A 57671-nucleotide genomic window follows, 5' to 3' on the forward strand; every position below is an offset into this window, starting at 1 on the left:
GGTTGACCGAGCAGAACGCCGACCATGTCTTCCTCGACCTGCCGGGGCGGGTCGCCAAGACGCTGGTCCGGTTGGCCGGCGAGAGCCAGGCCCCGATGATCACCATCGAGCTGAACCAGAGCCAACTCGCCGAGATGGCCGGCGGTTCGCGACAGAGCGTCAACCAGGCCATCGGGTCGTTCGCCAGCCGGGGTTGGCTGCGCACCGAGGGCCGACGGATCGTGGTGACCGACGTGGCGGCGTTGCGCCGTCGCGCCGGCATGGCCGAGCGCTGACCCGTCCGCCGACCGGACCCACCGACCGAACAGCCCGAGCGGCGCCCGTCGGGAGCGTCCCGGCGTCGGCGGGACCGTCGAGAGTGTCCGGTCACCGTCGACTCCGGACCGCCGTTCCCGGCCGACGGTGCCGACCGTCGGCGCCGACCCGGCGTTCCGTCCGGAAACGACCGCGGGCGTCCGGTCCGGAAACCACCGCGGGCGTCCGATCCGGAAACGACCGCGGGCGTTCCGGAAGACCGACAACGGTTTCCGGAACGCCCGGTCAGTGCCGGTGCACCGCGACGATCAGGTCGCCCCGGGCCAGTTCGTCGTGTCCCGGCCAGCAGTGCGGGTCGCCCCCGGCCAGTCGGGAGTCTCCCCGCCGACGATCCCGGCGGCCTGGAGCTTCGCCAGGGTCGCGGCGTCGACGTCGATCATGTCCCCGGAGGAGTGGCCGTTCCCTTCGCCGTCGGTCCATTCCTTTTCCAGTCGGACGTACACCATTGCCCATCTCCCCTGATAAATCGTCGATCGGTAGGCGCCAATGACTGTATCTTGGATCACTATGGGTGGGACTGTCCGCTAGCTAACAGCCTGGTTCCCGACACCGGGCCGGGCGCTGATACTCGGCGGTGGCGCACCTCCACCCCCATCACGACCGGCGGCTCGCCGGAGCCGCCGGCCACGGCCGGGCGGGGCCATCCCGGTGGACGGCACGTCCCTTCGACACCGTAGGAGGACGGCATCTCCGCTACCTGCACCAGATGCGGCCGGATCTCCGCCGTCGGCGACCGTTACTGCGGCGGCTGCGGCACCGAGCTGACTTCGGCCTGTCCACACTGCGACCAGCCACTGGCCGCGGATGCCGCGTTCTGCACGGCCTGCGGCAAGCCCCGGCCAGCCCAGCCCGGTCGGCCGGCCGTGATGCCGCAGGAGGACCGGCGGCGGGTCAGCGTACTCTTCGTGGACCTCATCGACTTCACCCCGTACGTCGAACGGGCCGACCCGGAACTGGTCCGGGGCATGCAGACCGCCTTCTTCTCGGCGGCCCGCCGGGTCATCGGGCAGTACGGCGGGGTGGTGGAGAAGTACATCGGCGACGCCGTGATGGCGTTGTTCGGCGCGCCGGTGGCGACCGAGACCGACCCGCTGCGCTGCGTACGCGCGGGTCTGGAGTTGCAGCGGGTGCTCACCCGGTTCACCCCGACCGGCTCGGACCACCTGCGGTTCCGGGTGGGCGTGGCGACCGGTGAGGCGCTGGTGGACGTGGCCGCCGCCCGGGACGGCGGACAGGCCATCGTGGCCGGTGACGTGGTGAACACGGCGTCCCGGATGCAGTCGGTGGCACCGCCCGGCGGGGTACTGGTCTGCGGCACCACGTACGCGCTGACCCGGGACGCGATCCGCTACTCCGAGCAGGCACCGGTGACCCTGCGCGGCCGCTCCTCGCCGACCGAGGTGTGGTTGGCGCTCGCCCCGGTGGACCGGCAGCCGCCGGACCGGGAGCCGGACACCACTCCGCTGATCGACCGGGAACACGAGCTGGGGCTGCTGGTCAACGCGCTGCACCGGTCGATGCGGGACCGCCTGCCGCAGATGGTGACGGTGCTCGGGCACGCCGGCATCGGCAAGAGCCGGCTGGTCCGGGAGCTGTTCCGGCACACCGAGCGGCTGACCGACGAGCCGTTGACCTGGCGGGTCGGCCGCTGCCCGCCGTTCGGCGAGAACGTCACGTTCGCCGCGCTGGCCGACATCGTCAAGGCCGAGGCCGGAATCCTGGACACCGATCCGGCGCCGACCGCCACCCGGCGGCTGGAGTCGGCGCTGGTGGAGCTGGTCGGGCCGGGTGCGGCGGACCGGCTGATGGACGCGCTGCGCCCGGTGGTCGGGCTGCCCGGGCCGACGCTGCCGGCCGAGGAGTCCGAGTCGGCGTGGCGGCGCTTCCTGGTCGCGCTCGCCGCCCGCCAGCCGACCGTACTCGTCTTCGAGGACCTGCACTGGGCCGACGAGAAGATGCTGAACTTCGTCGAGCTGCTCGGGGCGTACGCCCAGAACGTGCCGCTGTTGCTGCTCTGCACCGCCCGCCCGGAGCTGGTGAACCGGGAGCCGAGCTGGGCCGGCACCATCACCGGCTCGATGACGGTGACCCTGCCGCCGTTGCGGGACACCGGGATCGCCTCGCTCTACGGGCACATCTTCGGCCAGGCGGCCTTCTCCACCGACATGCTCAGCCCGCTGGTCGAGGTGGCCGACGGCAATCCGCTCTACGCCCACGAGTACGTCCGGATGCTCATCGAGCAGGGCGCGCTGCGCCAGTCCGGCCGGGGCTGGTCGCTGGAGAAGCAGCAGGACCTGGCGATGCCGGAGAGCGTGCACTCGGTGATCGCCAACCGGGTGGACCTGCTGGACGGCCCGGACCGGATGGTGCTGCTGGCCGCCTCGGTGGTCGGCATGCAGTTCTGGCCGGGTGCGGTCGCGGCCGCGCTCGGCCAGCCGGTCGAGTCGGTGGAACGGGCGCTGCGCCGGTTGGAGCAGCGGGACTTCGTGCACGAGCAGGCCACCTCGACGATGGCCGGCCAGCCGGAGTTCCGGTTCCGGCACGTGCTGGTCCGGGACGTCTGCTACCAGCGGCTGCCCCGGACCGAGCGGGTCGCCCGGCACGACCGGACGGCGGACTGGCTGGACGGGATGTCCCGGGGCCGGGACACCGACCTGGCCGAGGTGCTGGCCCACCACCGCTGGGCGGCGCACGAGATCGCGTACACCCTGGGGGTGGACACCGAACGGTACGCTCCGCCGGCCCGGGAGGCGCTGCACCGGGCGGCCCGCCGGGCGTACGCGCTGCACGCGCTCGACGCGGCGGCCAAGCACGCCGGCCGGGCGCTCGGGCTGGCCGACGACAGTGATCCGGTCGGCCGGCTGCAACTGGAGCTGCTGCTCACCGAGATCTCGTACTTCCGCGACGGCACCGCCTTCCTGGCCGGCGGCGGTACGGACCAGTTGCACGTACTGGCCGACCGGCTCTCCGCGCACGACGAGCCGGGCGGTGCGGCCCGGGCCTGGACGCTGCTCGGCAAGGCGGCCTGGCTGCGGGCCGACCGGGCCGGGGCACTGTCCTGTCTGGACCATGCCGTCGAGCTGTTCGACGCGTTGCCGGACACCGCGCAGAAGGCGGACGCCTACGCCGAGCTGGGCCGGCTGCACATGCTCAACTACGAACGCGACCCGGCGGTGGCGGCGGCGGGCGCGGCGGCCGACATCGCCGAACGCCTCGGCCTGGTCGAGACCCAGACCGACGCCCGGATCACCGTGGCGACCGCCCGCTACCAGTCCGGCGACCGGGCCGGGCTGGACGAGCTGCACACGATCCTGCGGTTCTGTCAGGACTCCCAGCTCGTCGTGCTGCCCCGGGTGGTGCGCAACCTGTCGCACGTGATGCGGGAGGAGGGCGACTGGATCCGCGCCGACGAGCTGGTGGCGTCCTGCCCGGCACTGGCCCAGGCCGAGGCGCTCTCCACCGGCGGCTCGGCGGAGGCGGTGCGTGCGTACTACGAGGGCGACATCGGGCGGCTGCTGACCGTCGCCGACGGTTTCGTCGACACCGCGGCCGGCCGCTGGGACATGCAGGTGCGGGGCATGCGAGCGTACCTGCGGGTGCTGCGCGCCGAGCCGGTGCCGGGGGCGGCGCCCGCCGGCCGCGCCGGGGTGGTCGCCCCGGACGAGGCGCAGGACGTGGACGACGTGACGGACGCCCTGGAGACCGCCCGGCGCAGCGGCTTCCACCGGCTGCACTGGAACATGCTGGGCCTGGGCGCGCTGTGCCGGGCCCTACAGGGGCGTACCGGGGAGGCGGCGGAGCTGCTCGACGAGCTGGCCGAGTCGTGGGCCAAGGTGCCGGCGCTGGCCAGCGGGGAGTGGATCCCGGCCGCCTCGTACGCCGCCGCGCTCACCGGCCGGGAATCGGCGGTCTGTGTCCGGGGCATGCTGGACGCGGTCACCCACTCGACGCTCTGGGTGGAGGCGGCGGTGCGTACCGTGACGGCGGCGCTGGCCGGCGCGGACGGCGACCATGCCCGGGCCGGGCAGCTCTATCTCGCGGCGGCGGAGAGCTACGCCCAGATCCCGGACGTCACCGACCGGATGCTCGGGTTGGCACTGGCCGCCGGCGAACTGGCGCTGGCCGGTGACGACTCCGCCGCCGAGGTGGCGCTGGCCGAGGTACGCGCCTTCGCGCTGCGCAACCGGGTGCCGGGGCTGCTCCGGCTCGGCCAGCCGCCCCCTGCCCCCGGTGCCAGCACCCCGATGCTCGCCTCCTGACCCGGCCGGTGAGGTGCCGGCCGGGCCAGGACCTCAGGCGGCCAGCGAGTCGGCGTGCGACTCGGCGGTCACCTTGCCGGCCGCCGCCTTGAGCTGCTGGTTCTTGATCTTCTGGGCGTAGATGTCGACGTACTCCCGGCCGGAGAGTTCCATCAGCTCGTACATGATCTCGTCGGTGATCGCCCGCTCGACGAAGCGGTCGCCGGACATGCCGGCGTACCGGGAGAAGTCCAGCGGTCGCCCGAACCTGATCTTGACTCGCTTGATCTTCGGCAGCAGCTTGCCGGGCGGCTGGATCTCGTCGGCGTTCAGCATCACCACCGGGACGACCGGGGCGCCGCTCTCCAGGGCGAGCCGGGCCACCCCGGTCTTGCCCCGATAGAGCCGGCCGTCCGGCGAGCGGGTCCCCTCCGGGTAGATCCCGGCGAGGTTGCCGGCCCGCAGCACCTCCAGCTGGGTGTCCAGCGCGGCCTGGGCGGCCCGCCCGCCGGAGCGGTCGACCGGGATCGTGCCGGTACCGACGAAGAACATCCGCACCAGAGCGCCCTTGAGCCCCTTGCCGGTGAAGTATTCGGCCTTCGCCACGAAGGTCACTTTTCGCTTGACCATCAGCGGCATGAAGATCGAATCGGAGAACGACAGGTGGTTGCTGGCGATGATCGCCGGGCCGGAGTCGGGCACGTTCTCCCTCCCCTCGACCTGTGGCCGGAAGATCAACTTCAGCCAGGGCCCGAGGATGACGTACTTCATCAGCCCGTACAGCACCAGTGTCCTTCCCGAGCGTCCCGCGCGTCCCCACGTCGACCGCCGATCGGACCCGACGCACGGGTACGCGTCGGGCCGCCGTCGACGGCTGCGGGCGGGAACTGTCGGCAAGAAGCCTACGAAGCGGGTACGCCGCGCCACAACGCACTCCCGCAACCCGTGCCCGCCGTGTCACGATTCATTGCACGGCAGATGCGGCGCAGCCGGCGGTCGGCAACACGGCCGGGCGCCACAGGGCCGGTAGGGAGGGTGTCGGGGTGTCAGCGGGTGGCGCCCGCCGGGGACGGCGGGACAACGGGCTGGAGGCGACGGAGTACGCCGTCGCCGGCGACGTGGACCCGCGGCTGGGCGAGCACCTGCTCGACGTGCTGGCGGCGGGCGGCATCGCCGCCTACCTGCAACCCTCCGCCGACCTCAATCCGGTGACCCGGACCACCACCGTGCCGTCCCGGCCGGTGGACCGGCTCTACGTCGACCGCAGTTTCCTGGCCACCGCCAAGGACTACCTGACCCAGCTCGCCGACGAGGAGCCCCCGGGGCAGCCCCCCGCGCCCCGCCCCGATCCCGATCCGGACCCGGACGTGGAGGCGGAGTGGGCCCGGATCGTCGCCGCCTACCACACCGAGGTCGCGGCGGACTCCCGATCCTGGCCCGCCGTCGAGGACGTCGCGGTCGGCGAGACGACGGAACGGGCCACCGGTACGGCGACCAGCCGCCCGGGGGCGGAGCTGGCCGGGCCGCCGGACCAGGGCGTACGCCGGCTGCCGTCGGCCACGGAGATCTCCGGAATCTCGGTCGGCGGCCGGGCCGACGACCCGTCGCTGCTCGACGGGCTGGACACCTTCGGTGCCGACCTCCCGGACGACGAGGAGGAACGCTACGTCCCGCCGCCGCCACCGCCGCTGCCCCGGCTCTCGAAGTACGCCGTCGTCGGGGTGCTGGCCATCGTCACCGGCTTCGTGCTCTTCCTCTTCCCGCACCTGCTCCCGATCGACCGGGGCCTGGTCACGGTGCTCGGCTTCGCCGGCATCCTCGGCGGTTTCGTGACGCTGGTCTGGCGGCTGCGGCCGGGCAACGAGGAGGACGACGATCCCGACGACGGGGCGGTGGTCTGACCCCTGCCGTCCAAATCGCGAGATTCATCACTACGTGGAGGCAAGGCGTAACACTCGCGTAATTTCGCGTCAGTAGGAATACTGCTGTAAGTTACCTTCCCCTCACGACTACCCCGATCGCTCCTATTCGCGGTGGTCGCCTCGCCCGGAACGAGGTGCCCGATTGCGACAGAGTTCCCTCGTGGTGGTGGCCAACCGGCTGCCCGTCGACGACAGCGTGGCGCCGGACGGCGCCTGTGAATGGCGCCGCAGCCCCGGCGGGCTGGTCAGCGCCCTGCACCCCCTACTCCAACACACCCCGGCGACCTGGGTGGGCTGGGCCGGCGGCACCGGTCCCGCCCCGATGCTCGCCGACATCGACCGGGTACGCATGCACACCGTCCCACTGGCCGGCAACGACGTACGCGACCACTACGAGGGCTTCGCGAACTCGACCCTCTGGCCGCTCTACCACGACGCGGTGGAGCAGCCGGTCTACCACCGCCGCTGGTGGGAGGCGTACCAGCGGGTCAACCAGCGGTTCGCCGAGGCGGCGGCGGAGGCGGCCGAGCCGGGTGCCGTGGTCTGGGTGCAGGACTACCACCTGCAACTCGTGCCCGGGCTGCTCCGGGCGATCCGCCCCGACCTGCGGATCGGCTTCTTCATGCACGTGCCGTTCCCGCCACCGGAGCTGTTCATGCAGCTCCCGCGCCGCTCCGAGCTGCTGCTCGGGATGCTCGGCGCCGACCTGGTCGGCTTCCAGCGCCCGCAGGCGGCACACAACTTCGCCCAGCTCGCGACGAAGGTGCTCGGGCTGGCCGCCACCGACCGGCGGATCGCCGTCGACGACCGGGTGGTGCGGATCGGCGCGTTCCCGGTCTCGATCGACATGGCCGAGATGGAGGCGCTGGCCGAGCGCCCGGACGTGGTCACCCGGGCCGCCCGGATCCGGCGGGACCTCGGCGACCCGCAGCACGTGCTGCTCAGCGTCGACCGGATGGACTACACCAAGGGCATCGAGCAGCGGTTGAAGGCGTACAGCGAACTGCTCGCCACCGGGCACGTCAAGGTGCGGGACACGGTGATGGTGCAGGTGGCGGTGCCGAGCCGGGAGCGGGTCGAGCAGTACCAGATCCTCCGCGACCGAGTCGAGCGCGAGGTCGGCCGGATCAACGGCGAGTTCGGCCGGGTCGGCGAGCCGGCGATCCACTACCTCACCCAGCCGTTCGACCGGGCGGAACTCGCCGCGCTCTACCGGGCCGCCGACATCATGGCGGTGACCCCGCTGCGGGACGGGATGAACCTGGTCGCCAAGGAGTACGTGGCGGCCCGGGTCGACAACGGCGGCGCGCTGCTGCTCAGCGAGTTCGCCGGTGCCGCCGCCGAGTTCCCGGAGGCGTTCCTGGTCAACCCGCACGACCTGGAGGGACTCAAGCTGACCCTGATGCACGCGCTCCAGGCCATCCCGGCCGACCTGACCGCCAGGATGACCGCGATGCGCGCGCAGCTCCGGGTGAACGACATCCAGGCGTGGGCCCGGTCCTACCTGACCGCGCTGGACCAGAGCGGCAGCCTGGCCCAACAGCTCGCCATCAGCTGACCGGCGGCCCGGCCCGGCCCCACCCGGGGTCGGCCGGGCCCGGCCAGGGTCAGCCCGACGTCGCCGGGCAGGAGTACCGGGTGGCGACCGGGCGAGAGCCGAGCCGCGCGCTGACCGCTGGGCGCTATCCGACCAGGTCCTTGTCGAGCCAGTCGAGGATCGCGTCGATCGGCTCCCGCCACCGGGCGTCCAGCATCATGTCGTGCCCCATGCCCGGAAAGAGCAGCGGGGCGACGCCGTACCGGCCGGCCGTCCGGGTCAGCGCCGACGGCGGCACCACCCGGTCGTCCGGGCTGCCGACCACCAGCATCGGCGGGTTGCCCACCGCCGGCTCGACCGGCCGCTGCCGGAGCAACTGCCACTGGGCCCGCGCGGAGGCCCGGCCGAGCCGGGCAGTGTATTCCCGGGCCGCCGCGTCCGGCAGCTCCCGGCTGAACAACTGGCGGTGGTGCAGCCGCAGCCGACCGCCGAAGACCGCCGGCAGCGTACCGGCGGGGTTGCGCAGCAGCGCGGTGCCGAGCGTCGCCCAGCCGCCGAAGACCGGCGCGACCAGCACGCCGGCCCGGGCCGGATAGCGGGCCAGCGCGTGTGCCACCACGAGCGCGCCGGCACCGTGCCCGACCAGCACCGCCCGCCGGTCCAGGCTGGTGGCCACCTGGACCACGTCGTGCGCGTACGCCCGCAGCGTCGCCTTCGGCGCCGGCCCGCTGCCGCCGTGCCCGCGCAGGCTGACCGCGTGCGCCGGAAACGCCCGGGACGCCGCGTGTTCGAGCCAGTGCTCGGCGAACGCCCACGCCCCGTGCCCGAAACCGGGTACGAAGAGCAGCGGCGGCTTCCCCTCCGGCGCCTCCGGCGTGGCGGCGCGTACCTCCCGGAACACCGCCGGCACCGGACGGGTCCAGTCCCGCACCCGTACGACCCGGGTCTTCACGCCGCCACCTCCAGCTCGTCCAGGCTCCGCTGCAACGTGCGCAGATAGTCGATGTGCCCGATCTCGAACCAGTGCCGGGTGCTCTCCTTCACCTGCGCGGAGTGCCACCGCTTGCCGGCCTCGGCGTCGACCCGGGCGGCGAAGGAGCGGGCCCGTTCCGGCGCCGCCTCGCGCAGCCGCAGCCAGCGGGCGATCAGCACGGCCTGCCAGTGCACCAGCGGCAGCAGGCCGGAATCCGGCTGGAGCAGGCCGGCCACCGCCAGCGTCGGGTGCCGCCGGGGGAAGGCGTTGAGATAGAGGGCCGGCCGGCCCGACGTGTCGGTGCCGATCAGCTCCGGCGCGAGGAACTCGAAGCGCGGGAGGTAACCGGTGGCGAAGACGACCAGGTCCGGCTCGATCTCCTGCCCGTCGACCAGGGTCACGCTGTTGCGGCGGAACCGTCCGACGTCCGGCACCGGGGTGATCGACCCGTGTCCGAGCTGGTAGACGAGGTGGCTGTTGACGATCGGGTGGGTCTCGAAGACCCGGTGGTCGGGGCGGGGCAGGCCGAACCGGGTCAGGTCGCCGACGGTCAGCTTCAGCACCCGGTGGAAGAGCCACTGCCGCAGCCGCAGCGGCAGCCGGTACGGCGCCAGCGAGTCGTTGACCTGGTCGGCCGGGCGGCCGAAGGCGTACTTCGGGGCGTACCAGTAGCCGCGCCGGGTGGAGTGCCAGCACTTCGCCGCCTGCTGACCGGCCTCGACCGCGATGTCGCAGCCGGTGTTGCCGGCCCCGACCACGAGTACCCGCTTGCCGCGGATCTGGGTGGCGTCCTTGTACGCCGACGCGTGGATCACCTTGCCCCGGAACTCGTCCAGCCCCTCGTACGCCGGCATTTTCGGCGCCCAGTTGTGCCCGTTGGCCACCACCACGGCCGCGTAGCGAGAGGTGCGCTCGGCGCCGTAGCCGCCGGTGCTGCGGGTGGTGACGTCCCAGCGCTGGCCGTCGGCCGGCTCGACCCGGACCACCTCGGTGCCGAACCAGATGTGCGGCCGCAGGTCGAAGTGGTCGGCGTACCGCTCCAGATAGGACAGTAGCTGGCTGTGGTGCGGATAGTCCGGCCAACTGTCCGGCATCGGGAAGTCGGGGTACTCGGTCAGAGGTCGGGACGAGATGAGGTGGGTGCTGGCGTAGACCGGGCTGCGGTCGTGCCGCCAGTTCCAGGCCCCGCCGACCCCGGTCTCCCGTTCGTAGCAGTCGACGCCGAAGCCGTACTCCTTCAGGTTCTTGATCGCGGTGAGGCCGCTGGCCCCGGCGCCGATCACACAGACGGTGCCGCCCCGGTCGTAGACCGGTCGTCCGTCCCGCCAGAGGGTCGCGCCCGGGTCGTTGCTCTCCTGGTCGCTGAAGGTGGCCACCGAGAAATCTCCTTTTGTCCGGCACGAGTGCCGACGTGCGGGGGAATCCTCTCGGCTGCCGTCGCCCTTGTCCAGCCCAACGCGCACCGTTCTGCGCCAATCGGGGTACCGGTCCGCAGGAGCTGCGGCTGGCCGGCGGCGGTCGACCCGCGCCGCCTCCCGCAAGAGTTCCGGTGGACCGTGCCGTCCGTTCCTCTCGCGGGAGGCGCGGTGTCGCCTGTCCGCACACCGTCGGCGAACCGGTTCGCTCGGTGGGCGTCGAGCGTCACCCGGCTCAGTACCCGAAGATCATCTTGTAGGCCACCTCGGGCAGGAACTGCCCGGCGCTGGAGCCGGCGCCGACCCCGCAGTTGCCGTCGGACTCGCCCGGCGTCTTGAGCCACAGCAGCATCTCGGCGCCGCCGCCGAGCTGAGTCGGTGTGCCGATCCTGCGGCCGGCCGGGTTGCACCACTCACCGTTGGATCCGTTGCGGTTGCGGCTGGTGTCGATCACGAAGGGCTTGGTGTACCCGAAGTTGCTCCGCAGCGTGGCGGCGACCGAGTTGCCGTAGTTGGTGTTCTCACCGGTGGTGAAGTAGTTGGACACGTTGAGCGCGAAGCCGTGGGCGTTGGCGACGCCGGCCATGTTCAGGCGCTGTGCCATCGTCTGCGCGGCGACCCAGCCGGGGTTACCCGCGTCGAGGTAGGCCCAGGTGTTCGGCGCTTTGGACCGGAACTGGTTGGCGGCCCGGCTGAGCATGCCGACGCGGTCGTTGATCTGTGCCTGACTCATGCAGTTGAAGTCGCCGAGGGAGTCCGGTTCGAGGACCACGACGGCGGGCCGGTTGCCGATGGCGCTGGCGAAGGCCGAGATCCATGCGTCGTAGGCGGCGACGCTTCCGGCACCACCACCGGAGTGTCCGCCGCAGGCGTCCCTGCCGGGCAGGTTGTAGGCCACCAGCAGGGGAAGTTTGTCGACGGCGTCCGCGGCGCCGACGTAGTTGCCGACCGCGGCGCCGATGTCGCCACTCCAGTTGCCGAACCAGGAGGCCATCGGCTTCTGGGCGATCTCCGTTCTGATCGCGTTGGCGCGTCCGTCGCCGGGATTGGCGGCGGCCCACGTCGCGGGGCTGGAGTTGGGATTGACGTAGAAGCCGCTGGTCTGGCTGACCGGGTCGGCGTAGGCGGCCGACGAGCCGAACAGGATCGTCGGGACCGCCACTGCCAGCGCGGCTGCCAGCGCGAGCAACGGACGGGCGGGTCGTCTCATCGCGAGTCTCCTAGTGCGTCGGGTCGTGCATCGACATGACCTGGTGCTGGGTGCCCGGACGTCCCTCGCGGGCGAGGCGCCGAGGAAGGCATCTGCGGGCGATACTGGAAGCGCTTCCGGGCCGATCCATCTATTGACATCGATCTAATCGTGGGCATCTGACGAGTGAAAGTCAAGGTTGTCCCCGCACCGTGGGTTCGGCACATCGGCCTCATGTCGTTGACACTGGAAGCGCTTCCAGCCGTGTCAACCGTGGCCACCAAAGGCCGATACCATCTAGCGGCGAGGTCGGCACCGGCCGGTGTCGGAGTTGGCGCCGATCGAGCCGCGCCGGGTGCCCCGTCGCCGGTCTGTCCCGACGTTCGACAGGAAGGACGCGGCATCAAGATGGAGACACGGCGCCAGCCCACGCTCGACGAGGTGGCCGCGCGCGCCGGGGTGTCCCGCTCGGCGGCGTCCCGGGTCCTCAACAAGGCACCGCACGTCAGTCGCGCCACCCGCGACGCCGTCGAGCGGGCCATCAAGGAACTGGGATACCGGCCCAACCGGACCGCTCGCGCCCTGGCCACCCGGCAGACCGGAATCGTCGCCCTCGCCATCTCCCACGACGACCCCGAGTTGTTCGCCGACCCGTTCTTCGGTCAGGTCATCGTCGGTGTCTCCTCGGCACTGGAGGACACCGACCTGCACCTGCTGTTGTGCCTGGCCAGCCCCGGCCGGGGCCGGTCCCGGCTCACGAACCTGCTCAACACCCGCGGCGTCGACGGCATCATGTTGATGGCGCTGCGCGGAGACGACCCGCTGACCCACATCGTGCGCCGAGCCGGCCTGCCGGCCGTGTACGGCGGTCGACCGCTGCACTTCAAGCCGCAGTGGTTCGTCGACTCCGACAACCTCGGTGGGGCGCGACTCGCCACCGAGCACCTCATCAGCCTCGGCCGGACCCGCATCGTCACCATCACCGGCGAACTGGGCACCGAAGCCGGTACGGCCCGCTACCGCGGCTACCGCGAGGCGTTGATCATGGCGGGTCTGACCCCGTACGGCATGGCGGAGGGTGACTTCACCGAGGGCAGCGGCGCCGCGGCGATGACGAGGCTGCTCGACGACCACCCGGACCTCGACGCCGTCTTCGCCGGCAGCGACAACATGGCGGCCGGAGCCATGCGGGTGCTGAGCGAGCGGGGTCGGTCCGTACCGGCGGACGTGGCGGTCATCGGCTTCGACAACCTGGGAATCGCCGAACGGACCGACCCACCACTGAGCACGGTTCACCAATCGATCCAGTCCCTGGGGAAGGAGATGACCCGGGTTCTCATCGAACTGATCGCGGGGCGGGAAACCGCCTCCCTGATCCTCCCCACCAGACTGGTACTGCGCGGCTCCGCGTGAGCGGCCGACGTCACGCAGCCACGGCGCCTCAGCCGGCCGCCGGCACCAGCAGGTCGGCGCGGATCGGGAAGTGGTCGCTGGCCCGCCGGGTCTGCTCGGTCTCCACCACGTCGTAGCCGAGCACGCTGATCCGGGGGTCGACGAAGAGCGCGTCGATCCGGTCGCGCGGCTGCCGGCACGGGAAGGTGAACCGGGACTCGCCGCCGGCCGCCACGGCCGCGTCGGTCAGGCCGTCGGCCACGGTACGCCAGGCGCCGCCGCCCGAGTTCTCGTTCAGGTCAGCCCCGACCACCACCGGCAGCCGGGTGGCGGCCAGCTCCTGCTTGAAGAGGTACGCCTGACCGGGGCGCTCCGTCGGGTCGGTGGAGAGGTGCGAGCCGGCCAGGATGAACCGGGAGGCCCCGATCCCGCACTCGGCGAAGACCGCCCCCCGCATGTGCCGCCCCGGCGTCAGCGGGAACTGCCGGCACCAGCTCCGGTAGACCCGGACCCGGAGACTGGTCAGCAGCAGGTTGCCCAGGGAGGGCAGGCCGCCGCCCGCGACCACCAGACCGAGCCGGTCGGCCAGGGCCGCGCACCTGTGCCGCCAGCGGAACCGGCGCGGCGCCTCCTGCACGATCACCACGTCCGGCTGCAACGCCCGGACCGCCTCGGCCAGCGCGTCGACGTCGTCACGCTGGCCGTGCACGTTGTAGGAGAGCACCCGAAGGCGCACCGCTGACGTCTCCGCGCCGGAGGACTGCTGCTGAACCACGCCGTACCCCTTGCTCTGCTGTTCCTCCGGCCCCGCGCGGCGGTCCGGCTAGCGGCGCCGGGCCAGGTCGGCGGCGCCGACCATGCCGGCCGAGTTGCCCAGCTCGGCGGGGCGGATCTCGGCCACCGGAATCTTGGCACGCGCGGCGAGAGCGTCGGTGAAGGAGCGGCGGGTCGGGCCCATCAGCAGTTCACCGGCCTCCACCACACCGCCGCCGACCACCAGCATCTGCGGGTCGAGGATCTGCGCCATGTCGGCCAGCCCGATGCCGAGCCAGTGCCCGATCTGCGCGAACGCGGTGCTGGAGACCGGGTCGCCGGAGCGGGCGGCGGCGGTCACCATCGGGCCGTTGATCGCGTCGACGTCACCGCCGGCCAGGTCGAGCAGTACGGTGGCCCGGCCCGGCTCCTGCCTCGCTCCGGCCCGGGCGAACCGGACCAGGGCGTTGCCGCTGGCGTACTGCTCGATGCAGCCGAGCCGACCGCAGCCGCAGAGGTGGCCGTCCGGCACCGAGAGCATGTGCCCGAGTTCGGCGGCGATCCCGTGCGCGCCGCGCAGCAGCTCCCCGCCGAGCACGATGCCGCCGCCCACCCCGGTGCCGATGGTGAAGAGCACCATCGAGTCGTCGGCGTCCCGGGCCGCCCCGTGCCGGAACTCGGCCCAGGCGGCGACGTTGGCGTCGTTCTCCACGATCACCGGCAGCCCGACGGCATTGCCGACGAAGTCGCGCAGCGGTTCGTCCCGCCAGGCGATGTTCGGGGCGAACAGCACCGTGGAGCGGTCGGCGTCGATCCAGCCGGCGGCGCCGATGCCCACCGCCTCGACCTCGTGCTCGGCCGCCAGCTCCTTGACCACCTCGACGATCACGTCCCGGGTCCTGGCCACGTCCTCGGCGGGGGTGTCCCGGCGTACCTGCGCCCGCACCCTACCGTCGACGTCGACGACCCCGGCGGCCACCTTCGTACCTCCGACGTCGACTCCGATGGTCAGCGTCACCGAGCCGCTCCCCTCTGCCACACCGCACCCACGCGGTCACCGTCCCGCCACTGCCGCCGTACCGTGCCGTTCCCACCCGGCGCCACCGGCGGCCCCGTCCCGGCGGTCAGCCGTCCTCGCCGGGGGCGGTCTGCTCGCCGGAACCGGCGGCGACCGGTCCCTCCGGGGTCCGCGACGCGGGTACCGGTGGTCGTCCGGTGGCCGGCGGCGCGGCGGGCCGGGCCTGCTCCGCCCCGGCCGGGGTCGCCCGGTCCGGACCGGCGGTCGTCCGGGTCTCCCCGGTTCCGGCCTCGGCACGGATGGCGGCCGCCCAGACGTCGTCCGGCTCGCCCGCCGGCCACGAATCATGCCTGGTACCGGTCGCCTCGCGCCACACCGTGTCGCCGCGTGGGCCCGGCACGTCGGCCGACGGGGCTCCGGCCGGGTCGACGGGAGCCGTGGAACCCTGCCCTCCGCCCCCGCTCCCGGAGCTGACATCCGGCTCGGAGGGAGCCGTGGAACCCTGCCCGGCGCCCCCGCTCCCGGGGCTGACATCCGGGTCGGCGGTGCTCGCGCGGGTGGCTGCCGCCCAGGTGTCCCCGGTCGGGTCGTCGCCGGTCCCGGAACCGGTGGTACCGCCGCCCGGACCGGTGCGGCGCTCGGCGGGGGCGGTGACCGAGGAGAGGGCGCGGAGCAGGCTGGCCACGCCGGCCGCGAAGTCACCGGCGCCGGTGGCCAGCCGCTCGGCGAGTTCCGGACTCGGGTCGCGCAGCGCGGCGATGGACCGGCAGACCGGGCAGACGCAGCACTCGGGATCGCCGGTGGCGAAACCGGCCCCGAAGGCCGCTCCGACCCCCGCCCGGCCCGCCTGTGGCGGCACCTCGCCCGTCCACCGCGACGTCGTGTCGGTCGGCGGCGCCTCGCCGGTCGGCGGCTGTGCCGGGACGGTCGAGGGCGTACCCGTGGGCGGCGGCGCCTCGGCGTTCGGTGGCGGCGTGTCGTCGGCGGGTGGTGTGGCGGCTGCCGGCCCGGGCTCCGGCACCGCGCCGTGCGGTCGGGCCTTCCGGGGCGGGTCGGCCGGGGTCGGCCCGGGACCCTCCGTCGGCGGCGTACCCGGGGTGGCCCCTCCCGGCCGGCCCGGTCGGGGCACCACTCCGGTCTGGTCCAGTACGTCGGAGATCACCTGTCCGAGCGGGCCGAAGGCACCCGCCCGGTCCCGGGCCTCGGACGCGGCCGACCGGGCCATCGCGAGCGCGGCGGCGACCAGCCGCTCGGCCTCCTCCCGGGCGGAACCCGGATCGGGCGCTCCCCCGTACGAACCACTGTCTCCCATGATCGGCTCCTCTACCCCCGCCCCGCTCCGGGTGGCCCGGCATCCCGTCCGAACCCGAACCCCTCACCGCACCCGGTCGGCGGTCGGCTTCCCTGGCGCACCAGCGCGCCCGGGGTCGCCTCGCCGTCGCGTGCCGAGGCGCCGTCGCGCCCCGGGCGCGTCACCGGGTCCCGTCAAGAGTCTCCACCCGCCGTTTGAGCTGCGTCAGGGCGGCATCCATGATCATCTTCTCGGCCTTGCGCCGGAACATCCCCAGCATGCCGACCGAGAGCTCGACCTCCAGGGTGTAGGTCACCGTCGAGGTGCCGTCCCCGTTGTCCTCGATGTCGTAGGACCCGTTCTGGACCTTCTGCATCCGCGAGGGCTCCACCAGGTGCCACTCGATCCGCGAGATGTCCTCGGCGTACTCGTAGGCCAGGGTGTACTCGTCGGTCATCACCGAGGCGTCGAGCACGAACCGCACCCGGGCCGGGTAGCCGTCCTCGTACTCCTCGACCACCTCGACCCGCTTCACCGCGTCGGCCCATTCCGGATAGCGCGGAAAGTCGCAGATCACCGCCGTCACCCGAGCCGGCGGCGCGGCTATGACGATGGACTGGGTGGAGGAATCCGCCATGCCCGGCAGGCTACCGCGCAGCGGGGCCACTCCGGCTGACCGCCTCGACCCATTCGTTCCGACTCGACCCACCTGGTCGGGCGGTCCGGTCGGCTCGAAGGTAGGTTGCGGGTAGTCCGACCGGCCGGGCTGGCCGGGTCGATACGAGCACGAGGGAGTGCAGGTGCGCGAGTTCTCGGTTCCCCCAGCGGTCACGGTCGGGGACGCGGCCAACCTCACCGACCCGGTCTGGGACAACGCCGAGGAGGCGCCGGAGAGCGTGCAGTTCGTCCGACGGGCCGTCGACGCCGCCGGCCAGCAGGACGGCTGGACCGACGTGACCTGCCGGCAGTTCCGCGACGAGGTGGTCGCGGTGGCCCGGGGACTCATCGCCGCCGGGATCAACCCGGGCGACCGGGTCGGGCTGATGAGCCGCACCCGGTACGAGTGGACCCTGATCGACTATGCGATCTGGGCGGCCGGCGGAGTGACCGTACCGATCTACGACACCTCCAGCCCCGAACAGGTCGCCTGGATCCTCTCCGACTCCGGGGCGGTGGCCTGCGTACTGGAGACCAACGGGCACGCGATGGCGCTGGCCGGGGTGCGGGACCGACTGCCCAGCCTGGAGCAGGTCTGGCAGATCGAACTCGGCGGCATCGACGAGTTGGTGGCGCTCGGTGGCCCGGTCGACCCGGCCGAGGTCGACGTACGACGCAAGGCGGTCAAGGCGGCCGACATCGCCACGATCATCTACACCAGTGGCACCACCGGACGCCCCAAGGGCTGCGTACTGACCCACCGGAACATGCTCTCCGACATCTGCAACGCCATCCCGGTGCTGCCGAACCTCTTCAACGAGGGCGCCTCGACGCTGCTCTTCCTGCCGCTGGCCCACTCGTTCGCCCGGCTGATCCAGATCGGCACGGTCCGGGCCCGGGCCACCGTGGCGCACAGCGCCGACACGAAGAACCTGGTCGACGAGCTGAAGGAGTTCACGCCCAGCTTCGTGCTCTCGGTACCCCGGGTCTTCGAGAAGGTCCACACCGGCGCGGTGCAGAAGGCGACCGACGAGGGCAAGGGCAAGATCTTCGCCGCCGCCGAGCGGGTGGCGATCGCGTACAGCCAGGCCCTGGACACCCCCTCCGGACCCGGCCTGGGGCTGCGGCTGCGGCACCGGGTCTTCGACCGGCTGGTCTACCGCAAGCTCCGGGCCGCGCTCGGCGGACGCTGCCAGAACGCGATCTCCGGAGGAGCACCGCTCGGCGCCCGGCTCGGACACTTCTTCCGGGGCGTCGGGGTGGTGGTCTACGAGGGGTACGGGCTGACCGAGACCTCCCCGGCGGTCGCGGTGAACCTGCCCGGGGCGATCCGGATCGGCACCGTCGGCCGACCGCTGCCGGGGGTGACCATCCGGATCGCCGACGACGGGGAGATCCTGATCTCCGGCGACGTGGTCTTCCAGGGCTACTGGAACAACCCCGAGGCGAGTGCCGAGGTGCTGACCCCGGACGGCTGGTTCCACAGCGGCGACCTCGGCGAGCTGGACGACGACGGCTACCTCCGCATCACCGGGCGGAAAAAGGAGATCATCGTCACCGCCGCCGGCAAGAACATCGCCCCGGCCGTACTCGAGGACGGGATCCGGGCGCACCGGCTGGTCAGCCAGTGCATGGTGGTCGGCGACCGTCGGCCCTTCGTCGCCGCGCTGGTCACCATCGACGAGGAGGCGCTGCCGGCCTGGCTGCGCGAGCACGGCCGGCCGGACGGCACCCCGGTCCGGGAGCTTCGTGACGACCCCGAGCTGCGCGCCGAGATCCAGCGCGCCGTGGACGAGGCGAACCGGGCGGTGTCCCGGGCCGAGTCGGTCCGGCAGTTCCGGATCCTGCCCCGGGACTTCGCGGAGGCGACCGGCGAGTTGACTCCGTCGATGAAGGTCAAGCGAGGCGTCGTGGAGAAGACATACTCGGCGGAAATCGCCGAGATATACGGCAACTGACTACCATCCGTCAGGTGCCCGCCTCGACCTCCGGCCTCAGCCGTCCGCACCCGCTCGCGGCGGCGGCGCGGGTCATCATGCTCGCGCTCGTCGCGGTCCTCACCCTGATCGCCACCCGGGAGCCCGGGCAACTCCGCTGGGTCGCCCTGCTCGCCGTCGCCGGCATCCCCGCCGTGGCCGCCCCCGGACACCGGGTGCTGGCCCCGCTGGGCCGGTTCGCCGAGGTCGTCCTGGTGGGGCTGGCCGCCGGCCAGGTCGCCGCGGCGGCAAACATCGGTACCCCGATGCCCGGGGTCGGAGCGTCGGCGATCCTGCCCTACCTCGCCGTACCCCTGACCGTGGCGGCCCTGCAACGGCGGATCCGGGAGGGCATCGCGCTGATCGTGGTCGCCGCGGTGACGCTGGTGGTCAGCGGGGTCCTGACCGTCGGCGACGGCGGGCCGCAGATCAGCCAGGTCGGCTATCTGACCGTGGCGGCCCAGTGGGTGATCCTGGCCGCGCTCGGGCTCTTCGCGGCGGGTTCGCTGCAACGGATCGTCCAGGCCCGTGGCGAGCCCCGGCCGCAGCCGTACACCGAGGCGACCCGGCTGCTGACCCAGTTGCGCAGTGTCGCCCGACAACTACCCGGGGCAACTCTTGATCCCGGCAGCATCTCCGAGCACCTGATCGAGGAGTTGCGCGGGGTGACCCGGGCGGACCGGGCCGCGGTGCTCTCCGCCAGCGGCGGCGGCCGGCTGGTCGTACTCGCCCAGGCCGGGGTGGACCGGGTCGACTGGGAGACGACCCTGGACGCCGACTCGGCGATCGCCGACGCCTGGGCCAGTCAGCAGCCCCAGACGGCACACCGGTCACAGGCCCGCTCGCACCCCGGCGGTGAGGTGTCGGCGCTGGTCGTACCGCTGGTCGCCGGGGTACGGACGGTCGGCCTGGTCACCCTGGAGGCCGACGTCTCCGGCGCCTATCCGCCCCCGGTGGTGGCCCAGGTCACCGCGCTGACCCGGCCGGCGGCGCTCCGGCTGGAGGCGGCGCTGCTCTTCGACGAGGTACGGTCGCTGGCCACCAACGAGGAGCGGCAGCGCCTGGCCCGGGAGATCCACGACGGGGTGGCCCAGGAACTCGTGATGGTCGGGTACGGCATCGACAACGCCCTGGCCACCCTCCCCGAGGACGCCACCGACACCGCCGAGGAGCTGCGTACGCTGCGCGGCGAGGTGACCCGGGTCATCACCGAACTGCGGCTGAGCCTCTTCGAGCTGCGCAGCGAGGTCGACCGGCACGGCGGGCTCGCCGCCGCCATCGCCGAGTACGCCCGCACCGTCGGCGCCTCCGCCGGCCTGCGGGTGCACTACACCCTCGACGAGTCCACCGCCCGGCTGCCGGCGGCCACCGAGGCGGAGCTGCTGCGCATCGCACAGGAGGCGATCACGAACGCCCGCAAGCACGCCGGGGCGTCGAATCTCTGGGTCACCTGTGCCGTGGACCCCCCATTCGCCCAAATTGAAGTGTCGGATGATGGTCAGGGCATCGCTGACCAGCGGCCCGATGGCAGGTATGGTCTTGCGATCATGGCGGAGAGGGCGGAACGTATCCGGGGCCGGCTAGAGATCAGTCCGCGACACCCCAGCGGCACGACGGTGGCAGTGGTGCTCGGAACCTCGTCCCGGCGCGATAACGTGCGCGATAGCGTCACCGCATCAGAAGGGGAGTAACCCGAGCATGACCACCAGCCCCATGCCGACCACTCGGACCAAGGTCCTGCTCGTCGACGATCACGACCTGATTCGTAAGGGCCTGCGGCACGCGTTCGAGCGGGACCGGCAGTTCGAGGTCGTCGGCGAGGCCGCCACTGCCGCCGAGGGGGTCCGCCAGGCCGGCGCCCTGCAACCCGATGTAGTGATCATGGATCTCCGCCTTCCCGACGGGAGCGGGCTGGAGGCGACCCGGGCGCTGCGCAAGTCCAGCGCCACGATGGGCATCGTGGTGCTCACCATGTACGCGGGCGACGACCAGCTCTTCGGCGCCCTCGAAGCCGGTGCCAGCGCCTTCGTGCCGAAGACCGCCCCCGCCGACGAGGTCGTCGCCGCCGCCCGGCACGCGGCCTCCTCGCCGAGTGCGTTCACCGCCGCGGACCTGGCCGAGGCGATGAAGCGCCGCCTCGCCCCGTCCGGCCCGCAGCTCTCGCCCCGGGAGGGACAGGTGCTGCGCCTGCTGGCCGACGGGATGAGCGTCGCCGGCATCGCGAAGCAGCTCTTCGTCAGCGAGTCGACGGCCAAGACGCACATCTCGAAGCTCTACGAGAAGCTCGGCGCGGCCAACCGGGCCCAGGCCCTGATGACCGCGCTCCGGCTGGGCCTGCTCGAAGCGCCGGACGCCCCGAAGTTCTGATCGGTCGGCGGTTCCGATCGTCGGCGGCGGGTCCGCCGGGGCCGGATGCCAGCGGGTACGCCCCGCTGGTCTCCGGTGGCCGACGACCAGCCACACCGGCCAGGGCAGTCACAGCGGTCACACGACGTCGCCCGTGGCCGGGGATCCGGCCGGCGCAGTCGTGGACGGTGGTCAGTTCGACGGATTGGGTACCCGGGCGGGGATCGCCCGGCCGGTCATCCGGCGGAACGCCAGATAGGTCTCGCAGCCGAGGCAGAGCCCGAACGCCCCGTTGAGGAAGGCGGCGGCCAACGCCAGGCAGGAGACGACCAGCCCCAGCCAGGTGGCGCCGGAGAGATAGCCGGCGGCGGCCACCAGCATGAACCCGAGCCCGAGAAGCTGGGCGAAGCGTACCGGCGCCACGGGCTCCAACTCGGCGGGGCGGGCCAACCGAGGCGCCAGTACGGCCCGGAACAACAGGCCGTACGGGCTGCGGCGCGGGTCGACGGCGGCGATCGCGAACACCACCGCCTGGGCCAGCGCCAGCCAACCCGAGCCGGTGACGAGTACGACGACCAGGACGAGCGTGGTGACGACCGCGGCAAAGCGCGGTCCACGGGGGTCGAGCAACATGTTCACCTCGGTGGGCAGGGACGGCGCCAGTCGTCGTCACGGCGCTCGTCGGGACGTGGACGCGGGATTGCCGCCGGGACGGTCTCGCTGGTCAGTGGCGGAGGTGGGCGGACGGCCGGCCGGCGCCGACCTTCCGGTGCCGAGACGGTACGCCCACCCCGGCACTCCCGGCGGTGCACCGGGTCATGACGGTCCCCGGCGCAGCAGTGGCGCCACCGCAGCGAGGACCTGGGCCCTGGCCGGCACTCCGGCGGCACGCTGCACGATCCGCCCGTCGGCGTCGACCAGCAGCACCGTGGGGGTACGCCAGATGCCCAGGGCCCGTACCGCCGGCAACTGGCTCTCCGCGTCGACCTCCACGTGTCGTACCCCGTCCAGGGTCTCGGTGACGTCGGCCAGCACCTGCCGGGTGGCCCGGCACGGCGCGCAGAACGCCGACGAGAACTGGAGCAGGGTGGCGGAGGCGCCGGGCCGGACCCCGAGCGCGGCCAGCAGTGCGGGGTCGACCGGCAGTCCGACCCCGGCGCCCGGCGTGGAGCCGTTGCCAGCGGCGGGATCGGCGCCCGGCGTGGAGCCGTTGCCGGCGGCGGGATCGGCGCCCGGCGGCCGAGGTGGCGGCGCCGCAGGAGGCTGGCGCCGAAGGTCGGCAGCCGGATCGGAACCGTCGTCCGACCGCAGCCCGAAGCCGGCCCGGGAGAGCCGGTTGGTCGGCGACTGCCGCCGGAGTCGCCCGTCGAAGTGGCGGCGCCACAGGCCGTAGCCGGCGGCCAGCAGCAAGGTGGCCACCGCCGCGACGGAACCGCTCAATGCGGCGTTCTGCACCACTACAGACTGCCATGTCCAGGCGTCGATGACCATCGTTGTGATGTCACCCGTTCCCCCGGCCGGCTCCACCGCCGGGACGGGGAATCGACGGGCAGTTCCGACCCGAGTCGGTACGCCGACGCCGGCCCGCCGGGGCGCGGCAGCGTAAGCCGGTCAGCATTTCCGTCAGCCGGTCAGCACTTCTCAGCCGATCAGCACTTCCGTCAGCCGGTCAGCACTTCCGTCATCCGCCGTGCCTGCCGCTCCCAGCGCCACTCCCGCTCCACCCAGGCGCGTCCGGCCGCACCCATCCGGCGGGACAGCTCCGGGTCGGCGAGCAGCGTCGCCACCCGGTCGGCGAGCTGGCCGACGTCACGGCCGTCGACGACGTACCCGGTCTCGCCCTCCCGGACCGCGTCCGGGGCGCCGCCGGAGTTTCCGGCCACCACCGGCAGCCCGGTCGCGGATGCCTCCAGATAGACGATGCCCAGGCCCTCCACGTCCAGCCCGCCGTTGCGGGTCCGGCACGGCATCGCGTAGACGTCCCCGGCCGCGTAGTGCGCCGGCAGTTCGGCGGTCGGCACCGAGCCGGTGAAGACGACATCACCGGCGACTCCCGCCCGCCGGGCGAGCTTCTCCAGCGTCGCCCGGTACGGTCCGCCGCCGACCACCAGCAGTGCCGCCCCCGGCACCCGGCGACGGATCTCCGGCAGCGCCCGGATCAGCGCGTCCTGCCCCTTGCGCGGCACCAGCCGGGAGACGCAGACCACCACCGGCCGGTCGGCCAGGCCGTGCCGGGCCCGGATCTCGGCCCCGTCCACGTCCGGGTGGTAGACGTCGACGTCCACCCCGGGCGCCAGCCGGCGCAGCTCGGTGCGGCCGCGCAGCACCCGGTCCAGCCGTACCCGGGTGTATTCCCCCAGATAGGTCGTGACGTCGACGCCGTCACCGATCCGGCGCAGCGCCGACCGGGCACCCGGCAGCGCCGCCCAGCCGACCTCGTGGCCGTGGGTCTGGGCCACCACCCGACCGATACCGGCGCGGCGACGCAGCCCGGCGGCGAGCAACCCCAACGGGGCCGCCGCGCCGAACCAGACGGTGTCGCAGTCGTAGGACCGGGCCAGCTCCGCCGCCCGCCGCGCGACGTGCCGGGTCGGCAGCAGTACGCCGGTCGGCTCGCGTACCACCTCGAACGGCTGGTCGGCGTCGAACTTGTCGGCACCGCGCCAGGTCGAGGCGTAGACCACCACGGATCCGGGTGGCTGCCGGACGGCGAGGCCGTGCACGAAGGACTGGATCCCACCGGGGCGCGGCGGAAAGTCGTTGGTGACGAGCAGAGTCCTGGTCAACCGCCGGCTCCTCGGGCGTACGCGCGGGCCGCGGCCATGCGCTCCACTGTGGATGGATGACTCGCCCGGAAGAGGTACTCCCACCGGGGCGGATCGGGGTCGGCGAGGTTGACGCTGGAGAGCCGCCGCTGCATCGCCTCGAACGAGCCCGGGTCACCGGTCAGCGCCAGGGCGTGCGCGTCGGCCCGCGCCTCGACCTGCCGGGAGACCCAGGCCTGTGCCGGCGTCGCCACCAGACCGGCCACCGTCACCAGGGCCAGCAGCAGCGGAAACGCCCGTGGCTCGGCCACCGAGTCGACTCCGGCGGCCCGCAACAGCGCGGCCGACGAGCCGAGCAGGTAGAGCGCGACGACCGCCGCCGCCGCGCCGAGCGCACCGGTGAGGGTGCCGGTCAGCACGTCCCGGTCCTTCGCGTGGCCCAACTCGTGCGCGACCACGCTCGCCACCTCGGCCGGCGGCGCCTCGCGCAGCAGGGTGTCGTAGACGACGATCCGCCGGGTCGGACCGAACCCGGAGACGTACGCGTTGACCGCCCGGGTCCGCCGGGAGGCATCCGCGACCAGCACGTCCTTCACCGGTACGCCGTCGGCGTCGGCCAGCGTCATCAGCTCGGTGCGCAGCGGTCCCGGCTCCATCGGGGTGAACCGGTTGAAGATCGGCTCCACCAGCACCGGCAATATGAACGAGAGGAGCGTGACCAGCACCGCCGCGCCGGCCGCCCCGAACGCCCACCACCACCTCGGGGCCAGCCGGGTCACCGTGTAGAAGCCGAGCAGCGCCACCGCGCCGATCACGGCACTGACCGCGTACGACTTGAGCAGGTCGACCGTCCAGCCGCCCCAGCCCTGGGTGGAGAGCCCGTAGCGGGCCACCACCGCGTGCCGCCAGGCGGCGAACGGCAGGGTGACCAGGTCGGCCACCAGCACCACGGCCAGGCCGCCGAGCACGGCCTGGGCAATCCAGTTGTCACCGAAGGGGCGCCCGACCAGGGCGATCAGCTTCGCGCCGAGCGGGGTGAGGCCGAGCAGCAGGGCGATCACCAGCCCGACGGCCAGCGCGCCGTAGCCACCCGGGCGCAGCGCGGCGGCGAAGGCCCTCCCCCGGGCCACCTCGGCCGGATCCAACTCGTCGAGCGCGGAGAGCTGATCGGCGCGGGGCGCGGGTGGGCGGTGCCACGGCACCAGCAGCGCGGTGGCGGCGACGAGCAGCAGTACGAGAGCGACGAGGGTCAGCCCGGCCCAGGCACGCGGCGTCATGCCGTCGCCCGTACCCACTGGGTCGTCCGCTCCACCCACTGGGTCATCCGCTCTGCCCTTTCGCCGGCCCGATCGCGCGGCCAATCCTATGCCGGACCGGCCGGCCGGAGTCCTGCGCCGGGTGGAGTCCCGCGCCGGGCGGAGTCCTGCGCCGGGCGGAGTCCTGCGCCGGGCGGAGTCCTGCGCCGGGCGGAGTCCTGCGCCGGGCGGACTACGCGACCCGTCGGCCTCGGCGCCGGTTGGCGAGCCGGGTCGGCGCCGAGACCGGGGCGTCGAGGATCTCGACGTCGAAGCCGGCCCGGGTGAAGACCTCGATCGCGTGTATCTCGTCGGCGGTCAACGAAGCCTGTCCCGGCGGCTGGTCCAGCAGGGCACTCACCAGGCACCCGGAACAGGCCGCACCCCGGCGGAGGGTGCAACTGTCGCAGTCGATGAGCATCTGCTCACTCCTCAAAGCAGCGGGAGACGGTGTTGTCGTGACGCGGCCACCGTCCGTGACACCCACCCTAGAACAGGGGTACGACAAAACCTCCGTTGCCGCCCAACGCCCCCATCCAGATGATCAACGGACAAACTGGCGGCGGCCGTGCCACGGCACGGCACAGCAGGGCAGGGCACAGCAGGGCAGGGCACAGCAGGGCAGGGCACGGCACAGCAGGGCAGGGCACGGCACAGCAGGGCAGGGCACCCGAGGTGCTGGTGCCCGCTCAGGAGCGGGCGAGCCGGCGGAGCAGCGAGTCCGCGCCGAGCGGGTAGGCGCCGTGCCGGCGTACCCCATCGGCGACCTCGCGGTCGGAGGAGACCACCACGACCGGCCGCCCGGCCGGCTCGGCCCGGACCAGCCGGCGGATCAGGTCGTCGGCGGTCTCACCCTTCCGGGAGAAGAGCACCCGCACCCCGCGCGGCGCGGGCGGTAGCCCGTGCATCCGCTCGGCGCCGTCGAAGACGACCGTCACCTCGTCACCGGTCTGCGCCGCGATGCCGCCCAGGCCGGTGATCAGACGCTTGCGCTGCTGCTCCAGGGACATGTCCCCGAAGCCCCGCTTGGTGACGTTGTAACCGTCGACCACCAGGTGCGCGCGGGGCAGGGCCAGCAGCTCGTCCAGCCGGGCCGGGTCGTCGGCGTCCAGCGCCCGGGCCGAGTTGGCCGTCGCCGGACGCTCGGCGAACGCGTCGGCGACGTAGTCGGCCGGCAACCGGTCGGCGGGATCGAGGGCGAGTTCCCGGCGCAGCCCGACGGCGGCCCGGCCGATCGTCTCCAGCAGCAGCCAGAGCCGGGCGTCGTCGACCGACCGGGCCTCCTTGGCGGTCTGCCGGACCGCACCGGCGGTCGCCTCGGCCTCGGCCAACCGGGCCCGTACCCTGCGCAGCTCCGCCTCGTGGTCGGCCGCCGCCCGGCTGGCCCGTCCCTTCTCGGTGGCGAGCAGCTCGGCCGCCCGCCGCTGCCCGGCCTGCGCCTCCCGCAGTGTTCGGCCCAGCACCCGGTTCTCCTCGCGGAGCTGGCCCAACTCCTCCCGGAGCCGGGCCACCTCGTCGCGCAGCTTGTCGGCCTCCACCTTCGCCACCGCACGGTCGTGCTCGGCCCGGGTGGCCCGCTGTTCGGCCTCGCGGACCAGTTCGGCGACGACGGCGCTGTCGGCCTCGGCCCGGACCGCCGCACCGGCATCCTCGACCAGGTCACGCCAGCCCGGCGGTCGGGTCAGGTAGGCGAGCGCGGCGACCTCCACCGGATCGGCGGCGGCCGGACTCGCACCGGAGACCACCACGGAGCCGAGTTCCCCGGCCTCGGCGAGGACCCGGCTGGCGACCCGCTGCCGGAACAGCGGATCGGCGGCGAGCTGGGTGGCGATCGGTCCGCCGCCGAGCCGGGCCCGCCGGTTCGGCGCGAACTTGGCGACCCGGCGCAGCGGCGGCGGCAGTTCGTCGGTGGGCAGCGTCGGCAACGCGGCGGCGGCCAGGCTGACGATCCGGGCCCGGACCGGCTCCGGCAGGGTCGGCTCCGGCTCCCGATCCCCCAGCTCCCGATCGTTCGGCTCCCGATCCGCAGCCCCAGCGTCGCCCGGCTCACCGTCGCCCGGATCACCGCCGCCCGGCTCACCGTCACCCGGATCACCGCCGCCCGGATCACCGCCGCCCGGCTCACCGTCACCGGGCTCGGTAGCAGCCGGGTCGGTGTCGATCGGGTCGGTCTCGATCGGGTCGTCGCCGGTCGGCTCCGTCAGCGGGCCGGCGGGCGGCACGGCTGCTCCGCCCCCGGGGCCGGGCGATGTGTCGGTGACCAGCGTCGGTTCCGCCTCGTCGGTACCGGGTACGGCCGGACGCGGCTCGTCGCTGCCGCCGTCCCGCCCGGGATCGCCAGCACGCTCAGAGCGCGCGAGCTGCGCCGCCTCCTCGGGGAGGCGGTCGTCGGACGGTTCGGCGCGGGGCATGCCGCCAGTCTCCCACCGACACCCTACCGATCGCCCAACACCTCAGATGATCTCGCCCCGTCGGCCCCCGGTAACGACTGGTACGGATGATACGGAAGTGTCGTACGTGCCGCCTAACCTGCCCGCCGTGGTCTCACCTCAATATGTCCAGGGCACGCTGGACGGCCTGCCGGACGGCACTCCCGGCGCGGACGGCTGGCCCGACGAGGCGACGTCACTGCGGCAGACCACCTTCGTGGTGCTCGACCTGGAGACCACCGGTGGCGCCCCGGACGGCGGCGGGATCACCGAGATCGGCGCGGTCAAGGTGCGCGGCGGCGAGGAGCTGGGCGTGCTGGCCACCCTGGTCAACCCGGGTGAGCCGATTCCGCCGTTCATCACCGTGCTGACCGGGATCACCCAGGCGATGCTGCTGCCGGCCCCGCCGGTCGAGGAGGTGCTGCCCAGCCTGCTGGAGTTCCTCCGGGGTGCGGTGCTGGTCGCGCACAACGCCCCCTACGACGTGGGCTTCCTCAAGGCGGCCTGTGCCCGGCACGGCTACACCTGGCCGAACCCCCGGGTGCTCGACACGGCGGCGCTGGCCCGCCGGGTGCTCACCCGGGACGAGGTGCCCAACCGCAAGCTCGGCACCCTGGCGGCCTACTTCCGCACCCCGCACCAGCCGAGCCACCGGGCGCTGGCCGACGCCAAGGCCACCGTGGACGTGCTGCACGGGTTGATCGCCCGGCTCGGCGGGCACCGGGTGGAGACCCTCGGCGACGCGATCGAGTTCGCCAAGGCGGTCACCCCGACCCAGCGCCGCAAGCGGCACCTGGCCGAGGGGCTGCCCAGGGTGCCGGGGGTCTACATCTTCCGGGCCGCCGACGACCGGCCGCTCTACGTCGGCACCTCCGGGGACATCGCCACCCGGGTGCGCAGCTACTTCACCGCCGCCGAGAAGCGGGCCCGGATCTCGGAGATGCTGGCCGCCGCCGAGCGGGTCGAGGCGATCGAGTGTGCCCATCCGCTGGAGGCGGAGGTGCGCGAGCTGCGGCTGATCGGCGCGCACGCCCCGCCGTACAACCGCCGGTCGAAGTTTCCGGAGCGGGTGGTCTGGCTCAAGTTGACCTCGGAGCCGTACCCGCGGTTGTCCCTGGTCAGGTCGTTGGGCCCGGACGACGCGGCCTATCTCGGCCCGTTCAGCTCCCGCCGCTCGGCGGAGCTGGCCGCGGCCGGGGTGCACGACGCGGTGCCGCTGCGCCAGTGCACCCCCCGGCTCTCGGTCCGGACCACCAGCCCGGCCTGCGCGCTGGCCGAGCTGGGTCGCTGCCCGGCACCCTGCGAGCACCGGATCTCGGTCGACGAGTACGCGCACCGCGCGGTCGAGCCGGTCCGCTCGGCTCTGGCCGACGACCCGCAGGTGCTGGTCGACGCGCTGCTGGCCCGGATCGGGGTGCTCTCCGACGCCCAGCGCTACGAGGAGGCGGCGGTGGTCCGGAGCCGGCTGGCGGCGGTACTCCGGGCCACCGTCCGGATGCAACGCCTGGTCGGGCTGACCCGGATCGGTGAGCTGGCCGCCGCCCGGCGGGCCGCCGACGGCGGTTGGGAGATCGCGGTGGTCCGGCACGGCCGGCTGGCCGGGGCCGGCACCGCCGCGCCGGGGGTGCCGCCCCGGAGGGTGCTCGACCTGGTCCGGGCGACCGCCGAGACGGTGCTGCCCGGGCACGGTCCGGTCCCCAACGCCTCGGCCGAGGAGTCCGAACGCATCCTGTCCTGGTTGGAGCGGCCCGACACGCGGCTGGTCGAGACATCCGCTGGTTGGGCCTCTCCGGCCAGGGGGGCGGGGCGGTTCCGTGACCTGCTGGTCCGGGCCGAGGCGGCGTCGTCGAGACAACTCCCGACCGAACGCACATAAGCAAGTGACCGATCGGACGACCTTCACTCCTTTAGGCTGTTAGAGAAGTGCAGTCCTGCCCGATTTCGGGGCTTGCGTGCGCACTGGTCTTCCGCGCGTCCGTCGGCCCTGGACGTGGCGGTGAGTGAGGAGGTGGCTCCGCGTGGACCTCGAAGCCGGTCACGGCGCTGCCTTCGGAAGCGCCCGCCCGACGGAGATCACGCTGAGCAGACGGCTGCGCTCGTTGCTGTCCTGGCCGTCCGCTGAGGACGATCCGGTGACCCAACTGGTCCGGGCACACCGCAGCGTGCACCCGAGCGCCGACGTCGGAGTGCTGCGCCGCAGCTACGCCATTGCCGAGAGCATGCACCGGGGGCAGTTCCGCAAGAGCGGCGAGCCGTACATCACGCATCCGCTGGCGGTGGCGCAGATCTGCGCCGAGTTGGGGATGGACACCGTCACCCTGGTCGCCGCGCTGCTGCACGACACCGTCGAGGACACCCGCTACACCCTCCAGGCGCTCACCGGTGACTTCGGACGCGAGGTGGCGCACCTGGTCGACGGAGTGACCAAGTTCGACAAGGCGTTCTACGGCAAGGCCGCCGAGGCCGAGACGATCCGCAAGATGATCATCGCGGCGGGCAAGGACGTCCGGGTCCTGATCATCAAGCTCGCCGACCGGCTGCACAACATGCGTACCCTCGACGCCCGCTCGCTCGCCTCGCGGGCCCGGATCGCCCGCGCCACCCAGGAGGTGCTGGTCCCGCTCTGCGACCGGCTCGGCATCCAGGCGCTCAAGCGCGACCTGGACGACGTGGTGCTGCGCCACCTCGAACCCGAGGCGTACGCCCGGATCGACGAATACGTCAAGAGCCGGCCGGACTGGGCCGGCTATCTCGACGACGTGGTGGCCCAGGCCAAGGTGGTACTCCGGCGCGACAAGATCATTTCCACGGTACGGCGCCGGGACCGGCACTACTACTCGATCTGGAAGGACACCGTCGCCCGGGACCAGACCACCCCGTTCGACCTGCCCCGGATCGCGATCGTGGTGGACGGGCCGGACACCGACTGCTACGCCGCGCTCGGCTCGATCCACGGCCTCTGGCGGCCGGTCGCCGGGCGGTTCAAGGACTACATCGCCGCGCCGAAGAACAACCTCTACAAGTCCCTGCACACCACGGTGATCGGTCCGGACGAGCGGACCGTGGAGGTGCTGATCCGGACCAAGACGATGGACCAGTCCGCCGAGTACGGCATCGCCGCCGACTTCCGCTTCCCCAAGCCGGGGGTGGACGCGGCGGGCAGCGCCGAACAGCTCGACTGGTTGCAGCGGGTGCTCAACTGGGAACGGGACACCGCCGACCCGGCGCAGTTCCTCCAGTCGCTGCGCTGCGACCTCGCCGAGACCCAGATCCAGGTCTTCGCCGAGGGTCGGCAGATCGTCCTGCCGGCCGGCTCCACCCCGGTCGACCTGGCGTACGAGCTGGGCCCGCACCGGGGCGACCACTGCCTCGCCGCGAAGATCAACGGCCGGCTGGCCCCGCTCTCCTCGGAACTGGACGAGGGCGACGTGGTCGAGATCTTCAGCGAGACCGACGCGCAGGGCGAGTTCGACCTCGCGGTCGCCCCGCCGGGGCCGCGCAAGGAGTGGCTCGGTTTCGTCAAGTCGCCGCACGCGCAGATGCAGATCAACCGCTGGTTCGCCGACCACCAGGAGCCGGCGATCTCGATCTCAGACAAGGTCCGGCTGGGTCGGGCCACCATCGGGCTGACGCTGCGCAAGCACGACCGGGGGCTCGCCAACGACCTGCCGCTGCGCCGGCTCGCCGAGGAGCAGGGCTATCCCGACCTGGAAACCCTGCTGGTCGCGGTGGTCGACCGGACGGTCGAGCCGGACACGGTGGTCGAACAGTTGATCGCGATGGTGGACCACCAGGAGTGAAGGGTCTGCCCCGGGACACTCACCGGGTCGGCTTGCCCTCTAGCCTGGTCCGGTGATCTCCCGCCGCTCGTCGACGCGCGCCGTCGGCTACAAGATCTTCTATCGTCTGCCCATCGGGGTGCGTCGCCGGTTGGTCCGACTGGCGGTGCCGAAGTACATCGTCGGCGCGGTCACCCTGGTCCACGACGCCGAGGCGGCGGCACCGGGCCGGATCCTGCTGCTGCGCCAGCCACCGGGTCGGAAGTGGACCCTGCCGGCCGGGCTGCTCCAGCGCCGCGAGAGCCCGCTGGTCGGCGCCGCCCGCGAACTGCACGAGGAGACCGGCATCAAGCTGCCGTTGACCGAGTTCGAGCCGGCGGTGCCGAACGCGGTGGTACACCTCAAGGGCTGGGTCGACATGGTCTTCCAGGTACGCGTCCCGGCCTCGACCACCGAACTGGTGGTCGACGGTGCCGAGGTGTTCGAGGCCGCCTGGCACCGGCTCGACGAGCTGCCTCCGCTCAGCACCGCGACCGCCCGACTGCTCGCCCACTACCGGATCGGCCCGCTCGCCGAGACCGACCCGGCCGGCACACCGCCACCGTCGTGACCACCGCGCCCGGCCCGGGGCCGCACACCGACCCGACGCAGATCGCCTCCGGCCCGCCGGCTGCCGTGGTCGAGGTCTGTGCCGTGGTGCTGGCCGCCGGGGAGGGCCGTCGGCTCCGCCCGCTCACCGAGCACCTGTCGAAGGCGCTCTGCCCGGTCGGAAACGTGCCGTTGCTGGACCGGGCGCTCGGCCGGATGTCGGCGCTCGGCTTCGACAACCCCGCGACGGTCGCGGTGAACGCCTGCTACCTCGGTGACCAGGTGGTCCGGCACGTCGGCGGCCGGGCCGCCCTCTCGGTCGAGCCCGGCGACCCGCTCGGCACCTCCGGCGGGGTGGCCAACCTGCGGAACTGGATCGACGGCCGGGGCGTACTCGTCGGAAACGCCGACGCCTATCTGGCCGCGCCCGACACGCCCCCCGGGCCGGACGTCGCCGCGCTGCTCGCCGGCTGGGACGGCACGACGGTACGGCTGCTCGGCCAGCCGGTCGACGGACCACCCCGTCCCGGCGACTTCGGCCGGCACCGCTTCGCCGGCTTCTCGCTGCTGCCCTGGGCCCGGGTCCGCGACCTGCCGGTCGAGCCGGCGGAACTGGTGCACACGGTCTGGCGCCCCGCCGAGGAGGCCGGTGAACTGGAGGTGGTCGAGTTCGCCGGTTGGTACCTCGACACCGGCACGCCCGCCGACTACCTGGCGGCGAACCTGCACGCGGCAGGCGGCGGCAGCCTGGTCGACCCGACCGCCGAGGTGACCGGCGAAGCCCGGGCGGCGGTGGTCGGCGCCGGTGCCGTGGTCCTAGGCAGCATCGAGCGCTGCGTGGTCTGGCCCGGCGGCCGGGTCCGGGCCGACGAGCGCCTGACCGACGCGATCCGGGTCGGCGACACCCTGACGGTCCCGGCACCCGCCGCCCCCGCGTCGGGCCGGTAGCCGCGAACCCCCGGACGAAGCCCTGCCGGCCGGTCCCCGCGTCGGGCCGGTAGCCGCCACCCGCCGGGCGACGCTCTAGCATGGGCGGGCAGCCCGACACGGCACCCGATCTCCGCCCGGCGCGGGCTGCGCCAGCGAGCACGTCGACGAGAGGAGTCCACCGGTGATCACCGCGATCGTCCTGATCGACTGCGCCACCGACTCGATCCCCGAGGTGGCCGAGACGCTGGCGGCGGTGCCCGGCGTCAGCGAGGTCTACTCGGTCGCCGGCCACGTCGACCTGATCGCCGTCGTCCGGGTACGCGAGTTCGAGCAGATCGCCGAGGTGATCGCCGGACGGATCTCGAAGGTCCCCGGCGTGCTGGGTACGGAGTCGCACATCGCCTTCCGGGCGTACTCCCAGCACGACCTGGAGGAGGCGTTCGCGATCGGTCTCCCCGACCCGGACTGACACCGGCCAGGGCTGCCCGCCGCCTGGCCGAACACCGGTTACCCGACAGTAACATGAGCCGGCTACGCTCGCCGGATGACCAGCACTCCGGACCAGCCGCCGCAGCCGACCCCGCCCTCGCAGCCGGACTCCTCGCAGCCGGGCTACGAGGAGTCCTTCGTCGACCGTGACGGCGACCGGATCGCCCTGCGCAGCTATCCCGACCCGGTCGGCGCGCCGGAGGCACCGGTCGTGCTGCTCTGGCCGGCGATGGGGGTGCGGGCCAGCTACTACGCGCCGTTCGCCGCCGCGCTGCGCAGCGCCGGTCTGGCCGTGGTCGTGGCGGACCTGCGCGGCACCGGCGCCAGCACCCCGGCACCGAGCCGCGCCTCCCGGTACGGCTACGCGGAGCTGGCCGGCGACGTCGGCGCGGTACTGGAGAGCCTGAAGCCTCGGCTCGACGGCCGGCAGCGGATCCTGCTCGGCCACTCGCTCGGCGGGCAGGCCGCGCTGCTGCATCTGGCGCTCGACCCCAGCACCCCGGTCGACGGGTTGGCCCTGGTCGCGGTCGGGCTGCCGTACTGGCGGGCCTATCCGGACCGCCGTCTGGCGATGCTCGCCGGCACCCAGCTCATCCACGGCTGCGCGGCCGTCCTGGGCAGTTGGCCGGGGTGGGGCTTCGGCGGCCGGCAGGCGCGCGGGGTGATCCGGGACTGGGCCTACACCGCCCGGACGGGTCGCTTTCCCCGACTGGACGGGGTGGATGTCGAGGCGGCCGTACGGGAGGTGCGCACCCCAGTGCTGGCGGTCAGCGTCGACCACGACCAGTACACGCCGCACGGGACCGTCGACTACCTCTGCGACAAGCTGGTCGCCGCCCCGGTCCGGCGTACCCGTTACACGCTCGCCGAGAGCGGCACCCGGCTCGACCACTTCACCTGGGTACGCGCGTCGGCGCCGGTCGCCGCCCGGGTGGCGGAGTTCGTCGCCGACCTGCCGCACCGGTAGCCTCCGCCGCCGCTTCGGTCACCGGCGCGCTGACCCGGCGACGGGTCCCCCGGCGTAGCGGCCGGAGGACCCGTCATGCCGCCGCGTCGCGGCGGCGGATCAACTGATGGTCGGGCTCGGCGTCACCGTGCCGCCCGGCGTCGGAGCGCCGGAGCTGATTCCCGGACTCGGTGCCACCGTGGTGCCACCGGGGATCGGGATGCCCAGACTCTGGGCGACCGCCACCAGCGCGTGGTGGTGCGCCTGGAGCACCGGAGCCGCCTGCTGCGCCACCTGCTTGGCCGACGGGTCGGAACCCTGGGTCAATTCGGCCTGTACGAGCTGCATCGCCTGGGTGTGCGCGGTGAGCTGCGCAGTGACCCACTGGGTGTCGAAATCCGTACCCGTGACGTTCTGCAACTGGTTGATGACCGCCTGCTGCTCGCTGGTCACCTTGTTCGGCAGCGTCAGGGAGGCCGCCGAGGCGACGCTCTGCACCTTCTGGTCGAGCTGGGTGTGGTCCGTCACCAACCGACCGCCGAGGTCCTTGACCTCCTGACTCGCCCCCTTCTGCTTCGCCAGGTTCCCGGTCGCGATCTCCGCGAGGTTCACCTGGTGAATCGACTGCAGGAACTGCCTGTCCTGCGCCGACAGCGAAGCGGACGGCGTGGCCGACGGCGTCCCCGACGGTGCGGCAGCGGCGCTGTACGCGGCACCCGCCGGTACGAGGCCGAGCACCGCCATCGAGACGAGCACGCCCAAGCGTTTGACGACCAACATGTTTGTTCCCCCCTCCGTCGTTGAACTTCGGGGGTACCCGGTTGACCCCTACACACGCGGACCGATGCCACCCGACATCACACGCCCCCACCACCCCGCCCCGGTTCGGCGAGGTCGTGCCCTTTCCGCGAGGTAGTGCCCCTCGACCGACGCCGAGGGCTCTCTTCTGCGAAAGAGCGGGATATCCGAGTTACAGCTCGGCGGCCTTGGCGGTCTTGGCGATCTCGACCCAGGTGTCGAGGGTGCGGGCGGCGGCGCCGGAGTCGATCGACTCGGCCGCCCTGGCCAGGCCGTCCCGCATCGCGGGGAGGAGGCCGCCGGAGAAGCTGCCGTGGGCGGCCAGGGCGGCGGCGGCGTTGACCAGCACCGCGTCGCGGACCGGGCCACGCTCGCCGGCGAGCAGCCGGCGGGTCACGTCGGCGTTGAAGGCGGCGTCGCCGCCGCGCAGGTCGCCGGGGGCCGAGCGGGGCAGGCCGAGGTCGGCGGCGTCGGCCAGGGTCTCGGTGACCCGGCCCTCGTGCGCGATCCAGAGCCGGGTCGGCGCGGCGGTGCTGAACTCGTCGAGCCCGTCCTCACCGCGCATCACCAGCACCGAGTCGCCGCGCTGGGCGAAGACCTCGGCCACCACCGGAGCCATCCGGGAGTCGAAGCAGCCGACCGCGCCGGAGCGCGGGCGGGCCGGGTTGGTCAGCGGGCCGAGGAAGTTGAAGACCGTCGGCACGCCCATCTCGCGTCGCGGCACCGCGGTGTGCCGCATCCCCGGGTGGAAGCGGGCGGCGAAGCAGAACCCGATGCCGACCTCGGTCACGCAGCGGGCCACCCCGGCCGGGCCCAGGTCGAGCGGTACGCCGAGGAATTCGAGCAGGTCGGCGGCGCCGCACGAGGAGGAGGCGGCCCGGTTGCCGTGCTTGACGACGCGTACCCCGGCGCCGGCCACCACCATCGCGGTCATCGTGGAGATGTTGACGGTGTGCGCCCGGTCGCCGCCGGTGCCGACCACGTCCAGCGCGTCGACCCGGAGCGCCTCCGGCAGCTCCACCAGGGTCGCCCGGCCCAGCATCGCCTCGACCAGGCCGGCGAGTTCGGCCGGGGTCTCGCCCTTGGCCCGCAGCGCCGTGGCGAACCCGGCGATCTGGGCCGGGGTCGCCGACCCCGACATGATCTCCCCCATCGCCCACGCGGTGTCGGCGGTGGAGAGCTCCTCGTCGCGCAGCAGCGCGGCGAGCAGGTTGGGCCAGGTCCGTTCCCCCATGCGGGCCTCCCGGGCGGGGCGGGTGGTGGGCGGTGTGTGGTGGTGTGCGTGACCCGGAGCCCTAGGAGCGCGCGCTCGCCCCGCTGGCGCGGGCGCGGAGCAGGCCGGCCACGGTCTGGCCGGTGGTCACCGGGTCGAGCGGGTGCACGAGGGTGGCGTCCACCTGGGCGTAGGCCGCCAGCCAGCGGTCGGCGGCCCGGGCGATCACCACGCAGGTCGGCGGGGCGTCGTCCCGGTCGTCCTTGATCTGCCGGGCGATGCCGAGCCCGCCGGTCGGGCTCGCCTCGCCGTCGAGCAGCAGCAGGTCGATCTCGTAGTCGTCGACCAGCCGGATGCACTCGTCGTAGCTGGCCGCGTCGACGAACTCGACGGTCAGGTCGGCCGCCGGCCGGGTGCCGACGGCGAGCCGCATCCGGTCCCGGACCTCCGGGTCGTCGCTGTAGAGCAGGACGGTGTATTGACGATCGCTCATCGGTCGCTGGGCTCCCACCTCGTAGCTGCCCGCCGATCGTACCGGTCGGCTCCGGAGCCCGGCCGGCCCGCCCGGCGTCCGGGGCCGGCACCGCCCGAATCCCGGGACATCCGGTACGCCGGCCGCGCTGCCCGGCCCGCCCCGTTACACCGCGGTACCGGCGGCGCGTTCCCGGGCCTCCTGGCGGTCCAGTTCCCGGTCCGTCCGGCGCGCCTCCCGCTCGGACTGCCGCACCCACTGCACCACCAGCACGCCGAGCATGGTGACGCTGACGAACTCGCCGCCGGCCCAGAGGATGCCGCCGGCGACCTTCTGGTCGTTCCACGGATCGGACCAGGCCAGCGCCAGGGACGGGTACCAGTCGCCGCCGAAGAGCGTGGTGCTCTGCATGACGGTGAGCCCGAGCACGGTGTGGAACGGCACCGAGAGCACCATCAGCAGGGCCCGGGCCGGGTACGGCCAGCGGCCGGGCAGCGGGTCGAGCCCGACCAGCGGCCAGAAGAAGAGGCAGCCGGTGAGGATGAAGTGCGCGTGCACCAGCTCGTGGCCGAACGAATTCTCCAGGGTCCACCGGTAGAGCCCGGAGAAGTAGAGCACGAACGGGTTCACCACGAAGATCGCGTAGGCGAAGAGCGGGAAGGTGAAGACCCGGGCGACCCGGCTGTGCAGCACCGCGAGCAGCCGCTTGCGCGGCGCCTTGCCGAGGGTACGCAGCGCCAGCGTCACCGGCGCGCCGAGGGCGAGGAAGATCGGCGCGACCATCGACAGCACCATGTGCTGGACCATGTGCACCGAGATCAGGGTGGTGTCGTAGGCGCCCAGCCCGGTGAGCGTCACCGCGGCGATCCCGCCCAGCCCCGGCCCGAGGAAGAGCACGGTGCGCAGTACCGGCCAGGAGTGGCCGCGCACCCGCAGCCGGTGTACGCCGTACAGGTAGCAGGCGGCGGCCAGCACCAGGCCGACGGCGAGCCAGCTGTTCAGCGTGGCCTCGGTGAAGATGGTCGAGACGGTGAACGGTGCCGTCTCGGCGCCCCCACCGGCGAGAACGGCCGGTGCCGGGGGCACCGCCGAGGCGGTACCGGGATCGAGGTGCAGCACGTTTTCAGGCTAGGCCAGACGAACCGGGCGGGGGACGTCACCCCGTCCGACGAGGCAGTTAGGCCACCCCGACGATGGGCGATGCCGATCAGGGGCAATAATGACCGCGTGACTGCGGCCTCAGCCATTGACAAGAGCCGGATCCACTCGCTGACCCGTCCCAACATGGTCAGCGTCGGGACGATCGTGTGGCTCTCGAGCGAACTCATGTTCTTCGCGGCGTTGTTCGCGATGTACTTCTCCATCCGGGCGGCGGCGCCCGAGCAGTGGGAGAAGCACACCGAGGTGCTGAACATCCCGTACGCGACGACGTTCACGGTGATCCTGGTGCTCTCCTCGGTCACCTGCCAGATCGGCGTCTTCGCCGCCGAGCGGGGTGACGTGCACGCGCTGCGCCGCTGGTTCACGATCACCTTCGTGATGGGCCTGATCTTCGTCCTGGGTCAGCTCAACGAGTACCGCGAGCTGGTGCACCACGGCGTCAAGATCAACGCAGACGGGTACGGGTCGGTCTTCTACCTGACCACCGGCTTCCACGCGCTGCACGTGACCGGTGGTCTGGTGGCCTTCATCATCTTCATGATCCGGACAACCATGGGCCGGTTCACCCCGGCGCAGGCGACCTCGGCGATCGTCGTCTCGTATTACTGGCACTTCGTCGATGTGGTCTGGATCGCTCTGTACGGCATGATCTACTGGCTCCAGTGATCTTGGTCATGTCACGTTCCGCCCCGTTGCCCCGTCCCTGAGACAAGGTCGAGAAAACCGTTAAGGACACAGGCCATGACTTCTGACACCCCCGGCGGCGACCGCTCCCGCGGGCTGCTCTCGCGGCTGCGCCGCGCGCGGTCGAGGCCGCGCGGCAAGGCCCGGCGTCGACTGGGCGCCGCGGTCCGGTTGCTGGCCGCGCTCATGCTGGCCGGCGGCGCCTACACCGTCTTCGCGCCGGGCCTTTCGGCGCAGGACACCCCGCAGCTCACCTCGGCGGCGCAGGAGGGCAAGGCGCTCTTCGACACGAGCTGCGTGAGCTGTCACGGCCGCAACGCCCAGGGCGTCGAGGGACGCGGGCCGAGCCTGATCGGCGTCGGCGCCGCCTCGGTGGAGTTCCAGGTGAGCACCGGCCGGATGCCGCTGGCCCGGCAGGAGGCCCAGGCCGAGGAGAAGCCCCCGGTCTTCACCGACGACCAGACGACGCAGCTGGCGCAGTACGTGCAGGAACTCGGCGGCGGGCCGCAGCTCCCCGAGGGTGAGAACCTGCACCAGGGCGGGGACGCGGCCGAGGGCGGCCGGTTGTTCCGGATCAACTGCTCCTCCTGCCACGCCTTCGGCGGTGGCGGCGGTGCCCTCTCCTCCGGCAAGTTCGCCCCGAGCCTGCGGGACGCGACCGACCGGCAGATCTACGGCGCGATGCTGACCGGTCCGCAGAACATGCCGGTCTTCGGGGACAACCAGATCCGGCCGGACCAGAAGGCCGACATCATCGCGTACCTGAACGAGACCGTGCAGTCCGACCGCGACCCGGGTGGGTTCAACCTCGGCCGGTACGGCCCGGCCACCGAGGCGCTGGTGATCTTCCTGGTCGGCATCGTGGCGTTGATCTTCGCTGCTCTGTGGATTGCGGGTAAGTCATGAGCACTGCCAACGACGTACAGCCGCACGGGGCCGGCCAGCAGCCGGTCGACCTCGACGACCCGACGCTGTCCCGGTTCGACATCGTCCGGGAGGGTGCGCGGCGCGACGACATCGAGATCGTCCACTACGAGGCGCAGTTCCCGGTGCCGGGCACCAAGGCGGAACGCCGGCTGACCCGGACGATCACCCTGATGTTCCTGCTGGTCGGCGTACTGGCGACCGCGTTCCTGGCGATCTACATCTGGTGGCCCTGGACCTTCGAGTCCCAGGACGGGCTCGGGGTGCTCTACACCCCGCTGCTCGGCATCACCCTCGGCCTCGCGCTGCTCCTGATCGGCTTCGGTCTGCTCGCCTGGGGCAAGAAGCTGCTGCCCAAGGAGGTGTCGATCCAGGGCCGGCACGACGAGCACGTCACCGACGACGAGCGCAAGCTCACCGGCAACACGATGCTCTACCTGGCCGACGAGATGGGCGTACGGCGTCGGCCGCTGCTCGGCATCTCGCTGCTCGCCGGCCTCGCCCCGGTGGGTGCGGTCGCGGCGGCGCCGCTGATCGGCGGAATGATCGAACAGCCGCACAAGAACAACCAGATGTTCACCACCGGTTGGAAGCCGCAGGACGGCAGGCGGATCCACCTGACCCACCACGACGGCACCCCGATCCGCCCGGAGGACATCAGCCCCGGCGGGATGCTCACGGTCTACCCCGGAATCGAGGGCGGCGCCACGAACAAGTGGGCGGACTCCCCGGTCCTGCTGTTCCACCTGCGGGAGCGTGACGCGGCCGACGCGAAGGCGGCGAACGTCCGGGACAACAAGCCGAACTTCATGTGGGGCAACTACATCGCCTACTCCAAGATCTGCACGCACGCCGGCTGCCCGGCCAGCCTCTACGAGCAGCAGACCAACCGCCTGCTCTGCCCCTGTCACCAGTCACAGTTCCTGATCACCGACAACGCCCGCCCGGTCTTCGGACCGGCGAACCGGCGGCTTCCCCAACTGCCCCTCGACGTCGAGGGGGGCTTCTTCGTGGCGAAGTCCGACTTCACCGAGACCGTAGGGCCAGACTTCTGGGAGCGGCCATGAAGCGCCGAAGGTTGGACGTGGCGGCGGTGCCCGGCAAGGCCGCCCGCGAGGTCGACGACAGGTTGCAGGTAGCAACCCCGCTGCGGTCCCTGCTGAACAAGGTCTTCCCCGACCACTGGTCGTTCCTGCTGGGCGAGATCGCGCTCTTCTCCTTCATCGTGCTGCTGCTGACCGGTGTCTACCTGACGCTGTTCTTCGAGCCGTCGATGCGCGAGGTGACCTACGACGGCAGCTACCGGCCGTTGCAGGGCGTGCACATGTCCGCCGCGTACTCCTCGTCGCTGGACATCTCGTTCGACATCCGCGGCGGCCTGATCATGCGGCAGATGCACCACTGGGCGGCGCTGCTGTTCATGGCCGCGATCATCGTGCACATGATGCGGATCTTCTTCACCGGAGCGTTCCGCAAGCCGCGCGAACTGAACTGGATCATCGGGTACCTGCTCTTCTGGGTCGGGTTCCTGGCCGGCTTCACCGGATACTCGCTCCCGGACGACGGGCTCTCCGGCACCGGCCTGCGGATCGCCTCGGCGATCATGCTCTCCATACCGGTGATCGGCACCTGGGTGACCTCGTCCATCTTCGCCGGGGAGTTCCCCGGTGAGATCATCGTCAGCCGGTTCTTCATCGCGCACGTACTGCTGATCCCCGCCCTGCTGGTGGCCCTGATCAGCGTGCACCTCGGACTGGTCTTCAAGCAGAAGCACACCCAGTGGCCCGGCCCCGGCCGGACCAACTCGAACGTGGTCGGCGAACGGATGTTCCCGCGCTACGCGCTCAAGCAGGGCGGCTTCTTCATGATCGTCTTCGGGGTGATCGCCCTGCTCGGCGGCGTGGCACAGATCAACCCGATCTGGTTCTTCGGCCCGTACGAGGCCGGGGTGGTCTCCGCGGCGAGCCAGCCCGACTGGTACGTCATGTTCCTCGACGGCTCGACCCGGTTGATGCCGCCGTGGCAGATCTCCATCCCGATCGGCGACGGCTACGTGATCCCGCCGCTGTTCTGGCCGACCGTGGTGCTGCCCGGCATCCTGACCGTGGTGCCGCTGCTCTACCCGTTCATCGAGGCCCGGATCAACAAGGACCGCCGCACCCACCACCTGCTCCAGCGTCCCCGCGACGTACCGGGCCGCACGGCCCTGGGCGCCATGGCGGTGTCGTTCTGGCTGGTGCTGACGCTCTCCGGGGCGAACGACGTGATCGCGGAGAAGTTCTGGATCAGCCTGAACGCGATGACCTGGGCCGGCCGGATCGGGTTGATCATCGTACCGCCGATCGCCTACTACATCACCTACCGGATCTGCCTGGGGCTCCAGCAGCACGACCGGGAGGTACTCGCGCACGGCGTCGAGACCGGCATCATCCGCCGGCTCCCGAACGGGCAGTTCGTGGAGGTGCACCAGCCGCTCGGCCGGACCGACGAGCACGGGCACAGCGAGCTGGAGTACGTCGGCTGGGTCGTACCGAAGAAGATGAACCGGCTCGGCGCGCTCGGCCCGGCGATCCGGGGCTTCTTCTACCCGATCGAGAAGCCGGCCGAGGCGCCGGTCTCGCCCGGCCACCCGCCGGTCGAGCCGCGCCCCGAGCGCGAGGAGATCGGCAGCGGCGACCGCCGCTGAACGACACGCACCACGTGACAGTGGCGCCCGCCGGAGTTTCCGGCGGGCGCCACTGGCGTTTCAGGGTCGGAACGTCGGGTCGGCTGTCACGGGCGCGGAGGTGTCCGCGTGTGCGTTCCGGCGGAGTCGAGGACGAGCGGTTCAGCCACGCCGGCCCGCTCCATCGACAGGCCCGTGCCCAACTCCCGGCGGCCCGTGCCCGGTGGGCGAGCTGTGGCGCCGCTCCAGTCGGATCAGCCGGGGTCGGGGCCGGGGCGAAGGGCTTCGGCCCCGCGACCGCTGCTCGATCAGACCGGGCCGGCGAACCGGCGCCGGGGCGGGATCCCACGGCGGAGGCCGGCAACCTGGCTCGCGCTGGCGACCGACCGGCCACGCCGACAGCGTCGTGGCGGGCCTGCACGGCACGTCGGAGTCCGGCCTTGTCGCGGGGTACCACCTGGACCAGATCTTCGCCAGACGGGCCGCTCAGCACGGCTCGCGGGGCATCAACGACGACGACCCGCAGCCCCCGAAAGGGCCACGGGTCGTCGGAGATGCCTACCGCGCCGGTCAGTGCTCCGCAGTGCGCCGGGTGCCGGAGTAGTACTCGAAGAGCAGGCCGCAGGCCCCGAAGATCACCGCGATCAGGCCGGCGGCGATCAGCCACCACTGCCAGAACACCAGGCCGAGCCCGGCGACGGTGGCGGCAGCGGCCAACCCGAACGGCCAGTAGCTGCCGGGGCTGAAGAAGCCGACCTCACCGGCGCCGTCCGAGATCTCCGCGTCCGCCCGGTCCTCCGGACGCGGGTCGATCCGCCGCGACACGAACCAGAAGAAGCCGCCGCACATCGCGGTGAGCAGGAACGACAGCGCCAGCGCGACGGTACCGATCCACTCCACCCGGCCCGCCTCGCCGGCCGTCCACACCCCGTAGACGACGGCCGCGAGGGCCAGGAAGATCGAGACGATGCCGAACAGCTTCCACTCGGTCTTCATTTGGACGCTCCTCAGCTTCCCGCGCTCGCGTTACCGAAGTTGTTGACGTCCCGCCGGGTCTCGAACGGCCGGGTGGTCTGGGCCAGCGGCTCCTCGCCGATGGCGACCAGGGCGTCCTGCGTCGACTGGCCGGCCCGCTTCGCCTCGATGAACCGGTCGTACTCGTCCGGCGAGACGACCCGCAGCTCGAAGTTCATCATCGAGTGGTACGTGCCGCACAGCTCGGCGCAGCGCCCGACGTACGCGCCCTCGGTGTCGAGGCTGCTCACCTCGAAGACGTTGCGGACGTTACCGGGGAAGACGTCCCGCTTGAAGAGCAGCTCCGGCACCCAGAACGAGTGGATGACGTCCCTGCTGGTCTCCTCGAACCGGATGCTGCGGCCGGTCGGCAGCACCAGGATCGGGATCACCTCGCTGGTGCCCAGCGTCGAGGCGACCGTGTTGGCCTCCTCACCCGGCTCGTCCCGGTAGTTGAACTGCCAGTTCCACTTGAAGGCGACCACCTCGACGGTCACGTCGGGGTTGCTGGTGACCTTGTTCACCCCGGTCTGCACGATCGCCGTGTAGTAGAAGAGCACGGCGACGACCAGGATCGGCGCGATGGTGTAGAGGAACTCCATCGGCATGTTGAACCGGGTCTGCACCGGCAGCGCCTCGCCCCGCTTGCGGTAGCGGATGATGCACCAGAAGATCAGGCCCCACACGAAGACGCCGACCGCCAGGGCGGCGATGGAGGAGCCGATCCAGAGGTCGTACATCCGGTGGGACTCGGGGCTGATGCCGCCCTGCGGCCACCCGAACCCGTCGAACGTCCGGCCGACGTCACAGCCGGTCAGCAGGGCGAGCAGCGCGGCGCCACCGGCTCCGAGCGCGGCCAACCGGCCCACCGACGGGCGCGTGCCGCGCCCTCGGGCGTCCCGGGGACTGCTCTGCCGTACGGCCGACGGCCGTACCTCCGAACCCCTTGCGACCACCTGGTCCTGCCTCCCTAGCGCGCCGCGGCGTCGGAGTTGTCGACACCGGCGGCAAAGGCGTCACCGACGGTCGCAGATTACTCGACCTGCGTCGGCTGGACGGCCTTGGGGTCCGCGTCCCCACTCTGCCGGGGGATCTTGCCCGATCCGGCGCCGGGTTACGGTTTGCTGGTGAGCGAGCCTCCGGTCTACTTCGACGCGGCCTCCGCGGCACCGTTACACCCGGTAGCCCGGCAGGCGCTGCTCGCCGCCCTGGCGGACGGCTGGGCCGATCCGGCCCGGCTCTACGCGCCGGCCCGCCGGGCCCGCCAACTCCTCGACGCGGCGCGGGCGGCCACCGCCGAGGTCCTCGGGGTACGCCCCGACGAACTCTCCTTCACCCCCAGCGGTACGGCCGCGGCGCACGCCGCCGTGCTGGGCGGGCTGGCCGGGCGGCGCCGGGCGGGCGGCACGCTGGTGCACTCGGCGATCGAGCACTCCGCGGTGCTGCACGCGGCGCAACGGCACGTGGCGGCCGGCGGCGACGCCACCCCGGTACCGGTGGACCGGTCCGGGCGGCTCGACCTCGACGCCTGGTCGTCGGCGGTGGCCGGCCCCGGGGTGGCCCTCGGCACGTTGATCAGCGCCAGCCACGAGGTGGGTACGGTCCAGCCGGTCGCCGAAGCCGCGCGGGCCTGCGCGGCCGTCGGGGTGCCGCTGCACGTCGACGCCGCCCAGTCGGTGGGCCGGGTGCCGGTGCCGGAGGGCTGGTCGATGCTGTCGGCCAGCGCGCACAAGTGGGGCGGGCCGCCCGGCGTCGGGCTGCTGGTGGTCCGCAAGGGCACCCGCTGGGAGTCGCCGTACCCGGCGGACGAGCGGGAGGCCGGCCGTACCCCCGGGGTGGGAAACCTGCCCGCGATCGTGGCGGCGGCGGCCGCGCTGCGCGCGGTGCACGCGGAGGCCGCGGCGGAGGCCGCCCGGCTCGGACCGCTGGTCGACCGGATCCGGGCCACCGTGGCGGCGACGGTGCCGGACGTGGAGGTGGTCGGCGACCCGGTGCAGCGGCTGCCGCACCTGGTCACCTTCTCCTGCCTCTACGTCGACGGCGAGGCGCTGCTGCACGCCCTGGACCGGCGCGGCTTCGCGGTCTCGTCCGGCTCCTCCTGCACCTCGTCCACGCTGCGCCCGTCGCACGTGCTGGAGGCGATGGGGGTGCTCTCGCACGGCAACGTCCGGATCTCGCTGCACCGGGAGAGCACCGAGGCGGAGGTGGAGCGCTTCCTCGCCGAGCTGCCGGGGATCGTGGCCGGGCTGCGCGCCGAGGCCGGGGTGCTCGGACTCTGACCCCGGCCCCGGCGGGCCGGTTGGCTCGACCCCGCCCGGCGTCGGACAATCGCCGGAGGGCCGACGACGATCGGAAGGACGTACGCGAGTGCCGGGAGGTCAGCGGTGAACGCTCCGGACGAGGTCGTCGACTGTCTCGGCCAGCGCTGCCCGCTGCCGGTGATCGCGGCGGCCCGGCGCCTGCCCCAACTGCCGGTCGGCGGCGTGCTCCGGGTACTCGCCGACGACCCGGCCGCGGCGATCGACATCCCGGCCTGGTGCCGGATGCGCGGACAGGAGCTGGTCGGTACCTCGACCGTCGACGGCTCCCCCGCGTACGACATCCGCCGCGCCCACTGACCGCCGACCGCGCTCCGGCTCAGCCCAGGTGCTGCCGGACCTCCTCGGCGGCCTGGTCGCCGTACGACTCGGCGAGGCGCTTGACGAAGAGGTCGCCCCGGACCTCGTACTCCTGGGTGCCGACGGTCTCCAGCACCAGCGTGGCGAGGAGCGAGCCGATCTGGGCCGACCGCTCCAGGCCCAGTCCCCAGGAGAGTCCGGCGAAGAATCCGGCCCGGAAGCCGTCGCCCACCCCGGTCGGGTCGGCGATGTGCAGCTCGCGGGCGATCGGCACGTGGATCCGCTCGATGTCCCGGCCGACGATCTCGACACCGTCCTTGCCCAGCGTGGTGACCCGGATCTTGACCCGCTCCAGCAGCTGGTCGTCGGTGAGCCCGGCCTTGCTCTGGAGCAGCGACTTCTCGTAGTCGTTGGTCAGCAGGTAGTCGGCGCCGTCGATCAGGCCGAGTACGGCGGAGCCGTCCATCCGGGCGAGCTGCTGCGACGGGTCGGCGGCGAAGGCGTACCCCCGCTGGCGGCACTCCTCGGAGTGCCGCAGCATCGCGTCCGGGTCGTTGGCGCTGACCAGCACCAGGTCGAGCCCGCCGACCCGGTCGGCGACCGGGGCCAGCTCGATGTTGCGGGCCTCGCTCATCGCACCGGCGTAGAAGGAGGCGATCTGGCACATCTCGGTGTCGGTGGTGCAGACGAACCGGGCCGTGTGGGCCACCTCGCTGATGTGCACCGAGGCGCAGTCGACGCCGTGCCGCTCCAACCAGGACCGGTAGTCGTCGAAGTCGGCGCCGACCGCGCCGAGCAGCACCGGCCGCAGGCCGAGCTGCGCCATCCCGAAGGCGATGTTGGCGGCGACGCCGCCCCGGCGGAGCACCAGCTCGTCGACGAGGAACGAGAGTGAGACCTTGTGCAGCTGGTCGGCGATGAACTGATCGGCGAACCGGCCCGGGAAGTGCATCAGGTGGTCGGTGGCGATCGAGCCGGTGACGGCGATCTTCATGTCGGCCCTCGGAGTTGGAGACGGGATTACGGCCGGGTCAGCCTACCGGTCCGTCGTCGGCCACGTCCCCGATCGATCGGGTACCGGCCAACCCGAGGTCACCTGCGGCTCACCGCCCGGCAAGGTCCGCCGCCCGGCAAGGTCCGCCGCCCCGGGCGCCCGCGGCGCGCCCGCGGCCGCCGTGGACCGCCGCCAGCCGGCCCGGGTACGCGAGGACGCGCCCTGGAACGCCGAACGGGCCGCTCCCGACGCGGCGGCGTGACGGACTCTCCGGGTAACGTCACGCCCCCGCGCGGGGCGACCCGCTCAGGTAACCAGTATGGAGCAGTAGATCGGGATGTACCGGGTAAACCGGGACAAAGCACCGATCAGTGGAACGAATCACCGCACGCGCACGAGTTCTGCGCGTTCGGGTTGTCGATGGTGAAGCCCTGGGCGTCGATCCGGTCGGCGAAGTCGATGGTGGCGCCGGTCAGGTACGGCGCGCTCATCCGGTCGACGACGACCTCGACCCCGCCGAAGTCACTGACCACGTCACCGTCGAGCGAACGCTCGTCGAAGAAGAGCTGGTAACGCAGGCCGGAGCAGCCACCCGGCTGCACCGCGACCCGCAGCCGCAGGTCGTCGCGGCCCTCCTGCTCGATCAGGGCCTTCACCTTCTGCGCCGCGACGTCGGTCAGGACGATGGTACTCGGAGCGGTTTCCGCGCTCGACTCGGTCTGCGCTGGCGTTGTCACGATGAAAGTCTCCCCTGCGCCGGTGCGATGTTTATCCGTACTGGCCAACGCTAGCCGGCTGGCCGGTGATTCCCAATGTGGGTACAAAATCGATTCTAGGCCGGTGCGACGCAGGTCACCCAGGCTCGGGGGGAACCCGCCCCGGCGTGCCGGATCGTCCGGTTCGCCGACCGGGGCGACCCGGTGCCGCGCGGGCACCGGAATGTGACGAACGCCCCAGACCCGGCACCGGGGCACGGCACACCCATACCCACCCCGCCGGTCCGGCCTGAGGTCGGCGGCCGGCCGGTCACCGGCTCCACTGCCCGGCCAGCCGGGCCGCCAGCGCCCGCAGGCCCTCGGCCGGCCGGCTCATCGCCCGCTCGACCCCGCCGTGCGGCTCCCCGCCGAAGTGGTCCACCAGGCTGTGCGTCTCGGTCACCCCGGCCGCCGCCGACTCGCGCCGCCCGGCGCTGACCCGGCCGGCCAGCACCACACAGGGCACCCCCCGGTCCCGGGCCGCCCCGGCCACCCCGGCCACCACCTTGCCGCGCAGCGACTGGTGGTCGAAGGAACCCTCCCCGGTGATCACCAGGTCGGCCTCGTCGTAGGCGGCGTCCAGCCCGGTCAACCGGGTGACCAGCTCGATACCCGACTCGCACCGGCCGCCCAGCGCGAGCAGCGCCGCACCGAGCCCGCCGGCCGCGCCGGCACCCGGCAACCCGGCCAGCCCGGGCGGGCAGCCGGGCAGGTCGCGCTCCAGCACCTCGGCGAAGCGCCCCAGCGCGTCGTCGAGCAGGAGTACGTCCTCGCGGGTCGCACCCTTCTGCGGCCCGAAGACGTTCGACGCGCCGGTCAGCCCGGTCAGCGGGTTGTCGACGTCGGTCGCCGCGACCAGCCCCATCCCACGCAACTGGGGCCGTCCGGTCAGCCCGGCGACGGCGAGCAGCGCGGCTCCGCCGTACGGCAGGGCCATCCCGGCGGCGTCCACCGGTACGGCGTTCAGCGCGGCCAGCAGCCCCGCGCCCGCGTCGTTCACGGCCGAGCCGCCCAGCCCGACCACGGCACGCCGGGCCCCCGCCTCGGCGGCGGTGGCGAGCAGCGCGCCGAGGCCGTACGAGGTGGTCCGCTTCGGGTCGCGTTCCTCCGGGGCGAGCAGGTGCAGGCCGCACGCCTGGGCACTCTCCACGTACGCGGTGGTGCCGTCGGCGGTGAGCAGGATCTCGCCGGCGGCCGGCCGGCCCAGCGGGTCGACGGTCGACACCGGCACCCGGCGTCCGGGCAGGGCGGCGGCGAGCACCTGGACGAAGCCCGGCCCGCCGTCGGAGAGCGGCCGCAGCACCAGGTCGTCGCCGGGGGCCACCTCCCGCCAGCCGTCCCGGACCGCCTCGGCCACCTCGGCCGCGGAGAGGGTACCGGCGAACTTGTCCGGACAGATCAGGATCCGCATGGATCACGAGTGTGGCAGCCCACATCAGGACGGCTGGAAAGCGGTCCCGGCTGTGGAAGCATGGGGATCGTGACTTCGACGTGGGTAGAGCCGTCCAGCACCGCTACCGCCCTGCTGCTGCTCGGCCGGGGCGCCGACCCGACCAGCGAGCGCGGGGTCGACTGTCCCGGCGAGCTGCCGCCGCCGAGCGACCCGAACCTGGTCGCCCGGGCCACGGCCGCCAAGGCGGCGCTCGGTGAGCGGGTGTTCGTGCTCGGCCACCACTACCAGCGCGACGAGGTCATCCAGTTCGCCGACGTGACCGGTGACTCGTTCAAGCTCGCCCGCGAGGCGGCGGCCCGGCCGGACGCGGAGTACATCGTCTTCTGCGGCGTGCACTTCATGGCCGAGAGCGCCGACATCCTCACCACCGACGCCCAGCGGGTGGTCCTGCCCGACCTGGCCGCCGGCTGCTCGATGGCGGACATGGCGGCGCTGCCGCAGGTCGAGGCCGCCTGGGAGGCGCTGGAAGAACTCGGCGTGGCCGGTTCGACCGTGCCGGTGACCTACATGAACTCGTCCGCCGACATCAAGGGCTTCGTCGGGCGCAACGGCGGGGTGGTCTGCACCTCGTCGAACGCCGAGCGGGCGCTGCGCTGGGCGTTCGAGCGGGGGCAGCGGGTGCTCTTCCTCCCCGACCAGCACCTCGGCCGTAACACGGCGGTGCTGAAGATGGGGCTGGACGCGGACGACTGCGTGCTCTACGACCCGCACAAGCCGGGTGGCGGGCTGACCGCCAAGCAGCTCCGGGAAGCCAAGATGATCCTGTGGCGGGGGCACTGCTCGGTGCACGGCCGGTTCACCCGGAGCAGCGTCGACGAGGTCCGGATGCGGGTGCCCGGGGTGAACGTGCTGGTCCACCCCGAGTGCCGGTACGACGTGGTGACCGCCGCCGACCACGTCGGCTCGACCGAGTACATCATCAACACCATCGAGGCGGCGCCGGCCGGCTCGGCCTGGGCGGTCGGTACCGAACTGAACCTGGTCCGTCGGCTGGCCAACGCCCACCCGGACAAGCAGGTCATGTTCCTGGACCGGACCGTCTGCTACTGCTCCACGATGAACCGGATCGACCTGCCGCACCTGGTCTGGTCGCTGGAGGAACTGGTCGCCGGCCGGGTGCCGAACCAGATCACCGTGGACCGGGACACCGCGCACCACGCCCGGGTGGCGCTGGACCAGATGCTGGCCCTGCCGTAGCGGACGCATACGACTACTGACAGTAATAAGCGGGGTACGGATTCCTGCCGCTGTCCCCGTTTCGTGCCATCCGTCGCGCTGTGACCGCTCTTTTTTCGTAACCGAGCGCTATGCTGCCCGGGGCCGTGACAGAGCCCGGGCAGGACGGCGTGACCGCGTCGTGCCGGCCGGGCCACGGGGGGCGACGGCTGTGTGGACCTGATGGTTCACCCTCGCGGAGAGCATCGACGTAGAGCAGCATCAACCCGCTGGAGGTTCCGTTGACCGACGACGTCCTGGTCGTACACGGAGGTACGCCCCTTTCCGGGCAGATCCGAGTGCGCGGCGCGAAGAATCTCGTCTCCAAGGCGATGGTCGCGGCCCTGCTCGGCGACGAGCCGAGCCGGCTCTTCGACGTGCCGCGGATCCGCGACGTCGAGGTGGTCCGGGGCCTGCTCGAACTGCACGGCGTGAAGGTCACCGACGGCGTCGACGACGGCGAACTGGTCTTCGACCCGGCCAACGTCGAGAGCGCCAGCACGGACGAGATCAACGTGCACGCCGGATCGAGCCGGATCCCCATCCTGTTCTGCGGTCCGCTGCTGCACCGGCTCGGCCACGCGTTCATCCCCGACCTGGGCGGCTGCCACATCGGCCCACGGCCGATCGACTTCCACATCCAGGCGCTGCGGCAGTTCGGCGCGGTGGTGGACAAGGCACCCGACGGGATGCACCTGACCGCACCGAGCGGCCTGCACGGCACCAAGTTCGAGCTGCCGTACCCGAGCGTGGGCGCCACCGAGCAGGTGCTGCTGACCGCGGTACTCGCCGAGGGCGTCACCGAGCTGCGCAACGCGGCCGTCGAGCCGGAGATCATCGACCTGATCTGCGTACTCCAGAAGATGGGCGCGATCATCAAGGTGCACACCGACCGGGTGATCGAGGTGCAGGGTGTCGCCCGGCTGGGCGGCTACACCCACCGGCCGATCCCGGACCGGATCGAGGCGGCGAGCTGGGCCGCCGCCGCGCTGGCCACCGGCGGCCGGGTCGAGGTGCTCGGCGCCGAGCAGGCCGACATGATGACCTTCCTCAACGTGTTCCGCTCGGTCGGCGGGGCGTACGAGGTCACCGACACCCGGCCGCCTCGGCAGGGCAGCCCGGGCCAGGAGGGCGGGATCCGGTTCTGGCACCCCGGCGGCGAGCTGCGGGCGGTGGCGCTGGAGACCGACGTGCACCCGGGGTTCATGACCGACTGGCAGCAGCCGCTGGTGGTGGCGCTGACCCAGGCCCGGGGCCTGTCGATCGTGCACGAGACGGTGTACGAGCAGCGGCTCGGCTACACCGAGGCGCTGAACAAGATGGGCGCCACGATCCAGGTCTACCGGGACTGCCTCGGCGGTACGCCCTGCCGGTTCGGCCGCCGCAACTTCAAGCACTCGGCGGTGATCGCCGGGCCGTCGAAGCTGCACGCCGCCGACCTGGTCATCCCCGACCTGCGGGCCGGGTTCAGCCACCTGATCGCCGCGCTGGCGGCCGAGGGCACCTCCCGGGTCTACGGCGTGGATCTGATCAACCGGGGTTACGAGGACTTCGAGGCCAAGCTCGCGGACCTCGGCGCGCACGTCGAGCGCCCCTGAACCCGCGTACCCGCATCCGGTGGCCGGCGTGCCGGCTTCCGGGTCCGGGCCGGCCGGAGACCGGGTGAGACGCTGCTCACCCGGTTCCGGGCGGCGGCGGTGGGCGGTCGGCGTACCGCGAGGTGCGGGTCGCTCCGGCGGTTGGCTACCCTTGCCGCGTGCCGTCGCTGTTTCGCCGCAAGCCCACCGACCTCGTCGAGGAGGCCACCGCTGAGGTGACCCCCGAGGAGGAGTCCGCGTCCGCCCGCCCCCGGGGCTACACCCCGAGCAAGAAGGAGTTGGGCCGGGAGACTCCGAAGCGCCCGAGCGCCGGTCGGCGGGTCGTCGGCGACGCCAAGCCGCTCACCAAGCAGGAGGCCCGGGAGCGGCGCCGGCAGTTGCGGGCGGAGTCGGCGGCCGAGTTCCGCCGGGAGGGTGGTCCCCGGGACCGGGCTCCCGAGCGCGGGCTCGCCCGGGACGTGGTGGACTCCCGGCGTACCGTCGGGACCTGGTTCTTCGGCGGCGCCCTGGTGGTGCTGATCGGTTCGGCGAACACCATGCCGCCGGCGGTGCGGTTCGCCTCCAACCTGCTCTGGGGCCTGCTGGCGATCGCCCTGGTGATCGACTCGGTGCTGATCTCGCGGAAGATCAAGAAGCTGGTCCGGCAGCGGTTCCCCAAGACCGACCAGCGGATGGGCTCGCTCTACCTCTACGCGATCATGCGCTCGATCACGTTCCGCCGGATGCGCGCTCCGGTCCCCCGGGTCAACCTCGGCGACAAGATCTGAGCCACCGGCGCGGCCCGGCGGGCGAAGCGTCGGCGCAGGGCGTTTCACGCACGCCGAGCCGGGTGAAGCGTCGGTGCAGGGCGGTTCACGCACGCCCAGCAGGGTGAAGCGTCGGCGCCCAGCCGTTCACGGAACGCCGAGCAGGCGGAGCAGGGCGGCCGTGCCGGCCGCCGCGACCACCACCGCGACGAACGGGGCACGGCGCCAGGCCAGCACGGCGCCGACGAGTACCCCGGTCGGGCGGGCGAAGCCGGCGAACGCGCCCGCCTCGGTCAGCGCCGCCGTCACCGCGAGCGCCGCGAGCAGGGCGGCCGCCGCCATCGGCAGCAGCCGGTTCACCCCGTCGGGCAGGGCCAGCCGGTCCCGCAGCACCACTCCGGAGAGCCGGAAGGCGTACGTGCCGACGGCCAGCGCCAGGATCACGACGATCAGCATCTCGACTCCCCCGGTCGACGCTCCGGCGGCGGCGACCCGCACCCGCCGGCACGCCGACGGCTCAGCACGGCCGCGCCCGAGGTCGCCGGGGCAGCAGCAGTACGGCTAATCCGGCCAGCGCCAGCAGCACCGGCAGGCCGGCCGGCAGTACGGGGGTGACCAGCAGCGCGATCGCCGCGCCGACCAGGGCCACCCGCCGGGTCTGCGGGTCACGCAGCGCCGGCAGCAGCAGGGCGAGCAGCCCGGCCGGGAACGCGGCGTCCAGCCCGAGCCGGAGCGGGTCGCCGACCCGGCTGGCCAGCAGCACCCCGAGCAGGGTGCCGACGTTCCAGGCCAGGAAGAGCAGGATCCCGGCCAGCCAGAAGGCGCGGCGCCGGCCCGCCCGGTCGGGTTGGGCCAGCGTGAACGCGGTGACCTCGTCGGTCATCAGGTGGCTGCCGAGCAGCCGGTGCCGCCAGCGCCGCCCGAGTACGTCCCCGAGGGCCAGCCCGAACGGCAGGTGCCGGGCGTTGAGCAGCAGGCCGGCGAAGACCGCCGCGACGGGGCTGCCGGCCGCGACCAGCCCGACCGCGACGAACTGGGCGCCACCGGCGTACAGCAGGGTGGACATCGCGACGATCGCCGGGACCGGTAGACCGGCGGCGAGCGCGACGGCGCCGAAGGAGGCGCCCACCGCCACCATCGCGACCGCGATCGCGCCGATGTCGCGCAGCAGGGCGCGGGTCGGCACCGATCCGGATGCCGGTGTTCGGTCTACCGTACGCATGGTTCAGAATAATGAACACCTGATGCCTGTTCGTCAAGCCGAACGGATGGACCGATGGATCGAACGCAGTCCCGCTCCGGCGACTCTCCGGTGCCCGCCATCGCCGCCGCGCTGCGCCGGGAACGGGAACGCAGCGGCATCTCGCTCGCCGAACTAGCCCGCCGGGCCGGAATCGCCAAGTCGACCCTGTCACAACTCGAAGCCGGCAACGGAAACCCGAGCGTGGAAACCCTCTGGGCCCTCGGGGTCGCCCTCGGCGTACCGTTCAGCCGGCTGGTCGAGCAGCCCCAGCCGGCGGTACGGGTGATCCGGGCCGGCCAGGCCCCCGGGTTCCGCTCCCAGCAGGCCGAGTTCACCGGCACCCTGCTCGCGGCCGGTGCGCCACAGGTACGCCGGGACGTCTACCTGATCGAACTCGAACCCGGCCAGCCGCGCGACGCCGACCCGCACATCCCCGGCAGCGTGGAACACCTGGTGCTGGCCGCCGGCCGGCTGCGTACCGGACCGGCGAGCGACCCGGTCGAACTCGGCCCGGGCGACTACGTCAGCTTTCCCGGCGACGTCCCGCACCGCTACGAGGCGCTCGCCCCCGGCACCTTCGCCGTGCTGGTGATGGAGCACCCCTAGAGCGTGCCGGGCCCACCGGCGTCGACCGGGGCCGGCGTCCGGTAGAGCCGGGCGACGACCTCCTCGATGTCCGGCTCCACGATGGCGATGTCCCGCAGCGCGGCGACCCGGGCCAGCCCGGCCACCACCTCGGAGGCGGTCGCCGACTCGCAGGCGAAGACCAGCCGCCGCCCGTCCGCCTCGGCACGCAGCAGCGGCGCGCCGGGCAGCACCGGCGGCTCGGCGAGTGGCTCGTCGAGGTCGGCGACCACCTGCCGGCGCGAGCCGTACCGCGCGTGCAGCGCCTCGATCGACCCGTCGTGCACCACCCGACCGTGGTCGATCACCACCAGCCGCCGGCAGAGCCGCTCGATGTCGGCCAGGTCGTGCGTGGTCAGCACCAGCGTGGTGTCGCCGGCCGCGCCGAGTTCGGCCAGGAAGGCCCGGACCGCCTGCCGGCTCACCACGTCGAGCCCGATCGTCGGCTCGTCCAGGAAGAGCACCTCCGGACCGTGCAGCAGCGCGGCCGTCAACTCGCCCCGCATCCGCTGCCCCAGCGAGAGCTGCCGCACCGGCACGTCGAGGAACCCGTCCAGGTCGAGTTCGGCGCGGCAGCGGCGCAGCCGGGCGGCGTGTTCGGCCGCCGGCACCCGGTAGACGTGCCGGAGCAGGTCGAAGGAGTCCCGCAGCGGCAGGTCCCACCAGAGCTGCGAACGCTGCCCGAAGACCACCCCGATGCGCAGCGCCAGCCGGGTGCGCTGGGCCACCGGCAGCAGCCCGCAGACGCGTACCTGCCCGGACGACGGGCTCAGCACCCCGGTCAGCATCTTCAGCGTGGTCGACTTGCCGGCACCGTTCGGCCCGATGTAGCCGACCATCTCGCCGCGCCGGACCGTGAGGTCGATCCCGTCGACCGCGCCGACCACCCGCTTCGTCCGGCGGAACCGGCCGGCCCGGACGCGTACCACGAACTCCTTGCGCAGGTCGCGGACCTCGATCACCGGGGCGTCCGGCGGGGTCGCGGTCACGAGCCGGTGCTCCGGTAGTGGCGTACCCCGAGCCGCCACACCCCGGCGGCGATCGCGGCGGCCGGCGCCGCCACGCCCGGTGCGGCCCAGCCCACCCAGGTCGGCAGGCCCAGCGGGTCGGCCCGGCCGAGCAGCGCCAGTGCCGGGTAGTAGGCCACGAAACCGAACCCCATCCCGTACGCGAAGGCCGCTCGGAACCAGCCACTATAGACAGTCATCGGGTACGTGGTGAAGTCGCGCCCGCCGTAGGTGAACGCCGAGCCGACCTCGCCGGAGTCGATCCACCAGAACGACAGCGACGCGGTGGCCACGAAGATCGAGGCGAAGAAGACCGCCCCGGCCAGCGGGGTCAGCACGGCCAGCAGCACCCGACCCGGCGTCCACGCCAGATCGGCGGCGACCAGCGCGACCACCAGCACAGCCGCCCCGAACACGGCCCGGGCGGCCTTGCGCAGCGGCAGATCCATCAGCAGCAGTTGGGGCAGCGCGCCGAGCGGGCGGACCAGCACCGCGTCCAGCAGCCCGGACCGGACGTACCGGCGGAGCACCTCCACGTTGCCGACCGCGAGATCGGCGGCGGCGAAGGCGGCCGCGGAGAGGCCGACCATCACCATCGCCTCGGTCCGGTCGAAGCCGCCCAACTCCCGGGTGACCCGGAACAGCACCAGCACGGTGATCACGTCGAGGGCGGTGGCGCCGACGTTGCTGACCAGGTCCACCACGAACGAGGTGCGGTACGACGCCTGCGACCGCGCCTGCCCGCGCAGCAGCGCCAGATAGGCGGGTGCCCGGCGCAGCCGGTACGTCCACTCAGCCACCCTGCACCACCAGCCTGCGCTCGGCCCGGCGCTGCACCGTACGGCAGGTCAGCAGGAGCAGCCCCACCCAGAGGAGTTGTACGCCCACCATGCCGGCCTGGATCGCCGCGCCGTCCCGCTCCACGAGTACGTCCAGCGGGGTCTGCAACAGGCTCGGGAACGGGGTGGCCAGCCAGAGCGGCACCGCGATCCAGTCCGGCATGAACCGCAGCGGGAAGTAGAGCCCGGCCAGTACGCCGGAGCTGAGGGTCCAGAGGATCATCGCGCCCCGGGCGTCGTGCAGCCAGTACGCGGTCGCGTTGACCAGGAACCGGCAGCCGAAGCAGATCACCACGGCCAGCCCGACGGAGCACGCGAAGAGCGGCACCGTCTGCCACCGGGTCGGCAGCGCGAGGTCGAAGAAGAGCAGCCCGGTGAGGACCGGCGGGAGGAAGCGGGTCAGCAGGGCGTACCCGGCCCGGCCGAGGTCGGCGGCGAGGTAACTGACCACCGGGTGCACCGGGCGGAGCAGGTCGCTGGCGACCTCGCCGGTGCGGATCCGGTCGGCCAGTTCGGTCCAGCGCCAGAGCAGCACCACGGCGAGCAGCCCCTGCCCCACCCAGACGAAGGTGGCCAACTGGGCCGGACTGTAGCCGGCGGCGTCGCCACCGGCACCGCTCGCGACGGCCAGCAGGACGTAGCAACGGAGGAAGCCGAAGACGGTGTTGGTGAAGGCGCCGGCGACGGTAGCTTGCCGGTAGGTAGAGTATCGACGAAACCCCGATCCGGTTATGGCAGCAAATGTCCGGAACCATGGGATGATGTTTCGGCTGATGGGTGGTGCCACAGTGGCGGTGACCGAGCCCACGCCGTTACCCTCCTTCCGCGACCACGCTGCACCGAGCCGGGTGACTTTACCCGGAACGCCCGGCTGCCCAGCGAGATTTTTCGACGAGGTGACACCCCGTGAGTGAGCGACGCGAGCCGGCTTCCCCGGCCGCGTGGCGCGCGGTTTCGCGTAGCGCTCACGGCACCGTCTCCCCGCCCCGAAACGCCGGCGTACGCCCGGGAGCGTCGCGGTGAGCGGCCGGTACTCGGGCCGCTGGGGCGAGCCGGCCGAACCGTCCTGGGTGGTCGAACCGACCGCCGAGTGGGAGCCACAGTTTCCCGGTCAGCGCTATCCCGGCGACATCGGCCACCAGCGGCGACGCCCCCGGCCGGCGGGCCGGGCACCGGTGCCGACCGGCCGGGCCAAGGTGCCACCGCCGGGTGCCCGCCCCGGCGAACCGGAGACCTTCGGCCGCCCCGAGCCGGTCTCGAACGGCCGTCCCGAGCCCACCTCCACCGGCCGCCCCGAACCGCTACCCAATGGTCGCCCCGACACGTTGCCGAAGGGGCGCCCCGAACCGCTGCCGAACGGGCGTCCCGACACGCTCCCGAACGGGCGTCCCGACGCGCTGCCGAA

General features: G+C 72.7%; 54 protein-coding genes (2 of these 54 running past the window's edge). 25 read left to right on the plus strand and 29 right to left on the minus strand.

What is annotated here, in order from left to right:
• Positions 1-275: the end of a Crp/Fnr family transcriptional regulator gene (locus C6361_RS34820; protein WP_101367233.1), read on the plus strand. The gene continues 418 nt to the left of window position 1, outside the view; the window shows 275 of its 693 coding nt (coding positions 419-693); its start codon lies off the left edge, out of view; its stop codon occupies positions 273-275.
• Between the two features lie 288 nt (positions 276-563).
• On the opposite strand, the gene C6361_RS34825 is transcribed toward C6361_RS34820, so the two are convergent.
• Positions 564-761, minus strand: coding sequence for a hypothetical protein (locus C6361_RS34825; RefSeq protein WP_107261529.1), 198 nt, complete (start codon positions 759-761; stop codon positions 564-566).
• A 240-nt stretch (positions 762-1001) separates the two neighbouring features.
• On the opposite strand from C6361_RS34825, the gene C6361_RS34830 reads away from it, so the two are divergent.
• Positions 1002-4574, plus strand: a complete 3573-nt coding sequence (locus C6361_RS34830) for an adenylate/guanylate cyclase domain-containing protein (RefSeq protein ID WP_107261531.1) — start codon at positions 1002-1004, stop codon at positions 4572-4574.
• Positions 4575-4607: 33 nt separating this feature from the next.
• On the opposite strand, the gene C6361_RS34835 is transcribed toward C6361_RS34830, so the two are convergent.
• Positions 4608-5339 (minus strand): 1-acyl-sn-glycerol-3-phosphate acyltransferase, encoded by a 732-nt coding sequence (locus C6361_RS34835; RefSeq protein ID WP_107261533.1) that lies wholly within the window; start codon positions 5337-5339, stop codon positions 4608-4610.
• A 257-nt stretch (positions 5340-5596) separates the two neighbouring features.
• Here C6361_RS34835 and C6361_RS34840 point away from each other — a divergent pair, with 257 nt between their 5' ends.
• Both C6361_RS34840 and C6361_RS34845 read left to right on the plus strand, forming a co-directional pair.
• Complete coding sequence (locus tag C6361_RS34840; RefSeq protein WP_107270428.1) at positions 5597-6454, plus strand: hypothetical protein; 858 nt, start codon at positions 5597-5599, stop codon at positions 6452-6454.
• Between the two features lie 163 nt (positions 6455-6617).
• A complete protein-coding gene (locus C6361_RS34845; RefSeq protein ID WP_107270430.1) occupies positions 6618-8033 on the plus strand; it encodes a trehalose-6-phosphate synthase in 1416 nt (471 codons plus the stop codon).
• Positions 8034-8157: 124 nt separating this feature from the next.
• Here C6361_RS34845 and C6361_RS34850 read toward each other — a convergent pair whose 3' ends face one another.
• The 3 genes from C6361_RS34850 to C6361_RS34860 all read right to left on the minus strand — a co-directional run bounded on the left by C6361_RS34850 (position 8158) and on the right by C6361_RS34860 (position 11610).
• Positions 8158-8964 (minus strand): alpha/beta hydrolase, encoded by an 807-nt coding sequence (locus tag C6361_RS34850; protein ID WP_107261539.1) that lies wholly within the window; start codon positions 8962-8964, stop codon positions 8158-8160.
• A complete protein-coding gene (locus tag C6361_RS34855; protein ID WP_107270431.1) occupies positions 8961-10361 on the minus strand; it encodes an NAD(P)/FAD-dependent oxidoreductase in 1401 nt (466 codons plus the stop codon). Before C6361_RS34855 ends, C6361_RS34850 begins: the two co-directional genes overlap by 4 nt.
• 274 nt (positions 10362-10635) lie before the next feature.
• Positions 10636-11610, minus strand: coding sequence for a glycoside hydrolase family 6 protein (locus C6361_RS34860; RefSeq protein WP_107270433.1), 975 nt, complete (start codon positions 11608-11610; stop codon positions 10636-10638).
• A gap of 387 nt (positions 11611-11997) precedes the next feature.
• Between C6361_RS34860 and C6361_RS34865 the strand changes: the two genes are divergently transcribed.
• Entirely contained in the window at positions 11998-13002 is a 1005-nt protein-coding gene (locus C6361_RS34865) for a LacI family DNA-binding transcriptional regulator (RefSeq protein ID WP_199853161.1), read from the plus strand.
• A 28-nt stretch (positions 13003-13030) separates the two neighbouring features.
• Here the strand turns inward: C6361_RS34865 and C6361_RS34870 are convergent, their stop codons facing one another.
• From C6361_RS34870 to C6361_RS34885, 4 genes are all read right to left on the minus strand, one after another.
• Complete coding sequence (locus C6361_RS34870) at positions 13031-13756, minus strand: endonuclease/exonuclease/phosphatase family protein (RefSeq protein ID WP_234359191.1); 726 nt, start codon at positions 13754-13756, stop codon at positions 13031-13033.
• A gap of 48 nt (positions 13757-13804) precedes the next feature.
• The gene (locus C6361_RS34875) at positions 13805-14752 is read right to left on the minus strand and encodes an ROK family glucokinase (RefSeq protein ID WP_107264313.1); all 948 of its coding nucleotides are present in this window, start codon (positions 14750-14752) and stop codon (positions 13805-13807) included.
• 106 nt (positions 14753-14858) lie between these two features.
• Complete coding sequence (locus tag C6361_RS39375) at positions 14859-16064, minus strand: hypothetical protein (protein ID WP_107270436.1); 1206 nt, start codon at positions 16062-16064, stop codon at positions 14859-14861.
• A 160-nt stretch (positions 16065-16224) separates the two neighbouring features.
• Complete coding sequence (locus C6361_RS34885) at positions 16225-16680, minus strand: SRPBCC family protein (RefSeq protein ID WP_107264314.1); 456 nt, start codon at positions 16678-16680, stop codon at positions 16225-16227.
• A 163-nt stretch (positions 16681-16843) separates the two neighbouring features.
• Between C6361_RS34885 and C6361_RS34890 the strand changes: the two genes are divergently transcribed.
• The 3 genes from C6361_RS34890 to C6361_RS34900 are packed head-to-tail and all read left to right on the plus strand — an operon-like array spanning position 16844 to position 21043.
• Positions 16844-18658, plus strand: a complete 1815-nt coding sequence (locus C6361_RS34890) for a long-chain fatty acid--CoA ligase (protein ID WP_107271376.1) — start codon at positions 16844-16846, stop codon at positions 18656-18658.
• A gap of 14 nt (positions 18659-18672) precedes the next feature.
• Complete coding sequence (locus tag C6361_RS34895; RefSeq protein ID WP_107261549.1) at positions 18673-20367, plus strand: GAF domain-containing sensor histidine kinase; 1695 nt, start codon at positions 18673-18675, stop codon at positions 20365-20367.
• A 7-nt stretch (positions 20368-20374) separates the two neighbouring features.
• Positions 20375-21043, plus strand: a complete 669-nt coding sequence (locus tag C6361_RS34900; RefSeq protein WP_091557164.1) for a response regulator transcription factor — start codon at positions 20375-20377, stop codon at positions 21041-21043.
• A gap of 171 nt (positions 21044-21214) precedes the next feature.
• On the opposite strand, the gene C6361_RS34905 is transcribed toward C6361_RS34900, so the two are convergent.
• The 6 genes from C6361_RS34905 to C6361_RS34930 form a co-directional block, all read right to left on the minus strand.
• The gene (locus C6361_RS34905) at positions 21215-21655 is read right to left on the minus strand and encodes a DUF4395 domain-containing protein (protein WP_107270438.1); all 441 of its coding nucleotides are present in this window, start codon (positions 21653-21655) and stop codon (positions 21215-21217) included.
• 183 nt (positions 21656-21838) lie between these two features.
• Positions 21839-22513 carry a thioredoxin family protein gene (locus C6361_RS34910; protein WP_107270440.1) on the minus strand — a complete coding sequence of 225 codons (675 nt, stop codon included), beginning with the start codon at positions 22511-22513 and terminating at the stop codon, positions 21839-21841.
• Positions 22514-22683: 170 nt separating this feature from the next.
• Positions 22684-23808 carry a glycosyltransferase family 4 protein gene (locus C6361_RS34915; RefSeq protein ID WP_107261555.1) on the minus strand — a complete coding sequence of 375 codons (1125 nt, stop codon included), beginning with the start codon at positions 23806-23808 and terminating at the stop codon, positions 22684-22686.
• On the minus strand, positions 23805-25064 hold the full coding sequence (locus C6361_RS34920; protein WP_107271377.1) for a M48 family metallopeptidase: 1260 nt from the start codon (positions 25062-25064) through the stop codon (positions 23805-23807). The genes C6361_RS34915 and C6361_RS34920 overlap by 4 nt, the downstream gene beginning before the upstream one ends.
• A gap of 211 nt (positions 25065-25275) precedes the next feature.
• Positions 25276-25503, minus strand: coding sequence for a hypothetical protein (locus C6361_RS34925; protein WP_107270441.1), 228 nt, complete (start codon positions 25501-25503; stop codon positions 25276-25278).
• A gap of 268 nt (positions 25504-25771) precedes the next feature.
• The gene (locus tag C6361_RS34930) at positions 25772-27493 is read right to left on the minus strand and encodes an NYN domain-containing protein (protein ID WP_369930976.1); all 1722 of its coding nucleotides are present in this window, start codon (positions 27491-27493) and stop codon (positions 25772-25774) included.
• 127 nt (positions 27494-27620) lie between these two features.
• On the opposite strand from C6361_RS34930, the gene C6361_RS34935 reads away from it, so the two are divergent.
• From C6361_RS34935 to C6361_RS34960, 6 genes are all read left to right on the plus strand, one after another.
• Positions 27621-29387 carry a DEDD exonuclease domain-containing protein gene (locus C6361_RS34935; RefSeq protein WP_234359192.1) on the plus strand — a complete coding sequence of 589 codons (1767 nt, stop codon included), beginning with the start codon at positions 27621-27623 and terminating at the stop codon, positions 29385-29387.
• Positions 29388-29529: 142 nt separating this feature from the next.
• A complete protein-coding gene (locus tag C6361_RS34940) occupies positions 29530-31311 on the plus strand; it encodes a bifunctional (p)ppGpp synthetase/guanosine-3',5'-bis(diphosphate) 3'-pyrophosphohydrolase (RefSeq protein WP_107261561.1) in 1782 nt (593 codons plus the stop codon).
• Between the two features lie 55 nt (positions 31312-31366).
• Positions 31367-31900, plus strand: coding sequence for an NUDIX hydrolase (locus C6361_RS34945; protein ID WP_199853607.1), 534 nt, complete (start codon positions 31367-31369; stop codon positions 31898-31900).
• A gap of 65 nt (positions 31901-31965) precedes the next feature.
• Positions 31966-32826 carry a sugar phosphate nucleotidyltransferase gene (locus C6361_RS34950; protein WP_107271378.1) on the plus strand — a complete coding sequence of 287 codons (861 nt, stop codon included), beginning with the start codon at positions 31966-31968 and terminating at the stop codon, positions 32824-32826.
• A 163-nt stretch (positions 32827-32989) separates the two neighbouring features.
• A complete protein-coding gene (locus C6361_RS34955; RefSeq protein ID WP_107261565.1) occupies positions 32990-33277 on the plus strand; it encodes an Lrp/AsnC family transcriptional regulator in 288 nt (95 codons plus the stop codon).
• 75 nt (positions 33278-33352) lie between these two features.
• Positions 33353-34264 (plus strand): alpha/beta fold hydrolase, encoded by a 912-nt coding sequence (locus tag C6361_RS34960; protein ID WP_107270443.1) that lies wholly within the window; start codon positions 33353-33355, stop codon positions 34262-34264.
• Positions 34265-34363: 99 nt separating this feature from the next.
• Here C6361_RS34960 and C6361_RS34965 read toward each other — a convergent pair whose 3' ends face one another.
• The 4 genes from C6361_RS34965 to C6361_RS34980 all read right to left on the minus strand — a co-directional run bounded on the left by C6361_RS34965 (position 34364) and on the right by C6361_RS34980 (position 37845).
• Positions 34364-35023, minus strand: a complete 660-nt coding sequence (locus C6361_RS34965; protein WP_107270444.1) for a DUF4142 domain-containing protein — start codon at positions 35021-35023, stop codon at positions 34364-34366.
• 190 nt (positions 35024-35213) lie between these two features.
• A complete protein-coding gene (trpD, locus tag C6361_RS34970; protein ID WP_107270445.1) occupies positions 35214-36275 on the minus strand; it encodes an anthranilate phosphoribosyltransferase in 1062 nt (353 codons plus the stop codon).
• A gap of 61 nt (positions 36276-36336) precedes the next feature.
• Complete coding sequence (locus tag C6361_RS34975) at positions 36337-36747, minus strand: hypothetical protein (RefSeq protein WP_107261573.1); 411 nt, start codon at positions 36745-36747, stop codon at positions 36337-36339.
• A gap of 144 nt (positions 36748-36891) precedes the next feature.
• Positions 36892-37845, minus strand: a complete 954-nt coding sequence (locus C6361_RS34980; protein WP_107261575.1) for a cytochrome c oxidase assembly protein — start codon at positions 37843-37845, stop codon at positions 36892-36894.
• Between the two features lie 108 nt (positions 37846-37953).
• On the opposite strand from C6361_RS34980, the gene C6361_RS34985 reads away from it, so the two are divergent.
• The 4 genes from C6361_RS34985 to C6361_RS35000 all read left to right on the plus strand — a co-directional run bounded on the left by C6361_RS34985 (position 37954) and on the right by C6361_RS35000 (position 42181).
• On the plus strand, positions 37954-38553 hold the full coding sequence (locus C6361_RS34985; RefSeq protein ID WP_107261577.1) for a heme-copper oxidase subunit III: 600 nt from the start codon (positions 37954-37956) through the stop codon (positions 38551-38553).
• A gap of 75 nt (positions 38554-38628) precedes the next feature.
• A complete protein-coding gene (locus C6361_RS34990; protein WP_107261578.1) occupies positions 38629-39477 on the plus strand; it encodes a cytochrome c in 849 nt (282 codons plus the stop codon).
• Positions 39474-40562, plus strand: a complete 1089-nt coding sequence (locus tag C6361_RS34995; RefSeq protein ID WP_107270446.1) for a ubiquinol-cytochrome c reductase iron-sulfur subunit — start codon at positions 39474-39476, stop codon at positions 40560-40562. Before C6361_RS34990 ends, C6361_RS34995 begins: the two co-directional genes overlap by 4 nt.
• The gene (locus C6361_RS35000) at positions 40559-42181 is read left to right on the plus strand and encodes a cytochrome bc complex cytochrome b subunit (RefSeq protein WP_107270447.1); all 1623 of its coding nucleotides are present in this window, start codon (positions 40559-40561) and stop codon (positions 42179-42181) included. Before C6361_RS34995 ends, C6361_RS35000 begins: the two co-directional genes overlap by 4 nt.
• 549 nt (positions 42182-42730) lie before the next feature.
• Here the strand turns inward: C6361_RS35000 and C6361_RS35010 are convergent.
• Together C6361_RS35010 and coxB are read right to left on the minus strand one after the other, a co-directional pair.
• A complete protein-coding gene (locus tag C6361_RS35010) occupies positions 42731-43156 on the minus strand; it encodes a cytochrome c oxidase subunit 4 (RefSeq protein ID WP_107270449.1) in 426 nt (141 codons plus the stop codon).
• Between the two features lie 11 nt (positions 43157-43167).
• Positions 43168-44130, minus strand: a complete 963-nt coding sequence (gene coxB / locus C6361_RS35015) for a cytochrome c oxidase subunit II (RefSeq protein WP_107261585.1) — start codon at positions 44128-44130, stop codon at positions 43168-43170.
• Between the two features lie 171 nt (positions 44131-44301).
• Here coxB and C6361_RS35020 point away from each other — a divergent pair, with 171 nt between their 5' ends.
• Positions 44302-45453 (plus strand): cysteine desulfurase family protein, encoded by a 1152-nt coding sequence (locus C6361_RS35020; protein ID WP_107264319.1) that lies wholly within the window; start codon positions 44302-44304, stop codon positions 45451-45453.
• 105 nt (positions 45454-45558) lie between these two features.
• Positions 45559-45792, plus strand: coding sequence for a sulfurtransferase TusA family protein (locus C6361_RS35025; RefSeq protein WP_107261587.1), 234 nt, complete (start codon positions 45559-45561; stop codon positions 45790-45792).
• Between the two features lie 19 nt (positions 45793-45811).
• On the opposite strand, the gene C6361_RS35030 is transcribed toward C6361_RS35025, so the two are convergent.
• The 3 genes from C6361_RS35030 to C6361_RS35045 all read right to left on the minus strand — a co-directional run bounded on the left by C6361_RS35030 (position 45812) and on the right by C6361_RS35045 (position 48952).
• Entirely contained in the window at positions 45812-46786 is a 975-nt protein-coding gene (locus tag C6361_RS35030) for a carbohydrate kinase family protein (RefSeq protein ID WP_107261589.1), read from the minus strand.
• 368 nt (positions 46787-47154) lie between these two features.
• A complete protein-coding gene (gene erpA, locus C6361_RS35040; RefSeq protein ID WP_107261590.1) occupies positions 47155-47523 on the minus strand; it encodes an iron-sulfur cluster insertion protein ErpA in 369 nt (122 codons plus the stop codon).
• Between the two features lie 289 nt (positions 47524-47812).
• Positions 47813-48952: a glycerate kinase gene (locus C6361_RS35045; protein ID WP_107270451.1), complete on the minus strand. Its 1140-nt coding sequence runs from the start codon at positions 48950-48952 to the stop codon at positions 47813-47815.
• A gap of 69 nt (positions 48953-49021) precedes the next feature.
• Between C6361_RS35045 and nadA the strand changes: the two genes are divergently transcribed.
• The 3 genes from nadA (at position 49022) to C6361_RS35060 (ending at position 52574) form a co-directional block, all read left to right on the plus strand.
• Complete coding sequence (nadA, locus tag C6361_RS35050) at positions 49022-50191, plus strand: quinolinate synthase NadA (protein WP_107264320.1); 1170 nt, start codon at positions 49022-49024, stop codon at positions 50189-50191.
• A 260-nt stretch (positions 50192-50451) separates the two neighbouring features.
• A complete protein-coding gene (gene murA / locus C6361_RS35055) occupies positions 50452-51807 on the plus strand; it encodes a UDP-N-acetylglucosamine 1-carboxyvinyltransferase (RefSeq protein WP_107261594.1) in 1356 nt (451 codons plus the stop codon).
• A 158-nt stretch (positions 51808-51965) separates the two neighbouring features.
• Positions 51966-52574, plus strand: a complete 609-nt coding sequence (locus C6361_RS35060) for a DUF3043 domain-containing protein (protein WP_107261596.1) — start codon at positions 51966-51968, stop codon at positions 52572-52574.
• A gap of 126 nt (positions 52575-52700) precedes the next feature.
• Here the strand turns inward: C6361_RS35060 and C6361_RS37825 are convergent, their stop codons facing one another.
• Complete coding sequence (locus C6361_RS37825; protein WP_199853162.1) at positions 52701-53009, minus strand: AzlD domain-containing protein; 309 nt, start codon at positions 53007-53009, stop codon at positions 52701-52703.
• A 61-nt stretch (positions 53010-53070) separates the two neighbouring features.
• Positions 53071-53775: an AzlC family ABC transporter permease gene (locus C6361_RS37830; RefSeq protein WP_199853163.1), complete on the minus strand. Its 705-nt coding sequence runs from the start codon at positions 53773-53775 to the stop codon at positions 53071-53073.
• A 54-nt stretch (positions 53776-53829) separates the two neighbouring features.
• On the opposite strand from C6361_RS37830, the gene C6361_RS35070 reads away from it, so the two are divergent.
• A complete protein-coding gene (locus tag C6361_RS35070) occupies positions 53830-54402 on the plus strand; it encodes a helix-turn-helix domain-containing protein (RefSeq protein WP_107261602.1) in 573 nt (190 codons plus the stop codon).
• Here C6361_RS35070 and C6361_RS35075 read toward each other — a convergent pair.
• The 3 genes from C6361_RS35075 to C6361_RS35085 are packed head-to-tail and all read right to left on the minus strand — an operon-like array spanning position 54399 to position 57074.
• Entirely contained in the window at positions 54399-55382 is a 984-nt protein-coding gene (locus C6361_RS35075) for an ATP-binding cassette domain-containing protein (protein ID WP_107271379.1), read from the minus strand. The genes C6361_RS35070 and C6361_RS35075 overlap by 4 nt on opposite strands.
• 23 nt (positions 55383-55405) lie before the next feature.
• Positions 55406-56227 (minus strand): ABC transporter permease, encoded by an 822-nt coding sequence (locus tag C6361_RS35080; protein ID WP_107270452.1) that lies wholly within the window; start codon positions 56225-56227, stop codon positions 55406-55408.
• Positions 56220-57074: an ABC-2 family transporter protein gene (locus C6361_RS35085; protein ID WP_107261606.1), complete on the minus strand. Its 855-nt coding sequence runs from the start codon at positions 57072-57074 to the stop codon at positions 56220-56222. The genes C6361_RS35080 and C6361_RS35085 overlap by 8 nt, the downstream gene beginning before the upstream one ends.
• A 211-nt stretch (positions 57075-57285) precedes the next feature.
• On the opposite strand from C6361_RS35085, the gene C6361_RS38640 reads away from it, so the two are divergent.
• A protein-coding gene (locus C6361_RS38640; RefSeq protein ID WP_234359193.1) for a WG repeat-containing protein crosses the window boundary here: on the plus strand, positions 57286-57671 show its beginning. The gene runs 4162 nt beyond the window's last position; 386 of the gene's 4548 nt are visible here — the first part of the coding sequence; the start codon lies at positions 57286-57288; its stop codon lies off the right edge, out of view.

This window comes from Plantactinospora sp. BC1, from assembly GCF_003030345.1.
Lineage (GTDB): Bacteria > Actinomycetota > Actinomycetes > Mycobacteriales > Micromonosporaceae > Plantactinospora.

What these genes read in the sequence shown, in the direction of transcription:
- C6361_RS37830 (WP_199853163.1), bottom strand. Translation starts at nt 53,775, where the DNA reads ATGCGTACGGTAGACCGAACACCGGCATCCGGATCGGTGCCGACCCGC.
- C6361_RS35045 (WP_107270451.1), bottom strand. Translation starts at nt 48,952, where the DNA reads ATGCGGATCCTGATCTGTCCGGACAAGTTCGCCGGTACCCTCTCCGCG.
- C6361_RS34900 (WP_091557164.1), top strand. Translation starts at nt 20,375, where the DNA reads ATGACCACCAGCCCCATGCCGACCACTCGGACCAAGGTCCTGCTCGTC.
- trpD (WP_107270445.1), bottom strand. Translation starts at nt 36,275, where the DNA reads ATGGGGGAACGGACCTGGCCCAACCTGCTCGCCGCGCTGCTGCGCGAC.
- C6361_RS35030 (WP_107261589.1), bottom strand. Translation starts at nt 46,786, where the DNA reads ATGAAGATCGCCGTCACCGGCTCGATCGCCACCGACCACCTGATGCAC.
- C6361_RS34990 (WP_107261578.1), top strand. Translation starts at nt 38,629, where the DNA reads ATGACTTCTGACACCCCCGGCGGCGACCGCTCCCGCGGGCTGCTCTCG.
- C6361_RS34930 (WP_369930976.1), bottom strand. Translation starts at nt 27,493, where the DNA reads ATGCCCCGCGCCGAACCGTCCGACGACCGCCTCCCCGAGGAGGCGGCG.
- C6361_RS34960 (WP_107270443.1), top strand. Translation starts at nt 33,353, where the DNA reads ATGACCAGCACTCCGGACCAGCCGCCGCAGCCGACCCCGCCCTCGCAG.
- C6361_RS34975 (WP_107261573.1), bottom strand. Translation starts at nt 36,747, where the DNA reads ATGAGCGATCGTCAATACACCGTCCTGCTCTACAGCGACGACCCGGAG.
- C6361_RS37825 (WP_199853162.1), bottom strand. Translation starts at nt 53,009, where the DNA reads ATGCTGATCGTCGTGATCCTGGCGCTGGCCGTCGGCACGTACGCCTTC.
- C6361_RS39375 (WP_107270436.1), bottom strand. Translation starts at nt 16,064, where the DNA reads ATGGGAGACAGTGGTTCGTACGGGGGAGCGCCCGATCCGGGTTCCGCC.
- C6361_RS34965 (WP_107270444.1), bottom strand. Translation starts at nt 35,023, where the DNA reads ATGTTGGTCGTCAAACGCTTGGGCGTGCTCGTCTCGATGGCGGTGCTC.
- C6361_RS34925 (WP_107270441.1), bottom strand. Translation starts at nt 25,503, where the DNA reads ATGCTCATCGACTGCGACAGTTGCACCCTCCGCCGGGGTGCGGCCTGT.
- C6361_RS34825 (WP_107261529.1), bottom strand. Translation starts at nt 761, where the DNA reads ATGGTGTACGTCCGACTGGAAAAGGAATGGACCGACGGCGAAGGGAAC.
- C6361_RS35070 (WP_107261602.1), top strand. Translation starts at nt 53,830, where the DNA reads ATGGATCGAACGCAGTCCCGCTCCGGCGACTCTCCGGTGCCCGCCATC.
- C6361_RS35010 (WP_107270449.1), bottom strand. Translation starts at nt 43,156, where the DNA reads ATGAAGACCGAGTGGAAGCTGTTCGGCATCGTCTCGATCTTCCTGGCC.
- C6361_RS35000 (WP_107270447.1), top strand. Translation starts at nt 40,559, where the DNA reads ATGAAGCGCCGAAGGTTGGACGTGGCGGCGGTGCCCGGCAAGGCCGCC.
- C6361_RS34865 (WP_199853161.1), top strand. Translation starts at nt 11,998, where the DNA reads ATGGAGACACGGCGCCAGCCCACGCTCGACGAGGTGGCCGCGCGCGCC.
- C6361_RS34905 (WP_107270438.1), bottom strand. Translation starts at nt 21,655, where the DNA reads ATGTTGCTCGACCCCCGTGGACCGCGCTTTGCCGCGGTCGTCACCACG.
- C6361_RS34885 (WP_107264314.1), bottom strand. Translation starts at nt 16,680, where the DNA reads ATGGCGGATTCCTCCACCCAGTCCATCGTCATAGCCGCGCCGCCGGCT.
- C6361_RS34910 (WP_107270440.1), bottom strand. Translation starts at nt 22,513, where the DNA reads ATGGTCATCGACGCCTGGACATGGCAGTCTGTAGTGGTGCAGAACGCC.
- C6361_RS34995 (WP_107270446.1), top strand. Translation starts at nt 39,474, where the DNA reads ATGAGCACTGCCAACGACGTACAGCCGCACGGGGCCGGCCAGCAGCCG.
- C6361_RS34920 (WP_107271377.1), bottom strand. Translation starts at nt 25,064, where the DNA reads ATGACGCCGCGTGCCTGGGCCGGGCTGACCCTCGTCGCTCTCGTACTG.
- C6361_RS34860 (WP_107270433.1), bottom strand. Translation starts at nt 11,610, where the DNA reads ATGAGACGACCCGCCCGTCCGTTGCTCGCGCTGGCAGCCGCGCTGGCA.